Origin of the sequence: Faecalibacterium sp. I4-3-84, from assembly GCF_023347255.1 — a bacterium.
GTDB lineage: Bacteria > Bacillota > Clostridia > Oscillospirales > Ruminococcaceae > Faecalibacterium > Faecalibacterium taiwanense.
In genome coordinates this window covers 403,701-460,761 of record NZ_CP094466.1, presented here as the reverse complement: position 1 = coordinate 460,761, position 57,061 = coordinate 403,701, and the positions used below count along the sequence as shown (strand labels likewise).

54 protein-coding genes and 7 pseudogenes (1 of these 61 running past the window's edge) are annotated in these 57,061 nt (G+C 51.2%); 10 read left to right on the top strand and 51 right to left on the bottom strand.

Annotation, left to right across the window (positions count from 1 at the left end; all coding sequences use genetic code 11):
* From MTP41_RS02200 to MTP41_RS02145, 10 genes and pseudogenes are all read right to left on the bottom strand, one after another.
* On the bottom strand, positions 1 to 108 hold the 5' portion of the coding sequence (locus MTP41_RS02200) for a hypothetical protein (RefSeq protein WP_249236093.1). 168 nt of this gene lie to the left of the window's left edge; only the first 108 of its 276 coding nucleotides appear in the window; it begins with the start codon at positions 106 to 108; its stop codon lies beyond the left edge, outside the window.
* Positions 109 to 211: 103 nt separating this feature from the next.
* Positions 212 to 544: a plasmid mobilization protein gene (locus tag MTP41_RS02195; RefSeq protein ID WP_249236092.1), complete on the bottom strand. Its 333-nt coding sequence runs from the start codon at positions 542 to 544 to the stop codon at positions 212 to 214.
* Positions 541 to 7,782, bottom strand: a complete 7,242-nt coding sequence (locus tag MTP41_RS02190; protein ID WP_442900327.1) for a DEAD/DEAH box helicase family protein — start codon at positions 7,780 to 7,782, stop codon at positions 541 to 543. Before MTP41_RS02190 ends, MTP41_RS02195 begins: the two co-directional genes overlap by 4 nt.
* Before the next feature lie 134 nt (positions 7,783 to 7,916).
* Complete coding sequence (locus MTP41_RS02175; protein ID WP_249236090.1) at positions 7,917 to 8,327, bottom strand: arsenate reductase ArsC; 411 nt, start codon at positions 8,325 to 8,327, stop codon at positions 7,917 to 7,919.
* Positions 8,328 to 8,356: 29 nt separating this feature from the next.
* The gene (locus MTP41_RS02170) at positions 8,357 to 8,938 is read right to left on the bottom strand and encodes a methyltransferase family protein (RefSeq protein WP_249236089.1); all 582 of its coding nucleotides are present in this window, start codon (positions 8,936 to 8,938) and stop codon (positions 8,357 to 8,359) included.
* A 98-nt stretch (positions 8,939 to 9,036) separates the two neighbouring features.
* A complete protein-coding gene (locus MTP41_RS02165) occupies positions 9,037 to 9,258 on the bottom strand; it encodes an MmcQ/YjbR family DNA-binding protein (RefSeq protein WP_226815879.1) in 222 nt (73 codons plus the stop codon).
* A gap of 72 nt (positions 9,259 to 9,330) precedes the next feature.
* A pseudogene (locus MTP41_RS02160) lies at positions 9,331 to 10,222 on the bottom strand (radical SAM protein).
* Between the two features lie 79 nt (positions 10,223 to 10,301).
* Positions 10,302 to 10,772, bottom strand: a complete 471-nt coding sequence (locus MTP41_RS02155; protein ID WP_005924656.1) for a GNAT family N-acetyltransferase — start codon at positions 10,770 to 10,772, stop codon at positions 10,302 to 10,304.
* Positions 10,772 to 12,247 (bottom strand): amino acid adenylation domain-containing protein, encoded by a 1,476-nt coding sequence (locus MTP41_RS02150; protein WP_055058585.1) that lies wholly within the window; start codon positions 12,245 to 12,247, stop codon positions 10,772 to 10,774. The genes MTP41_RS02155 and MTP41_RS02150 overlap by 1 nt, the downstream gene beginning before the upstream one ends.
* Positions 12,248 to 12,267: 20 nt before the next feature.
* Complete coding sequence (locus tag MTP41_RS02145) at positions 12,268 to 12,942, bottom strand: alpha/beta hydrolase (RefSeq protein ID WP_249236088.1); 675 nt, start codon at positions 12,940 to 12,942, stop codon at positions 12,268 to 12,270.
* A 389-nt stretch (positions 12,943 to 13,331) separates the two neighbouring features.
* On the opposite strand from MTP41_RS02145, the gene MTP41_RS02140 reads away from it, so the two are divergent.
* Positions 13,332 to 13,607: a DUF5131 family protein gene (locus MTP41_RS02140; RefSeq protein WP_207653642.1), complete on the top strand. Its 276-nt coding sequence runs from the start codon at positions 13,332 to 13,334 to the stop codon at positions 13,605 to 13,607.
* Here MTP41_RS02140 and MTP41_RS02135 read toward each other — a convergent pair.
* From MTP41_RS02135 to MTP41_RS02040, 21 genes and pseudogenes are all read right to left on the bottom strand, one after another.
* The gene (locus MTP41_RS02135; protein ID WP_249236087.1) at positions 13,543 to 13,746 is read right to left on the bottom strand and encodes a transposon-transfer assisting family protein; all 204 of its coding nucleotides are present in this window, start codon (positions 13,744 to 13,746) and stop codon (positions 13,543 to 13,545) included. The two genes, MTP41_RS02140 and MTP41_RS02135, sit on opposite strands and share 65 nt — an antisense overlap.
* Positions 13,736 to 14,251 (bottom strand): YodL domain-containing protein, encoded by a 516-nt coding sequence (locus tag MTP41_RS02130; RefSeq protein WP_249236086.1) that lies wholly within the window; start codon positions 14,249 to 14,251, stop codon positions 13,736 to 13,738. Before MTP41_RS02130 ends, MTP41_RS02135 begins: the two co-directional genes overlap by 11 nt.
* An 8-nt stretch (positions 14,252 to 14,259) precedes the next feature.
* The gene (locus tag MTP41_RS02125) at positions 14,260 to 15,147 is read right to left on the bottom strand and encodes an LPD16 domain-containing protein (RefSeq protein ID WP_249236085.1); all 888 of its coding nucleotides are present in this window, start codon (positions 15,145 to 15,147) and stop codon (positions 14,260 to 14,262) included.
* Entirely contained in the window at positions 15,147 to 17,180 is a 2,034-nt protein-coding gene (locus tag MTP41_RS02120) for a type IA DNA topoisomerase (RefSeq protein WP_249236544.1), read from the bottom strand. The genes MTP41_RS02125 and MTP41_RS02120 overlap by 1 nt, the downstream gene beginning before the upstream one ends.
* A 99-nt stretch (positions 17,181 to 17,279) precedes the next feature.
* Entirely contained in the window at positions 17,280 to 18,005 is a 726-nt protein-coding gene (locus MTP41_RS02115; RefSeq protein WP_249236084.1) for a DUF4366 domain-containing protein, read from the bottom strand.
* Positions 17,995 to 18,258: a DUF4315 family protein gene (locus MTP41_RS02110; RefSeq protein WP_249236083.1), complete on the bottom strand. Its 264-nt coding sequence runs from the start codon at positions 18,256 to 18,258 to the stop codon at positions 17,995 to 17,997. Before MTP41_RS02110 ends, MTP41_RS02115 begins: the two co-directional genes overlap by 11 nt.
* A 13-nt stretch (positions 18,259 to 18,271) precedes the next feature.
* A pseudogene (locus MTP41_RS15685) lies at positions 18,272 to 18,382 on the bottom strand (peptidase P60); the annotation flags it as partial.
* A gap of 120 nt (positions 18,383 to 18,502) precedes the next feature.
* Positions 18,503 to 18,865 (bottom strand): HNH endonuclease signature motif containing protein, encoded by a 363-nt coding sequence (locus tag MTP41_RS15680; RefSeq protein ID WP_249236082.1) that lies wholly within the window; start codon positions 18,863 to 18,865, stop codon positions 18,503 to 18,505.
* Entirely contained in the window at positions 18,822 to 20,300 is a 1,479-nt protein-coding gene (locus MTP41_RS02100) for a reverse transcriptase domain-containing protein (protein ID WP_249236081.1), read from the bottom strand. The genes MTP41_RS15680 and MTP41_RS02100 overlap by 44 nt, the downstream gene beginning before the upstream one ends.
* A gap of 594 nt (positions 20,301 to 20,894) precedes the next feature.
* Positions 20,895 to 22,592 (bottom strand): C40 family peptidase, encoded by a 1,698-nt coding sequence (locus MTP41_RS02095; RefSeq protein ID WP_249236080.1) that lies wholly within the window; start codon positions 22,590 to 22,592, stop codon positions 20,895 to 20,897.
* Positions 22,585 to 24,951, bottom strand: coding sequence for a VirB4-like conjugal transfer ATPase, CD1110 family (locus MTP41_RS02090; RefSeq protein WP_249236079.1), 2,367 nt, complete (start codon positions 24,949 to 24,951; stop codon positions 22,585 to 22,587). The genes MTP41_RS02095 and MTP41_RS02090 overlap by 8 nt, the downstream gene beginning before the upstream one ends.
* Positions 24,926 to 25,288 carry a PrgI family protein gene (locus MTP41_RS02085; RefSeq protein ID WP_044960449.1) on the bottom strand — a complete coding sequence of 121 codons (363 nt, stop codon included), beginning with the start codon at positions 25,286 to 25,288 and terminating at the stop codon, positions 24,926 to 24,928. Before MTP41_RS02085 ends, MTP41_RS02090 begins: the two co-directional genes overlap by 26 nt.
* 12 nt (positions 25,289 to 25,300) lie before the next feature.
* Positions 25,301 to 26,167: a VirB6/TrbL-like conjugal transfer protein, CD1112 family gene (locus MTP41_RS02080; protein WP_044960452.1), complete on the bottom strand. Its 867-nt coding sequence runs from the start codon at positions 26,165 to 26,167 to the stop codon at positions 25,301 to 25,303.
* 227 nt (positions 26,168 to 26,394) lie between these two features.
* Positions 26,395 to 26,487, bottom strand: a pseudogene (locus MTP41_RS15675) (Maff2 family mobile element protein); the annotation flags it as partial.
* An 88-nt stretch (positions 26,488 to 26,575) separates the two neighbouring features.
* On the bottom strand, positions 26,576 to 28,186 hold the full coding sequence (locus MTP41_RS02070) for a recombinase family protein (RefSeq protein WP_215704675.1): 1,611 nt from the start codon (positions 28,184 to 28,186) through the stop codon (positions 26,576 to 26,578).
* A 111-nt stretch (positions 28,187 to 28,297) separates the two neighbouring features.
* Positions 28,298 to 28,486 carry a transposon-encoded TnpW family protein gene (locus MTP41_RS02065; protein ID WP_002569233.1) on the bottom strand — a complete coding sequence of 63 codons (189 nt, stop codon included), beginning with the start codon at positions 28,484 to 28,486 and terminating at the stop codon, positions 28,298 to 28,300.
* Positions 28,483 to 29,337: an ATP-binding protein gene (locus MTP41_RS02060; protein ID WP_055222989.1), complete on the bottom strand. Its 855-nt coding sequence runs from the start codon at positions 29,335 to 29,337 to the stop codon at positions 28,483 to 28,485. Before MTP41_RS02060 ends, MTP41_RS02065 begins: the two co-directional genes overlap by 4 nt.
* On the bottom strand, positions 29,334 to 30,083 hold the full coding sequence (locus tag MTP41_RS02055) for a phage replisome organizer N-terminal domain-containing protein (protein WP_008394427.1): 750 nt from the start codon (positions 30,081 to 30,083) through the stop codon (positions 29,334 to 29,336). The genes MTP41_RS02060 and MTP41_RS02055 overlap by 4 nt, the downstream gene beginning before the upstream one ends.
* A complete protein-coding gene (locus tag MTP41_RS02050) occupies positions 30,073 to 30,285 on the bottom strand; it encodes a hypothetical protein (RefSeq protein WP_039891482.1) in 213 nt (70 codons plus the stop codon). The genes MTP41_RS02055 and MTP41_RS02050 overlap by 11 nt, the downstream gene beginning before the upstream one ends.
* A 185-nt stretch (positions 30,286 to 30,470) precedes the next feature.
* Entirely contained in the window at positions 30,471 to 32,093 is a 1,623-nt protein-coding gene (locus MTP41_RS02045; RefSeq protein WP_249236078.1) for a relaxase/mobilization nuclease domain-containing protein, read from the bottom strand.
* A complete protein-coding gene (locus MTP41_RS02040; RefSeq protein WP_002569238.1) occupies positions 32,065 to 32,463 on the bottom strand; it encodes a plasmid mobilization protein in 399 nt (132 codons plus the stop codon). The genes MTP41_RS02045 and MTP41_RS02040 overlap by 29 nt, the downstream gene beginning before the upstream one ends.
* A 77-nt stretch (positions 32,464 to 32,540) precedes the next feature.
* On the opposite strand from MTP41_RS02040, the gene MTP41_RS02035 reads away from it, so the two are divergent.
* Positions 32,541 to 33,053, top strand: coding sequence for a hypothetical protein (locus MTP41_RS02035; protein WP_249236077.1), 513 nt, complete (start codon positions 32,541 to 32,543; stop codon positions 33,051 to 33,053).
* Here MTP41_RS02035 and MTP41_RS02030 read toward each other — a convergent pair.
* The 15 genes and pseudogenes from MTP41_RS02030 to MTP41_RS01960 form a co-directional block, all read right to left on the bottom strand.
* On the bottom strand, positions 32,998 to 33,423 hold the full coding sequence (locus tag MTP41_RS02030; RefSeq protein WP_005921288.1) for a hypothetical protein: 426 nt from the start codon (positions 33,421 to 33,423) through the stop codon (positions 32,998 to 33,000). The two genes, MTP41_RS02035 and MTP41_RS02030, sit on opposite strands and share 56 nt — an antisense overlap.
* Positions 33,424 to 33,465: 42 nt before the next feature.
* Positions 33,466 to 33,663: a helix-turn-helix domain-containing protein gene (locus MTP41_RS02025; protein WP_005921293.1), complete on the bottom strand. Its 198-nt coding sequence runs from the start codon at positions 33,661 to 33,663 to the stop codon at positions 33,466 to 33,468.
* Complete coding sequence (locus tag MTP41_RS02020) at positions 33,641 to 34,099, bottom strand: RNA polymerase sigma factor (protein WP_023921375.1); 459 nt, start codon at positions 34,097 to 34,099, stop codon at positions 33,641 to 33,643. Before MTP41_RS02020 ends, MTP41_RS02025 begins: the two co-directional genes overlap by 23 nt.
* Before the next feature lie 158 nt (positions 34,100 to 34,257).
* Positions 34,258 to 34,962, bottom strand: a complete 705-nt coding sequence (locus tag MTP41_RS02015; RefSeq protein WP_005946129.1) for a zf-HC2 domain-containing protein — start codon at positions 34,960 to 34,962, stop codon at positions 34,258 to 34,260.
* Positions 34,955 to 35,467 (bottom strand): RNA polymerase sigma factor, encoded by a 513-nt coding sequence (locus MTP41_RS02010; protein ID WP_003533443.1) that lies wholly within the window; start codon positions 35,465 to 35,467, stop codon positions 34,955 to 34,957. Before MTP41_RS02010 ends, MTP41_RS02015 begins: the two co-directional genes overlap by 8 nt.
* 257 nt (positions 35,468 to 35,724) lie before the next feature.
* Positions 35,725 to 35,853, bottom strand: a pseudogene (locus MTP41_RS02005) (Maff2 family mobile element protein); the annotation flags it as partial.
* Positions 35,854 to 35,990: 137 nt separating this feature from the next.
* A complete protein-coding gene (locus MTP41_RS02000; protein ID WP_097782586.1) occupies positions 35,991 to 37,772 on the bottom strand; it encodes a VirD4-like conjugal transfer protein, CD1115 family in 1,782 nt (593 codons plus the stop codon).
* Complete coding sequence (locus tag MTP41_RS01995; protein ID WP_005924899.1) at positions 37,769 to 38,227, bottom strand: PcfB family protein; 459 nt, start codon at positions 38,225 to 38,227, stop codon at positions 37,769 to 37,771. The genes MTP41_RS02000 and MTP41_RS01995 overlap by 4 nt, the downstream gene beginning before the upstream one ends.
* Positions 38,228 to 38,256: 29 nt before the next feature.
* Positions 38,257 to 38,703, bottom strand: a complete 447-nt coding sequence (locus tag MTP41_RS01990; protein WP_249236076.1) for a DUF3846 domain-containing protein — start codon at positions 38,701 to 38,703, stop codon at positions 38,257 to 38,259.
* A complete protein-coding gene (locus tag MTP41_RS01985; RefSeq protein WP_249236075.1) occupies positions 38,624 to 38,827 on the bottom strand; it encodes a hypothetical protein in 204 nt (67 codons plus the stop codon). Before MTP41_RS01985 ends, MTP41_RS01990 begins: the two co-directional genes overlap by 80 nt.
* Positions 38,827 to 39,300, bottom strand: coding sequence for a hypothetical protein (locus tag MTP41_RS01980; RefSeq protein ID WP_154266146.1), 474 nt, complete (start codon positions 39,298 to 39,300; stop codon positions 38,827 to 38,829). The genes MTP41_RS01985 and MTP41_RS01980 overlap by 1 nt, the downstream gene beginning before the upstream one ends.
* Positions 39,301 to 39,310: 10 nt before the next feature.
* Entirely contained in the window at positions 39,311 to 39,736 is a 426-nt protein-coding gene (locus MTP41_RS01975) for a hypothetical protein (protein WP_249236074.1), read from the bottom strand.
* Positions 39,737 to 39,799: 63 nt separating this feature from the next.
* Positions 39,800 to 40,729: a ParB/RepB/Spo0J family partition protein gene (locus MTP41_RS01970; protein WP_249236073.1), complete on the bottom strand. Its 930-nt coding sequence runs from the start codon at positions 40,727 to 40,729 to the stop codon at positions 39,800 to 39,802.
* Positions 40,686 to 41,519 (bottom strand): ParA family protein, encoded by an 834-nt coding sequence (locus tag MTP41_RS01965; protein WP_249236541.1) that lies wholly within the window; start codon positions 41,517 to 41,519, stop codon positions 40,686 to 40,688. Before MTP41_RS01965 ends, MTP41_RS01970 begins: the two co-directional genes overlap by 44 nt.
* Positions 41,519 to 41,941: pseudogene (locus tag MTP41_RS01960) on the bottom strand (DUF6017 domain-containing protein); the annotation flags it as partial. The gene MTP41_RS01965 and the pseudogene MTP41_RS01960, both read right to left, overlap by 1 nt.
* A gap of 273 nt (positions 41,942 to 42,214) precedes the next feature.
* Here MTP41_RS01960 and MTP41_RS01955 point away from each other — a divergent pair.
* A complete protein-coding gene (locus tag MTP41_RS01955) occupies positions 42,215 to 43,420 on the top strand; it encodes an IS110 family transposase (protein ID WP_154244678.1) in 1,206 nt (401 codons plus the stop codon).
* A gap of 256 nt (positions 43,421 to 43,676) precedes the next feature.
* Here MTP41_RS01955 and MTP41_RS01950 read toward each other — a convergent pair.
* Both MTP41_RS01950 and MTP41_RS01945 read right to left on the bottom strand, forming a co-directional pair.
* Positions 43,677 to 44,126: pseudogene (locus MTP41_RS01950) on the bottom strand (replication initiator protein A); the annotation flags it as partial.
* A gap of 465 nt (positions 44,127 to 44,591) precedes the next feature.
* The gene (locus MTP41_RS01945; protein ID WP_242959258.1) at positions 44,592 to 45,515 is read right to left on the bottom strand and encodes a zinc ribbon domain-containing protein; all 924 of its coding nucleotides are present in this window, start codon (positions 45,513 to 45,515) and stop codon (positions 44,592 to 44,594) included.
* Positions 45,516 to 45,726: 211 nt separating this feature from the next.
* Here MTP41_RS01945 and MTP41_RS01940 point away from each other — a divergent pair, with 211 nt between their 5' ends.
* From MTP41_RS01940 to MTP41_RS01930, 3 genes are all read left to right on the top strand, one after another.
* Positions 45,727 to 46,950, top strand: coding sequence for an ATP-binding protein (locus MTP41_RS01940; protein WP_097777565.1), 1,224 nt, complete (start codon positions 45,727 to 45,729; stop codon positions 46,948 to 46,950).
* Between the two features lie 247 nt (positions 46,951 to 47,197).
* A complete protein-coding gene (locus MTP41_RS01935; protein WP_249236072.1) occupies positions 47,198 to 49,561 on the top strand; it encodes an HD domain-containing protein in 2,364 nt (787 codons plus the stop codon).
* A gap of 80 nt (positions 49,562 to 49,641) precedes the next feature.
* A complete protein-coding gene (locus MTP41_RS01930) occupies positions 49,642 to 50,319 on the top strand; it encodes a hypothetical protein (RefSeq protein ID WP_249236071.1) in 678 nt (225 codons plus the stop codon).
* A gap of 20 nt (positions 50,320 to 50,339) precedes the next feature.
* Here MTP41_RS01930 and MTP41_RS01925 read toward each other — a convergent pair.
* The 3 genes and pseudogenes from MTP41_RS01925 to MTP41_RS01915 all read right to left on the bottom strand — a co-directional run bounded on the left by MTP41_RS01925 (position 50,340) and on the right by MTP41_RS01915 (position 52,308).
* Positions 50,340 to 51,218 (bottom strand): annotated as a pseudogene (locus MTP41_RS01925) (DUF6017 domain-containing protein).
* Between the two features lie 501 nt (positions 51,219 to 51,719).
* Positions 51,720 to 52,037 (bottom strand): type II toxin-antitoxin system RelE/ParE family toxin, encoded by a 318-nt coding sequence (locus MTP41_RS01920; RefSeq protein WP_097777566.1) that lies wholly within the window; start codon positions 52,035 to 52,037, stop codon positions 51,720 to 51,722.
* Positions 52,021 to 52,308, bottom strand: coding sequence for a type II toxin-antitoxin system Phd/YefM family antitoxin (locus tag MTP41_RS01915; protein ID WP_097777567.1), 288 nt, complete (start codon positions 52,306 to 52,308; stop codon positions 52,021 to 52,023). Before MTP41_RS01915 ends, MTP41_RS01920 begins: the two co-directional genes overlap by 17 nt.
* A 288-nt stretch (positions 52,309 to 52,596) precedes the next feature.
* On the opposite strand from MTP41_RS01915, the gene MTP41_RS01910 reads away from it, so the two are divergent.
* From MTP41_RS01910 to MTP41_RS01895, 4 genes are all read left to right on the top strand, one after another.
* A complete protein-coding gene (locus MTP41_RS01910; protein ID WP_097777568.1) occupies positions 52,597 to 53,319 on the top strand; it encodes a LytR/AlgR family response regulator transcription factor in 723 nt (240 codons plus the stop codon).
* A 19-nt stretch (positions 53,320 to 53,338) separates the two neighbouring features.
* On the top strand, positions 53,339 to 54,655 hold the full coding sequence (locus tag MTP41_RS01905) for a sensor histidine kinase (RefSeq protein ID WP_249236070.1): 1,317 nt from the start codon (positions 53,339 to 53,341) through the stop codon (positions 54,653 to 54,655).
* 232 nt (positions 54,656 to 54,887) lie between these two features.
* Positions 54,888 to 55,613: a response regulator transcription factor gene (locus tag MTP41_RS01900; protein WP_097777569.1), complete on the top strand. Its 726-nt coding sequence runs from the start codon at positions 54,888 to 54,890 to the stop codon at positions 55,611 to 55,613.
* Positions 55,610 to 56,959: a HAMP domain-containing protein gene (locus tag MTP41_RS01895; protein ID WP_249236069.1), complete on the top strand. Its 1,350-nt coding sequence runs from the start codon at positions 55,610 to 55,612 to the stop codon at positions 56,957 to 56,959. Before MTP41_RS01900 ends, MTP41_RS01895 begins: the two co-directional genes overlap by 4 nt.
* Positions 56,960 to 57,061: the final 102 nt, after the last annotated feature.

Sequence of the window (57,061 nt, the reverse complement as noted above, 5' to 3'; positions counted from 1 at the left end):
CAGCGCCAGCACAAACGCCGACAGGTTCAGCGTCCATTTCAGCATCAGCGCAAGGTAAGCTGTAAGCAGCCAAAACGGGAAAACGATCATCTTAAAAACGAACCTCATAGCAAGCACCGCCTTTCGACTTTATTATAAAGGCATCTCCACACCCCTTGCAAGGATGTCAACCTATATGTAGCCCCGCAGCCCTCCAACTGCGAGGAGAAATTTAGAGATCAGCCAGCCGGGAAAGGATCTGCCGACCAATCTCAATCAGTTCATCCAGCCGCTGCCGCAGGTCCTCCATGTCGGCGGCATAGACCCGACCATTTTCATTAGCGGCTTTGGCGTACTGATTCAGGTTGTTGCTGCACATCTGCAAGAGATACGCCATGCGCCGCAGTTGCGGCAAGTCAAGGTTCAGGCAGTATCCGTCCAGTGCCATTTTGCGGATATAGGCACTCAGGCTGCGGATGCCCATGCCCAGCATCTTTTCATAAATGCGGTTCTTCTCAGTTTTTGTGGTTCTCAGGATGATGATCTCGTCCCGCTTTTCTTTCATCGGGCATCACCATCCTTATCATAATAGCTGCGGAAGGGCTTCACCGGCTCCGGCTTATCGGATTTTTCTTCCAGTGCCGCCAGCACCGAGGGGCGGCGAGAGACATTCTCCTGTTCTTCCTCGTCCTGTTCCGGCTCATGGCTCTTTTCGTCCACATCCAACTGAGCGTTCAGTTCCGCAAGCCGTGCGGACTTCTCTGTCAGTTCTTCCTCCTGTGGGAAGGGCTTTTCCACTTCGATTTGCGCCGCCGCCTGCTGCTGATGCAGAGTGGCTAGTTCATTCTCAGCAGAGTTAATGCGCTCCGGGAAGTTGTTCAGCGAATTATCCAGACGGATAATGTTGCCCAGCGGGTCGGTGCCCAGTGCTACCGGGTACCTCCGCTGACCCTTCAGAATCGCCTGATATTCGCTGCGGAAGGTATCGAACCGCAGAGACAACTCAAAGCCCCGGTAGCTGCCGATGACTTTTTCTTCGGCGTTTGGCAGTTCAGAACAAGCAAGCACCAGACGCTCACCGGCGGTCTTTTTCTCATCGTAGGTCACGCCCTTGATGGTCATGCCGCAAAACTCCTCCTTGCCCTGCGGGTGGGCGGCGGCAAGCTGTGCGTCCGCTTTCACCCCAGCAATATAGGCGTTCGTTTCCCGAATGTCAGCCGGGAATTTGGTCAGCAGCTTGTCTTGCAGACGGAACTTTTGGCTCTGGTGGTCGGCTTTCAGCACCTTCAGCTTGGCGACCTGAACGTCCAAGTCCATCTTTTCCTTGATGAGCGGATTTCCGGCGCACAGTGCCTTGATCTCCGCATAGGAAAGTGCCTGCTCGTCCACGTCCTCGCAGGAGCGCACCGGAGATTTGGAAGTCATGATTTGGCTGATGAATCGCTGTTTATTCTCAAGGGTCTGAAACAAGTACGAGTCAAATGTCCCTTCCGTGACGTAATTGAACACCTTGACTTCCTTATTCATGTTGCCCTGCCGGATGATTCGCCCGTTGCGCTGGGTCATGTCGCTGGGCTTCCAGCCAACATCCAGATGATGCACTGCCACAAGCCGGGACTGGACGTTGGTGCCCGCTCCCATTTTTGCAGTGCTTCCGAGCAAAACTCGCACATCGCCAGAGCGCACTTTGGAGAACAATGCCGCCTTTTTCGCTTCGGTGTCGGCGTTGTGGATGAACTCGATCTCGTTTTCCGGCACACCGGCAGCGATCAGCTTTTTGCGAATGTCATCGTAGACGTTGAAGTTGCCGTCATTTTTCGGAGTGGAGAGGTCGCAGAACAAAAGCTGGGTCAGCTTCTGATCTTTGCCCTCATCCCAGATCTTCAGCACGTTCCGCACACAGACGTTCAGCTTGCTGTTGGGGTCGTCCGGCAGCATGGGGTTCATCAGGCGAACATCCAAGCCAATCTTTCTGCCGTCGTTTGTGACGCAGAGCATATTGTCCACGGAGGCATCTACTGCACCGGAGTGGATTTCTGCCGCACGCTTGCTCAGTTCCTGCACCATTTCCTTCTGAATTTCCGAGGGCTTTGCCACCACGGTTTCAAACTTTGCAACCGGCACCGGCAGATGAAGCTGGTCGCTAGTTTTAATGTCCGCAACCTCCTTGAACATCGACATTAACTCCGGGAGATTGAAGAACTTTGCAAATCTCGTTCTCGCCCGATAGCCTGTACCTTCCGGGGCTAGTTCGATTGCAGTGGTGGTCTCTCCAAAGGTAGATGCCCAGCAGTCGAAGTGGGTCAGCTTTTTCTGCTGCAAGGTGCTGTATTGCAAGTACCGCATGACCGTGTACAACTCGGTCATGGAGTTGCTCACCGGGGTGCCGGTAGCGAACACCACGCCACGCCCGCCGGTGATCTCGTCCAGATAGCGGCACTTGCCGAACATATCGCTGGATTTCTGGGCTTCGCTGGTGGATAATCCTGCGACATTCCGCATTTTTGTGGTCAAAAAGAGGTTCTTGTAAAAATGGCTCTCGTCCACAAAAAGCCTGTCAACGCCTAGTTGCTCAAAGGTGATTACATCGTCCTTGCGCTCATCGGAGCGCAGTTTTTCCAGCTTGGTTTCCAGCGTTTTCCGGGTCTTTTCCATCTGCTTGATAGAGAAATTCTCGCCTGCATGGGCTTTCAGTTCGTTGATGGCGGCAAGGGTCTCGTAAATCTGCTCCTGAATAATGCGCTCCTGCCGCTCAAAAGACAGCGGAATGCGCTCAAACTGCGAATGGCCAATGATGACGGCATCATAGTCCCCGGTGGCGATGCGGGCACAGAATTTTTTGCGATTGGCAGTTTCAAAGTCCTTGCGCCGTGCTACCAAAAGTTTTGCGTTAGGGTAGAGGTTCAAAAACTCCGAAGCCCACTGCTCTGTCAAATGGTTGGGCACCACAAAGAGGGATTTCTGGCACAGCCCCAGCCGTTTTGCTTCCATGGCAGATGCCGCCATTTCGTAGGTCTTGCCCGCACCAACTTCGTGTGCAAGCAGCGTGTTACCGCCATAAAGCACATGGGCGATGGCATTTCGCTGGTGTTCCCGGAGGGTGATCTCCGGGTTCATGCCGACAAAATGGATGTGGGAGCCATCATACTCACGGGGGCGGGTGGAGTTGAACAGCTCGTTATACTGCTTCACCAGCGCAATGCGCCGCTGAGGGTCTTGCCAGACCCAGTTGGCGAAAGCATCCTTGATGACCTGTTGCTTCTGCTGCGCCAGCATGGTTTCCCGCTTGTTCAGCACCCGTTTGGGCTTGCCCTCGGCATCCTCGATCGTGTCATAGATGCGGACATCTTTCAGGTTCAGGGTCTCCTCCAGAATCTTGTAGGCATTGGCACGGGATGTGCCGTAGGTCTCGGAGGAGATAATATCGCTCCGCCCGGTGGCGGTCTTGCCCTCCACGCGCCACTCTGCGGTATAAGGAGAATACCTCACTTTGACTGCATGGCGCAGATAGTAGGGGATCTGGAACGTCTCGGTCATAAACTTCTGAATAATGTCCGGGTTCAGCCATGTTGCGCCCAACCGCACATCAATTTCTGAGGCTTCCAGTTCTCTGGGCTGCGCCTTAGTTAGCGCATCCACATTGACCACAAACTCCGGGTTCGTTTCGGCGGCGAACTGCGCCATTCGCAGCTTTGCCCGGACATCGCCGGACAGGTACTCGTCTGCCATCTGCCAGCCTGCTTCAGGGTCGGTGGGGTCGGCGGCAGGGTCTTTGAAGATCACACCGGAAAGTTCGGTGGTAATGCGCCCGTACTCGCCGGGCGTACCCAGCAGTTCTGCCATATAGGGTAAATCCACCTTGCCGTGTTCTCCGATGGACACCGCCAACGCTTCGCTGGGGGTATCCACGCTGGTGACGGTGCGTTCCGGGCGGATAGTGCGCTTGGTGAACATTGCAGCCTTGCTCTTGAGCTGCCCCTGCTCGTCCAGATTTTCCAGTGAGCACAGCAGATAATACGAGGAATCCTGCTCAAACAGCCGCCCGTTTTTGCGGTCGTTCAGCAAGCCATATTTGGCGGTAAAGGCATCGTAGGCGGCGTTCAAACGCTCCTGTGTTGCCTTGATGTCCTCGTCCGGGTAGTCGTTCAACTGCTGGTCGATCAGGTCGTTGACGATCTGGCGCAGTTCCACCATGCCGGTGACGCGCCCCTTGGCGGTGTCGGAAAGTTCTACCTGCGTCATCACGGAATTTTCCCGGTAGAAAACTTCGCCGTCCACTACGGTATAGGAGAAGTTTTTGACCTCCGGGTCAGCCGGGAGAATGTGCTTCTCATTTTCGGCATCCGCAATATCTGGTGTTTCCACCTCAACTTCGGCGTATTGCCCCTCAATATGCTGTACTGCTTCTGCAAGTTGGTCGGCAAGGCTGGTGCCCTCAAGGGGCGCAACCGTCAGTTCCTCTCGTCCATACTGGGTGCTTTCGGTGGAGAGTACGCCCAGAACCATCTCCGGGTGGTCTGCGAAATACTGGTTGATGGCAAAGCCATCTTCTGTTTTGCCCAACTGCACCCAGTCCGGCTCATGGTCAATGGGACGGTCGCGCTTTTGCAGGAAAATAATGTCGCTGACAACATCTGTGCCAGCATTGGCGCGAAACGCATTATTCGGCAGACGGATAGCACCCAGCAAATCGGCACGCTCTGCCATGTGTTTGCGGGCGGTGCTGTCCTTGCTGTCCATGGTATAACGAGAAGTCACAAACGCCACAATGCCGCCCGGACGCACTTGGTCGATGGCTTTCGCAAAGAAATAATTGTGGATGGAGAATCCCAGCTTGTTGTACGCCTTGTCGTTGACTTTATACTGACCAAAAGGTACGTTGCCCACGGCTAGATCATAAAAGTCACGCCTGTCGGTGGTCTCAAAGCCAGCAACAGTAATGTCAGCCTGCGGATACAGTTTTTTCGCAATGCGCCCGGTGATGGAATCCAATTCCACACCGTACAAGCGGCTGTCCTGCATGGTGTCCGGCAGCATTCCAAAGAAGTTGCCCACGCCCATACTAGGTTCCAGAATGTTACCGCTGCGGAAACCCATACGCTCCACCGCATCGTAGATACCACGGATCACGGTGGGGCTGGTGTAGTGGGCATTCAGCACGGAGCTGCGGGCTGCGGCATACTCGTCCTCGGAGAGCAGCCCTTTCAGTTCCGTGTACTCTTTTGACCAGTTGCTCTTATCCGGGTCAAAGGCATCCGGCAGATCACCCCAGCCCACATACTGCGAAAGCACTTCCTGTTCCTCGGCGGTGGCTCCACGGTGTTCCTGTTCCAACTGAAACAGGGTGCGGATAGCTGCAATATTCCGGGCATACTTCTGCTTTGCGCCGCCCTCGCCCAGATGGTCGTCCGTGATGTGGAAGTTCCCGGCAGGCTCCGGCGCAGGTTCGGCATTCAGGGCTTCATCCAAGGCAGCGGCATCCGGGAAGGTCTGCCATTCGCCGTTGACCTCTACAGAAATAGGCAGCTTGTCCAGTGATTCATCAGACGTAGGCTCATTCCGTCGCAGACTGTCCTCGAACTGCTGTTTGTTCAACACCTCGTTGCTCCACGAATAGCCCTGCGCACTGGTGTCGATGCGCACATCGGTTTCACCAACATAGCCGACCTTTCCCTCGATGGTTCGGGTAGGCAGTTCAACAACGGCATCATCCCCGACCTTATAATCGACTGCTTTTTCGGGAGCGGTGTCAAGAGCTTCGTCTTGCTGTTCGTACAATTCCCGGACAACAGACAGCGGTTCTTCCCGAAAAATCGGCACCCGCATATCGGCCAGTGCCATATCCTGCAAAGAAACTTTGCCCTTATTAAAGTCCACCCTATCAATCCGAAATTCACGGCTATCCATATTGATAATGGAGCCAATGGGAAGATAGTCCTCTTTGCGCAGATGCTTGGTCTGATGGTGAGTGCCATCTTCGTTTAACCCGGCAAGATAGACATCATTGCCCGCAGACCATAATTCTTTTGACTTTCTTGCCCATAAGCGAGGAGAAAAGCCTGTGACCTGAACTTCGCCCAGCGCGGTGTCTCTCGTGAACAAAGCACTGTTGATGATTTTGGCAACTTTAGCGGCATCTTCTCCATAGAACATAAAATTGCCACCTGCTTCAAATCCAACGAGAGTGTCCGGGTACTGTTCCTTTAATGCCGTGTATTCGGCAGCACTGGCGGCGTTCAGCTCAAGGGGGAAGTCAATGGTTCTTTTCTCTTTATCCGACAGATAGCGGTCAGACTGAATCATCAGGTCGATATATTTTTCGACCTGATTCCAGCGGAAAAGCACTTTCTGATGGTCTGGATAGTGTTCAAACGTCAGCCCCTTGCTGTCATGATCGAGCCAACCATTGCTTCCGTCCAGATAGGTGTGCGAGGAGCCGCCGGGTCCGTTTGGGGCATATTCTTTCGCAAGAGCTTTTGCCCGGAGTTTTCGGTCAGGCTGGAGCTGATAAATTTTCCAGATGCGAAGTTTGCTGTTTTCAAAGTTAGAACCTCTCCGCAGCGCGTTTTCGATCTCAGCCTGTGACAAAGAGAAAGCGGAGGGCGATTTTTCGCTCTCCGCTTGGTCGATGGATTCAATTTGTTCAGCTTCGGTGGGAATGTGTGCATCGAAGAAACTTAGCTGTAAATCAGCTCGTTCATCACCAGTTCCTCGGCCTGTGCTTTCAGGCTGTTCATGTGCTGCACCCACTCCATCTGATACTGCTCCTTGTTCGGAGCCGGGTTCTGTTTCAGCAACTCCTGCATGGTCTGCCGCATCCGGCTCTCTGCGGTTTGCTCCACCTCCAACAGGTGCGGATGCAGAGTTCCCGACAGAAGCATCGAGTTGTACAGCACCGGGCGATGCTTCATCAGGTAAGTCCGGCGCAGTCGCCCGTACTTGCCCAGTGTTTTCTCCTGCCGGGGCAGGGTCAGGTTCGGGAGCTGATAATCCCCGATGGTCGAGTAGGTCACGTTCCTGCTGTTCATATTCATACTGGCTCCTTTCTACATTGCGGCGGCGGATTGTCGTCTTTACGGTTCTTTCGATGTTGCGCAGCACATCCCGGCTGCACTCGCTGACTGCGGTGCCCAACGCATACACGGCGGCAGGAGTGGAAAAGGAGAAGATGGCCTGAAAATCGTCCCGGTCAAAATGTCCTTCCGGCTCAAAACCGCATCGTTCAAGGACAGCATAGGTGATGCTGATTGCAGCGGCACTTTTGAACTGGAACTCCTGTCCGGCTTCATCATAATCCATCAGGAACGAGCCGTCAACGATGTCGAGAATGTCACCGCTGTTGTTATCCCAATAGCAATCCACCAGCTTGCCGCAAATGTCCGCGATCTGCTGGGTGATTCGTTCATGCCGGACACCGTATTCTCTGGCAAGCATTTCTGACACAGGCTGAACCAGATCAGGGCCGAGCTGCCACACCTCAGGGTCACGAGAATTGCAGCGCACCCCGGTATCGCTCACATCAAAGACATAGTGCAGACGTGGGACACTGCTGGACTGGTCTAACAGGGCGATGCCCTTGGAGCCATGCCTGACGTATCGGTTCATGCGGTTGTTCCAGAGGTCGAAACTGGCACAGGCGGTAGCATCAGGACGCTGGGCGTAGATCATGAGCTGGTCTGCATAGCTGTATTTATACAACCGGGATGCAGTGGTCAGATAGTCCGTCCAGTTTTCCCAATACCGGGTCAGTTCCTTTGCCGTTTGCTGGGCGAGATTAAGATATTCTTGCGTTTTATTTGGCATTGCGTTCCTCCCTTCATGTTTCGTGGAAAACAAAAAAGCGAGCGGCCTTTTCAGGTCACTCGCTTATGGAATTAAAACTGGTTTTAGTACAGCATGAATCGAAGCGTTCTATCAAGACCTCACTTTTGAGGGTTTCAAAAACTGGAACCATCGTAAAGTTTCGATTTTAACGCAAGAACATTCTGACGAATCTGCTCTATGACTGCTTTGAATTCATTATCGCTTTTTCCGGTGGGGTCATCCAGACCCCAATTCTCATCAAAAGGTCTGCCAATGAACGGGCAGCTGACATTGCAGCCCATGGAAATAGCGATATCCGGCTTTGGAATTGCAGAAATCAGCTTGGAATACTGTGCCTTTTCCATGTCGATGCCATATAGTTCTTTCATCAGGCGCACAGCATCCTGATTGATCTGCGGTTTGGTTTCGGTTCCAGCCGAGTAGCTTTCAAACACATCTGCGGCCAGTACCTTGCCAAAGGCTTCGGCAATCTGACTGCGGCAGGAATTATGGACACAGATAAAGGCGATTTTGGGTTTTGACATATAGGTGTTCCTTCCCCACAAACTGGAAGTTATCGCTTTCTGCCAATATAGCGACAAACTTTCTTCTTATATTGCAGATACTCATTTCCAAATGTGGCAAATAAAAAATCTTCTTCGACATTGACAATCTGCAAATGGTACATGATGACCGCAAATACCGTTAGGAAGCACAAAATCCAGTTAAAAAACATCAATAGTGTGCCAATATATAAAAGGTCAAATCCCAGGAAGGCGGGATTGCGGCTGATTTGATAAATGCCGTTTGTCACAAGCTCCGTTTTATCGGTTTTGGACACTCCTGCTCGCCAACTGTCACGCATCGTCCATACCGCAACGATAAATATAGCCGTTCCCGCAACACTCAGTATCGCTCCAAAAATCCGAACGGAAACAGGGCTATGCTCCGTTTCAAAAAAAATACTGGAAAGCCCCGCTATAAAAACAAGAATAGCCGCAATCTTCATGGTAATTTCCACGAATTTCACAAAACCAACTTTGTTCTTTCCGATTTGGTCTGTCTGTATTCCCTGCTTTTTTTGATGGAACATTTTCACAAAATAGCAACCATAAAAAGCTATTATGCTTGCTATGGAAATCAACTTAAATTCCATTGCCCTTATCCTCTCAAACTGGAATTTGTCAGTATCTCTTTTTGCATGTTTTGGGTATCGTTGCTTCATAACTCATATCAAGCAACATTTTGGTTTTGTCATCTGATACGCTGCACATCCAGTGCAACAGTAATCCAGCTATCCTTGCTCATGTGATACGCCGGGAAGAAGCCGGGTTCCTCTCGTAGTGTGCCAATCAGAATTGGGTCACATTTGAAATCGACCACTTCCAGCATTTCTTCGCCTTGCAGCCCCAGCTTGTTCTTTGGTACATCCATAATCAGAGCAAACCACTTCCGATTATTACAATGCCGGAACACCTCAAAATTCGGATATTTGAGCCACGGATAATCTGTCTCGGCGTTATATGTCTGATTCTAATTCTGCGCGTTTCATAACCTCACCTCTACAACTTCTAGCTTTCTGCATGTTACTATATAGTTTTGATTACCTGTTCTTCTGCATTTTGGCCGAGGGATAATCTCTTCGTTGAAAAAATAATTGACCACGATAGGCGGATCGTTGAACGGGCGTTTGATGGAATCATCATCCCGGACATACAGTAGCCCTTCCTCTTGGCAAAACTGCCGCATCTGCGCATCCAGCATTGACCAGTAGCTGCGTTCCTTTTTATTGTAAATGGTATCGTACAGCGGCAGCAGGTCTGGATGTTTTTCCGTTATATAGTCAAAAATCGTTTTCTTATAACCGCCCCGCAAGTTTAGGTTTTCCAGCCAGACCAAATTACATTGATTCTTCGCCCGGTGGATGATGGAGGGCAGGTCGGTGAGGCCGGGGAAAATCGGCGAGATAAAGCAGGTGGTGCGCACACCAGCATCATGAAATGCTTTCATAGCGGCCAGCCGCCGCTCAATGCTCACTGCATTGTCCATATCAGCGCGAAAATCTTCGTCCAGTGTGTTTGATCGACCAGGATACCCGCGCATTGGGGAATGTTTTAATGAGGTCAAGGTCACGCAGCACCAGGTCAGACTTGGTAGCAATACTGAGGCTACATTCGCTGCCCTGCATCTGCTCCAAAATGGCGCGGGTGCGGCAGACGGTTTCCTCCAGCGGCTGATATGGGTCGGTCACGTAACAGAGAAACAGTTCTTTCCCTGCATACCGCTCCGGGTGTTTGATTTCCGGCCAAAATTTAACGTCTATGAACTCTCCCCAGGGCTCCGGGTGATTGGTAAAACGCTTCATAAAAGATGCGTAGCAATATTTGCAGCCGTGGCCACAGCCCACATAAGGATTGACCGAATAATCACTCACAGGCAAATTGGATTTTGTGAGGACGCTTTTTACTTCAACGTTTCAGATGATTGGCTCCATTGTATGTATGCTCCTTTGATTTTGCTTATTTTTCACGGGACAGTTTCATCATATCCTTCATATCGGCAAAACCGATTGTTTGATACAGCGGCCTGCCTTTGTTTGAGGTTTCAAGATAAATTTTTGAAATATGCCGCTGACGAGCCTGCTCTACAAGCCACCTGACGATTCTGTTCCCTATGCCGTGTCCGCGAAACTGCGGCCGGGTATAAATGTTCATCAGGTAGGCACATTTCCCGTTTAGATTGTCCGGTGAGGGCATCTCATGATAGAGGCATATCCCGCCGCAGCCGACGATTTCCTCCCCTACGTAGGCAAAGCAGGCAATATGTCCGCCCTGCGGCAGTTCTGTTTGATAGTAGCGGCGATTTTCCGATTCCAGCTCTGTTACAGACCGCTCCGAGGGGATGGAGAATACCTCATGCAAGACTTCCATTCGCCATTGCATCAATACATTCAGGTCCTGGATCGTGGCCTGCCGGATCTGAATCTCCATTATAATGCCCCCGCTTTCATTACCACCGGCAGTTTCGACACATCCGGCTTACCGTTGACATTCAAAGGAATCTGCTTCATCTTCACAAAGAACTCTGGGATCATAAAGGAAGTCAAATTTTCAGACAGTTCTTTTTTTACTTCCGAGACTTTCAGCTTATTGTCGGAAGGCACCACATAGGCGGTCATATAGGACAGTCCATCCTCGTCTGTAAAAGCCCGGACAATAGCCTGCTGCACATCCTTGCACCGATAGAGCCGGGACTCCACCTCGGCAAGTTCCACCCGCTTGCCGTAAATCATGATCTGGTCGTCCTTGCGGTGCAGGAATGCAATGTTGCCATCCGGCAGGATATAGCCCAAATCGCCGCTGCGGTACATGGTGCTACCGTCCGGCTGCCGCTCAAAAGCTCTGTTTTCCTCGGCATGGTCGCCAATGTAGCCCAGAGATACACCGCCGCCATAAATGCAAATCTCACCCGTCTGCCCTTTGGCAACCTCGTTGCCAGACTGATCCAGAATCCTGATTTGCGCACCTAGTACAGGATGACCGATGGGATAGGTACCGTCCTCCAGCACAGTTCCACTATTACAACGGTAATAGGAGGCGCAGACCGTTGTCTCGGAGGGGCCGTAGGTGTTGTAAACCTCTGCTTTGTTCAGCAGGTGATCCACATAAACGCCCCGCAACACATCGCCGCCGCTGATAAGCAGCCGCAGAGAGGACGGAATGACAGACAGGTGGTTCATTTCTGCCAGCAGATACGGAAAGCCGCTGATCATAGTCACATGGTGGCGTTCCACAAAAGCCATCAATGCATGGATGTCGGCCTTATCCTCGTCAGCGGGGATGGCCAGAGCGGCACCATTCAGCAGACTGGTGAACACTTCCTCCACAAAGATGTCAAAAGAACAGACGGAATATTGCAGCATGACATCACCGGGGCCGGGATGGAACTCGTTGGCAAAGGCACGGACATAATGGCAAACATTGCGGTTGGTGACACAGACACCTTTGGGCCGCCCGGTGGTACCTGACGTATACAGCACATAGGCGGGGCGTTCCGGGTCTTCGATGGCGTTGCGCTTCCAGGAGGGCGTCTCCACGCCGCAGATCTCACAATCTGTATAGCGGATGGGGAAACTGCTCAGTTTGGGCGCAAAGGCGTGTTCCGTCAGCACAAAATCCACCTGTGCCTCGGTCATCATGTCATGGATGCGCCCGGTGGGAAAATCCGGCTCGGCTGGGACATATCGGCCGCCGCATTTGAGTACCGCCAGAATCGAGGCAATCATCTCGGTTCGGTGACGCATGACGATGCCGATGCTGTGTACTTCCTGCGGAAAGCTGCACGTGATCATATCCACCATGTTGGACAGCTCTCCAAAAGTCATGGTGCGGTCGTTTTCAATGATAGCCGGGGCATTTTCATGTTCTTTAACTACCTTCTGAAAAAGCGAATAGATCGTATCCATCGTTTTATCTCCTTGTCGGTTTATCTATTTAATATCCAGTGAATGCCAGCCGCTGTGCGCTTGTTGCACGCCTGATAGTGGCTGCCACTGTTCAGTACGAAGGTGGTTTCGATGCCTTTCCCGTGGCACAGTGTTTCTATCTCCTGCGTATTCTGCTGCACAACGTTCAAAATCGGATTATCGGTGGAGCTCTCCTTGTCTCCGAGAGAAAAATACAGACAGTCAGGTTTGCGCTTCATCTCATGGGAGCACACATATTCCATGATGCCCTCAAACCAGAAGGAACCTGACATACTCGCTGCGCGGGCAAACACATCCGTTTGGTAGAGAGCGTAGAGGGCGAACAGCCCGGCCAGCGAGTAACCGGCGAGGCCCCGCCAGGCGGGCGCACCGGGAAGGAGTGCTTCCGCTTCCGGCATAATTTCATCCAGAAGCAGTTTCAGGTAATCATCCGCACCCCCGGTGCAGGGCGTATCGTGTTTAGAGATCGGCCCCATATACCACGGTGTCATGTCATGATCCCATTTCAGCTGACTGACCGCCACCAGACAGAAATCTGGGCAGCCGAGCGCCATCAGGTTTTTATACACACTGTTAACGGCATTGGAAAAGGTGTTGAGATAGATAACTGGGCTGCCCGGCTTTGCGCTTGGGTATATGTCCACTCTTTTTTGTTCTATGGTTAAAGAAGTCACCTTGTTGCCTCCTCTCTTGACGATTCATTGTATAAATATTGTACGGTATCCAAAAACGAAAGCAAGTACGCAGAAAGTTCGTACATAGTATCAAACTACTGACCAAGGCTATAAACAGGAGGAAGTAGCCGTTGGCGATGTTGTCTGTCTATATGTTACGGCCCCGGTTTCCGCTGTTCTATATCGGTGCGAAGCTACAGAAGTCAATATTCCTTACCATTATGATGATGGCAACGTACATATGAACCATGTGATGAGATTGAAAAAGCTGGATCAGTACAACCCGTCTTTTCTCCCGTTTGAGAAGCTGAAAGCCTATGGGATTGGTGCGGTACGTGGGCCACGAAGAATGCCTCACAGTCTGATTTGCGAACTGGAAAGGAATCGGTATGAGCAGTGATATTTGGAATCCCTGGCATGGCTGCCGCAAATACAGTGAGGGCTGTGACCACTGCTATATGTACTATCTGGACAATGAACGGGGCAAATCAGGCGGGGAAATTTATAAAGTCAAGACAAATCCCGATTTGTCGAGTTCAGTATACCACACCGAATCCCATTGTAAAAGAGCCTATGTACGCCGCCCGCAGGCGGCGAAAGTCAGTCCGGGGGAAATTCCAGTTCGGCAAACTCCGCATCAGTCAGCAGTTTCAGCTTTTCGATAACGCCCTCCGACAACTCCTGCAGGGCGGTTTCATCCGGCATCAGGTAACACTGCATGAGCCGCAGTTCGTGGATAAGCCCCAGCCGGGTGCCGGTGTTGTAGAGCATCATCAGCATGAGTTCCTCATGGTTAAAGTTCATGGGCATCCCTCGCTTTCCGGCAGACGGTGGGATTGCACTCCGGGGCATCGCACTTCTCTTTGAGCGTTTGCAAAACCGATGTGCGTTCCGGCTTTTTATCCAGAAACCCCGGCAGTTCCTTGAAGCCGATGCTGTCCACATAATGCACGGATACCTCGCCATTGCGTTTGAGTGCGATCACATCGCTGACCGACAGGCTGTGTCCCTCAAAATCCTGCGGACGGGAGAGGTTGGACATCTGAAATAGTTCTTCCAAAATCTCGTTGTTCGGCACATCCTGCCACATGGCGGGCAGATCAGCATAGTAGGTGACCTCGTAATGATCCCGGTCGGGCGTTTTGCCTCGATGGTTCAACTCCCGCATAGAAGCAAATCTTTCATCGAAGATTTTTTCGTCATGCCGCAGCTGCATCACCATATAAACATCGCACCCTGCGTTTAGAAACTTCTGCGGGATGTCCGTCATGGGTTCACCGTCAAAATTCTGGTTCCATTTTTGCTGCATCGTCCACCTCACAGTTCCGGTGCAGAACGTGCAGAGGATTTTGGCGCAGACGTATCACTTGCCAGTTCTGCCAGCTTTTCCAGTGTGGAAGGGCGATGGTCTGCACTCAGTTCCTCGGCTTCCGCAACTTTATCCATGACTGCATCGTAGTCCTGCAGTAGCCGCCGGCCCTTTTCCATGTGGTGTGCTTCCAGAATCTGTTCACGGGCTTCCTGAATGGTCAGTTCCGGGGCATCCAGCTGCCCACCGTCCATCACAGAATAATCGCTGTGGTAGAGGGTGTAATCCCATCCATCCTCACAGGACTGGATGGCAAGATAGCCTTTGCCGCCCAGTTCCCATGCAGCCTGCTCGTCCTGTGTCTGAATCTCCGGGTAGAAGTCGGCATGGTTCCGTTCCATGACCTCGGCAAACTGGCAGATGTGGAACACATTGCCCAGACCGCCCATGTCAAAGTGATAATCATCCAGATGTTCCACCCGTGCCGTAAAACTGCGCCTATCCGGGTAATCCACCTGAATTACGCCGCCATCGGGAATGCGATAGAGGTCATCATAGTGGCTGTTGATGAGACGAATATCCTTCGGCAGCGTTTCCGGCTCCCAGATGCGCCGTCTGCCGATACCAGCTTGCGGGATGTTTTCGAGGATCTTTACGCTTTCCTGTTGGATGACCTTGCGGTCATCGTCCGAAAGTTCAAACAGATACCAGTTCCGGGCGGCAGAAATGGCGTTCCTGCCATCGGGCGGCAGGTTCTTTTCCGAGATCTGCCCGCTTTCCAGCGGCTCACCAGTTACCTTGTTGTAGGTGGCAAAGCCGACCCCTGCACCGTTTTCCCGGAGATGCAGATAGCGTTCATCGTTGATAAGGTAGACCGCTTCTTTTATCTGCTCCATCAGCACCCACCTTCAAATTCCAGCGAAAACTTGCTGCGGCCATCGGCTTCACAGGACAGCAGCACGGTGGCATTGTAGGTCTTGCCCTTGGCACTCTTGCAGTCTTTCAGGCGGACCCGGCCATCCCGCAGCAGCTTGTCTGCCACATGAGCATCCAGACGCTTGCCCAGACGCTTGAAGAACGCATTGTCCTTCCACAGGACAAAACGGCACTCTCGGTTCTCGCAGAACCAGCCCTTTTCACGCTCCACAACATTTGCACCGCAGTTCGGGCAGATACCAATAATCTTGTTTTTCATAAGCGCATTCGCTCCTTTTTTCATTTCCGTGTTCTTTACCAGTTCGGTAATCATCGTATTGATCTCGGTCATAAATTCTCTCGGCTCCATTTCGCCACGTTCGATTTGCAGCAGCTTTGTTTCCCAATCGGCGGTCATTTCCGGGGATTGGATTTCTTCGGGCATCACAGTGATGAGGGCTTTTCCCTTATCCGTGGGCAGCAGAACCTTGGTTTTCTTGGTGCCTTTGCGTTCCAGAAAGCCCTTCTGTACCAGTTTTTCGATGGTGGCGGCTCTGGTAGCCGGGGTGCCGATGCCCTGACGTTCCACACCCTCCGGCATACTATCCGCACTGGCAGTTTCCATCGCATGAAGTAGAAGATCCTCAGTAAAATGCTTCGGTGGGGAGGTCTGCCCCTCTTTCAATTCGGCATCGGCAACGCTGCACTGGCTCTGCTCCTGCACATCCGGCAGAACAGCCGGTTCTTTCTGCTTTCCCAGAAGTTCCCCCAGCATTTTTCGCTCCAGGGCTTTCCATCCATCGGACAGCACCACCTTGCTTTTTGCGGAGAACTCTTCCCCGGCGCAGATGGTGGTGAGTATGGTTTCTGCATAGCGGTGCGGTTCACCTACGGCGCAGAGCAGCCGTGCGGCAATCAGCCGCAGGACATTCCGCTCCCCGGCAGGGAGGGCGGTGAGGTCTGCGTTTGCCATGCTTTTCGTGGGCAACAGCGCATGGTGGTCGGTGACCTTGCTGCCGTTGATGACCTGCTGCGCATGGATGGGAAGAGGCTCCTTTACGGCAAACGCTCTGCCCGTGTCCGTCACCAGCCCCGGAAGGGATGCCGCCATGTCCTCCGTCAAAAACCGGCTATCCGTGCGAGGGTAGGTGATGAGCCGTTTTTCGTAAAGACTTTGGGCATAGTCCAAGGTCTGCTGTGCCGTAAATCCCAGCAGACGGTTGGCATCCCGCTGCAATGCAGTAAGGTCATAGAGCTGCGGCGGGCTTTCGGACTTTTCCTTGCGTTCCATCTCCTGCACCGTGACACGTCCCTCCTTTCGGCATTTGGAAAGCAACAGTTCAGCATCCGCTTTCTGTGCAAACCGTTTGCTGGATGCGGTGCCGCCGTCTGCAAGGGTCAGGGCAACCGTGTAGAATTTCTCCGGGGTAAAGGCGGCAATGGCAGCTTCCCGCACTACCGTCATGGCAAGCACCGGGGTCATAACACGCCCCACCGCCAGCGGCTGACCGTACAGGCACGAAAAAAGCCGGGACGCATTGATACCGACCATCCAGTCGGCGCGTTCCCGGCAGAGTGCTGCATTGTACAGCGCATCGTATTCAGTTGACGGTTTCAGATGGGCAAAGCCCTCCCGGATGGCAGATTCCTCCATGCTGGACAGCCACAGGCGGAAAACAGGCTTTTTACAGCCCGCTTGTTGGTACACCAAGCGGAAGATCAGTTCGCCCTCTCTACCGGAATCGCAACTGTTCACCACAGTATCAACGTCTGCCCGGTGCATGAGTTTTTTCAGGATACCGAACTGTTTTTTCGTGCTCGCAGACACCAGATACTGCCACTTTTGCGGCAGGATGGGCAAATCGGCGATGCTCCACTTGACGTATTTGGCATCGTAAACATTGGGCGGAGCCAGTTCCACCAGATGACCAATACACCAACTGACGAGATAGCCGTTGCCCTCAAGGTAGCCGTCCTGACGGCTGGTGGCACCGAGGACTTTAGCGTAAGCCATGGCAACGGACGGCTTTTCCGCTACGATCAATTGTGCGATAAATATCCCTCCATTCTGTTTCGGATTGCAATATGTAGGCGGCAAAACGCCGCCTTAAAATCAGATGGGTTCGGTATCTTCCTCGCCGGTGTCCTCCGGCTCATCCTCGGTGGGAATCTCAAAATCGCCCTTGTCCTCGGTATAACCTGCATCGGGGTCAAGGGCTTCTTTTTCGGCCTGCTTTTTCAGCTTTTGCTTCGTAAAGGCGTAGAAGCCGCCGCCTGCCACCAGCGCAATCAGCACGACCACCCCCAGAAAGCCGGACGCGATCTTTGTGACCTTGTTTTCCTTGGGCTGTTCCGTACCAGATGCCGCCGCTTCTTCGGCGGCTTTCTTGGCTTCTTCCTCGGCTTTCAGCCTGTCCTGTTCTGCCTGCGACGCCGCTTCTTTTTCGGCGGTGTAGGCATCGGCGGCATCCTCTTCCATCAGTGCCAACAGGTCTGCTTCGTCCACAAGGTTCATAAAGTGGACGGTCTGCGCCCCTTTGCTGTTCCTGTCGATGACCAGATAGAAGGTATTGCCCGATTTGCTGACCAGCGTAATAAACTGCTGTCCGCTGCCATCGGAATAGTCGGTGTGGTAATCGTCCACCAGCGTCAGATTGCCCTCCGGGGTCAGGGCACCAGAGGTTTCGTCCGTGACGGTGACAATATCCTCCTCCACGACTTCCGGCAGAACCGGCTGTTCCACCGGGGCAGCTTCGCCCTCAAAGGCGAAGGCGGGAGCCGCCATACCAGCGCACAGTGCTGCCGATACCAGCAGCGCACCCAGTTTCTTAATCTTCATCCGTATCAACCTCCTCAAAAGTTGCACCAACGGCAGACAGCGCAGCCGGGTTCGGGGTGGTGGCAGCAGACTGCCGCAGCAGGGCGGCAAGCTGTTCCGGCGTGACCTTGGCAGTCCGCACCATCTCGTTGACCTCGGCGGAATCTTCCTCCTGAATGCGCCGCTCCAGAATCTCGATGCGATTGTTCAACTTGATGCGGCGCTCCTTCTCTTTTTCCAGCATCGCTCGCAGCTTATCCGATTTTTCGCTCATAAAACTCCTCCAATCATTTTGAAAGCCGTCCAAACCCGGCGAGATGCTTCTCCCAGTAGGACGAGTGAATATTTGCGTACTTGATGGGGTCTCCGGCACTGACCATCATACCGTTGCCGAGGTAGTAGAGTAGGAAAGTGCCGCCTTATCGTATTTCTACGACAGGTTTGCACAGACCTCTCCCAGAACCGTGCTTGCGCCTCTCAACGCACACGGCTCCCCATTTTTTGCTCCATTTCAAAAGTTATTCCGTTTTAGTTCCATGATGAATTCTCATGTGGCATTTGTGGCACACAACGATTGTCTTGCGCCTCTTTGCCAGCATGACTTTCTCCCAATCAGCTTTACCTTTCAGGTTTTTGACCTTGTTTACATGGTGGATTTCATAGCTATCGCTGTCTGTACAGCCGCAGACTTCACAGACTTTGGCCTTCAGACGTTCCTCGAAGGATGTTGTGTTGTGCGAATAGCGATACGCCAAATCGGGCATTTTTTCCGTCAAATCTTTGCCTTTGCAATCGCTGTACTTAGCGAACATCATACGGCGTTTTCCCTTTTTGGTTTCATACGGAACACCCCCATGCGCCAGTCCCATCTCTGTATTCATAACGAACCTTAGAAATTCGGGAGCGATGCTTGTTTGCGAGTGTTTTCAGACAGCTGTATTCCATCAGATAGCCAAAGTAAACGAGCTTGTTGAAGTTGCTTGCAATGGCATAATAGTTACAGAGCCCTCGGAGTTCCGCATTATAAATCATTACGATTTCCAAATCCGTGCGGTTCAGCAGAATGGGGCGATGAATAGGAATCAACCTCTTTCCATCCCTTTTAGCGATGCTATGGGACAGTAAATAGGTCTCCACCTTATCTTTCAGTGGAATATTGAGTTCCACTTTGTTGTTCATAGTGCGCATTTTTCGTTTTCCAGAGCGTTTGACACTGGCATCCCTGCGCACCCGAACATCAAAACCAAGAAATCGGGCAGGAGTATTGCTGTGCGTAATGAGGGTCTTTTCTTGACTCAACTCCATTTCCAGAGTGTCCCGGACAAAATCCGTGAGTTTTGCCTTAATCGCTTCGCATTCCTCTCTTGTCCCATTGACTGCAATCAGAAAGTCATCTGCATAGCGAACATATTTCAATCGCTTATCGGTACATGCTTTTGCAGGTGTCCGAAATAACTGCTTTGTCAGTTGCTTGTGCTGAGCAATCAGTTGCTCCCGCATTGTTCCTTCAGCTTTCTTGATTTTCTCATGCAGTGCATCTCGTTTGTGTCTTATCGTGTTGTATTCTTCCGTAAAGTTTCTCGGATTGTATCCGTGGTCAAATTCCTTCTTCAGCTGCGTAATATACCTGTCCAGTTCGTTCAGATAAATGTTTGCAAGAATCGGGGAGATGATTCCACCCTGCGGGCATCCGCTATAGGTTTCATGGAAATTCCAGTCTTCCATATAGCCGGCTTTCAGAAACATACGAATCAGGTTCAGAAAACGAGCATCCTTGATTTTTCGGTTCAGCACACCAATCAGCGTGGAATGGTCGATGTTATCAAAACATCCCTTGATGTCGCCCTCAATGAACCACTTTGCTCCGGTAAACTCATGCTTGATCATGGCAAGTGCCGTGTGGCAGCTTCTGCCCGGTCGAAAGCCGTGGGAATAGATAGAGAAAATTGGCTCGTAGATGGCTTCCAGAATCATACGGATAGCTTCTTGCACCAGCTTGTCAGCGAATACAGGAAGTCCCAGCGGGCGCAGCTTGCCGTTCTTCTTTTGAATATAGGTTCTGCGTACCGGCTTGGGTTCATATGACCCTGTTCTCAATGCTTCAATGATGGCTGTCACATACTGCTCGCTAAATCCATCAGCCGTATCATCATTCACACCCTTCGTTCCTGCACCCTTATTGGAGTAAAGATGCTGATAGGCGATGAAGTAAATATCTGGCCTCAAAAGATAGCGGTACAGTCGTGTAAACACTTCATCTTGGTTCTTTTGGGAATTCTCTTGTAATTTTGTTAAAATCTCCATTGTTGATTTCATTGAGGCTTTCCTCTCTAATCAATTTCTGATTTTAATGCACAAAAAACTGCTTCTCTTCGCCATGTGAGCGGCTTTCCCGCATCCGATTTTACGGCTTTTCCTGTTAATTCAGGATTCTCGGACTACTACAGAAGCTCCGTTGTCATGCCGGATTTTCAGTGTCATCTTTCTAGCATAGCTTTGAAATTTATCACATTGCTGCATTACACATAGCTTTTTCAAGCGTTCCGGTTTAGACAATCTCCAGTTGACGATAGTAGTAGGTCAATGTGAATTATCGGATATGCTTTTGTTCCGTTACTATCGGTTCTCCGACGTGCCGCACAGGGGATTAGCAACCCATAGGAAGGACTCTATTTCCTACGGTCCCTGTACCAAAGGTTTCAGACAATTTTCCTTTGCCCACACGTAACAAGGGCTTGGAACTCACCTTAAACAATTCAGTTTTATCCTTGTATTCACTTATCCTCGCGGTTCAGTCGTGCCCGATTGTCTTTAGGCAACTTGCCGCTTTCCTGCCGTGCTCTTTTCCCGTACATCTTTCGATTTTCGGTAAAGCAGGTGGATTCCCGCGTTGCTTTGCGGGGTAGTACCTTAACCACAGCCTCCTTTCTCTACTTCTACTATCGTCCTTACTGGACGCACGATGCCCACATGACTTTTTCCGGGGGTATCATACGTTCCCTCGAAGAAAACAAGGTCACCGGGCTTTGCTTCTGCCTCGCTGATGTGCTGGCTCTTGTTCCACAGGCCGTTGGCGGTGGTGCGCCCCACATCGTAGCCGTTCTGGTTATAAACCCAGCAAACATAGCCGCTGCAATCGAAGCCTGTTTCCGGGGTGGAGCCACCCCAGACGTAGGGTGTGCCCACATACTTTTGGGCTTCCTTGTAGATGGCGGCGAACTCCTCATCCGTCAGGGCTTCTGCCGGAATCTGATAGTCGATGCCCGGTGTGCCGGAACCATCGGAGCCACCGGGCGGCAGACCACCGTTGAACAGATAAGGCCGACCGCCCAGCGTGTCCTGAAAGATCTCGTACCGTTTCCACTGGTCGTTGTCCAGTTCCTCCCGGATAACGACTTCCAGCCCTTTGTTCACCAATTTGGTGTGGAAGATTTTGTACTCGTAGGGCACCTGCGTGGGGACCGGGATTCCTGCCGGGCTGATGACCCAGACCGTCTTATACCGTATCTGCACCTCCACCCATGTGGTCAGCTTGTACTGTTTTTTGAAGGTCTCCTTCAATTTGCTCTGCACCTCCGACCGGGTGTAATCGTCATACAAAGTGGTCAGGAACGACGTCAACTGCCACGGGTCGTGCTCAATAGCATCCAGATGGTACTGGTACTCGTTGTAGCCGGGGTGGTCGGTGGGGGTGCGCTTGATTTTTTTATCCAGTTCCTTTTCCAGCTTCTTATAGTCCTGTTCTGCGCCCCGGATGTCCCTGTCCTCAGCGGAGTACATGGTCTGCCCGGATACCTGCGTGGTGCCGGAGAACAGAATGGAACAGGACGAAAATGCCGACATGACCAGCATCAGGAGCAAAAGAAAAACGCCCACGATCACCAAAACGTGTGCGTTGCTCTTTGCAAAATTGGCAATGCCGTTGACGGCAGTGCTGACAGCCGACTTGCCCTTATCAATGACCTGCTCTACACCGGACTTAGTGACAGATGCACCGCTGGATGTGATCTTTTGCCCGCCAGCGGTCTGTGCTGCGGTGCCGCCCGACCGGGCAGCAGCATAGTAGCTTTTGCGAACGTCCTGTTTCTGCCGCCACCGGGAAAGCCAGTTGGAACCACCCTCGCCGCTGTCACTATGAATGACGTTGGCCTCTCCTGCATTTTGTACCTTGTCCGGCTCATGGGCAGAAGATTTTGTAGCTCTGAGCTTCTTTTTTGCTTGGAGCTTGGCTTTCTTCTTGAGCTTACGAGAATAGCGGCTTTTGGAAAAATCCGCAGCAGATTCTTCTGTTTTCAGTCCCTCGTTGAGAGCCTGCGTGCCGACATTATCATCCTCATACTGGTCAACTTCCCGGTGAGCCGCAGACCGGGCAATGGCCGAAGCGTACATCTCTCGTTTCTGGGCTTTTGTCATGCGGGATGCTTCGTCCGGGGTGATCTCGGCTTTGCCAAAGCGTAGATGTTGTGCTTTTTCGGCAGCTTTGTCGGCATCCAGTTTCAGTTTCTTTCGGGGCTGCGTCTGCTCCACCTTTTCCTTTTTCGGAGGGGAGCGTGTTGCAGTGCGTTCCTTGTCCTCCTCAAATTTCAGCTTCGGCTGTTTCTTATTCATGCTTTGCCTCCACAACTTCCGACAGGCGGGTGGTCAGGATGCGGTAGAGTTCAAGGTCTTTCGGAAAGTGGTCAACGAAGGGCAGGATCACGTTGCCGAAAAACAGCAGCCCTTCGCCCTCGCCGGAGTGGGTCACATAGGAAAGCTGATGGGGCGAAATATTAAGCTGTTTCGCAAGAATCTGCCGGTCGCCGTTGGCCTGATTCAGCATATAAACGAAGTCCGAATTTTCAAAAATATTCGATACTTCGGGACTTGCCAACAGATCCTTCACATTCTGTGTTAAGGCTGTCGGGATGCCGCCCCACTTACGGAAACGTTTCCAAATCTCCACGGAATAGGCGGCTGTCTGCTCGTCTTTCAGCAAAAGGTGGAACTCATCGGCGTAGTATCGGGTCGATTTGCCAACGGAGCGATTGGCGGTCACACGGCCCCAGACCTGATCCTGCACGATGAGCATACCCAGCTTTTTCAGCTGCTTTCCCAACTGCTTGATGTCATAGCAGACGATGCGGTTGTCGATATCCACGTTGGTGCGGTGGTTGAAGATATTCAGACTGCCCTTGACGTAGATTTCCAGAGCAGCTGCAACATGATGGGCTTCCGGCTCATCCTGCGTCAGCAGAGCATTGTAGAGATCTTCCAGCATCGGCACGGTTTCGGGACAGGGGTGCTCAAAGTAAGGAGCATAGATTTTGTGGACGCAGCGGTCAATGACCGTTTTCTCCACAGGCTTCAACCCCTCTTTGCCGCCGACTACAAGTTCGCAAAGGGAAAGAATAAAATCGGCTTTCAAAGCCAGCGGATTATCTTCCTCGGAATAGTTTGTGTTGATGTCCATGGGGTTGATATACTGGGTGCTGGAAGGGCTGATATGGATGACCTGCCCATGCAGACGTTCCACCAGTGGAGCATACTCCGACTCAGGATCGCACACAAGAATATCGTCATCCGTGACGAGAAAAGCATTGCAAATTTCTCGCTTTGCGCTGAACGACTTGCCAGAGCCGGGAGTGCCCAGAATCAGACCGTTGGGGTTTTTCAGCTTTTTGCGGTCCACCATAATCAGGTTATTGGACAGGGCGTTCAAACCGTAGTACAGGCTTTCCTTACCGTTGTCGAACAGCTCCTGCGTAGTAAACGGCACAAAAATTGCCGTGCTGCTGGTGGTCAGTCCCCGCTGAATTTCGATCTGGCAGTCTGCCAGCGGCAGCGAGGACATAAGCCCCTGCTCCTGCTGAAAATCAAGGCGGCATAATTCGCAGTTGTGCTTCTGGGCAATACTGACTGCCTGAAACACGTTGGTTTCCAGTTCCTGCTCGGTCTTGCCGGTGTTCAACACCAGAAAAGTGACAAGGAACATCCGCTCGTTCTGGCTCTGCAATTCCTTCAAAAGTGCCTTGGCATCTCTGCCGTAGGTTGCCAAATCGGACGGCAAAACGTCCATATCGTATCCTGCGCGGACGGCTTTCTTCTGCTCTTCGATTTTGCTGCGGTCCAGTTCCGTGATGGTGTGCTTGATGGTTTTGATGGCCTTGTTCTGGTCAACGGACTGGATGTGCATGGTAACGATCTGGCTGGAATCCATATCAAGGAAATCCTTCAAAAGCTGATCGCTCAGGTCAGAAGCCGTAATATTCAGGAAGCTGACCGCCCCGAAGATGCCGCCCACCTGAAAGGTACGGCTGTTCTTAAACGCCAGCGCAGTGGGGGCAATGGCATCCTTTACGGACAGACCACTGGGCACAAGGTCTTTCCAGTTGAAGTGGAACTTGTTGGCTCCATCCATGTTCAGCATCCCGTGCATCAGCCGCAGACGCTCCGTACCGTCCAGCGGCTTTGCCAGAACGCCCAACCTGTGAAAGTTGTTCATCAGGTCGTTCTGGATGTGCTCTAACCGAGGTTTGACCTGCGCCATGCTGTCGCCCTCGATGCCATAGGTCAGGAATTTGGTCTTGGTCAGGCCGTTGTTGCCCTTGGAAAGCTGCTGCCGCAACATCTGGCTGTACTCGGCTCGCACATCATCAAAGCCATCCTGCTGGTACGGGATGCGGATGGACTTCTCGAAGTCTGCCGAATCGGTAGCGGTATTCACGAAAGACAGTTCAAAGTGGATAGAGCTGTCGAAAAAGTTGAGAAAAGAGCACCATTCCTCAAAGATGGCGGTCTTGTCCTCCTGCTGCGCCAACTGATAGTTGATATCCTGATACTGGATGGTGCGGGTGTAGTAGCCGGGACGGACACGGCAGGTACCGTCCTCAAACATCCGCTGGAACGGAATGCTCTCCTGTGCCGTGCGGGGCACCGTGGACTTGGGCGGCTTCCTGCCGTCCTTATTCTTTTTCAGAAACGGAATCATGGGCGTCATCTCCCTTCACAAGCAGTGCATAGTAATTGCGGGTCTGGTACGGACGCACCTTCGGGCGAACAAAGCGCGCCTGAAAGTAGTACCGCAGGATCTTTTCAGCCGGCTGACCGTTCTTCTGATACATGGCCAGAAAGAACATGGGCAGCATGACCGCCATCATGCCGAGGGTAGCACCGGAATTGCCAGCGGTGTCCCGCAGAACAAAAAACAGCGGCACCCCTACGACTGCCGCTGCACCAAAACAGATAAGCTGCCGGGCGGTCAGGTTGAAGGCTACTTTGGACTTCACCTTGCTGAAATCGCGCGGCACGGAAATATAAGCTGCCAAAATTCCACCTCCTTAGTGTGCGCCCAGAATGCTTCGGGCGACGGAACCAGTCTTGAACAGCGTAAAGCATAGCAGCACCGTGTACCCCACGATGCTCCAGATCGAGTTGATGGCATCCCCGGATATGGCAACATTCTGAAGCAGAACGGCATAGATCGCCACGCAGATCAGGATCAGGAAGCCCTGAAATCCCAGCGCAAACAGAGAACGGAGATAGTTCTGTCCAACATGGGATTGCTCGTGGTTGCCCCATGTTGCCATGGGCACTGGAGCCAGACTGACCATCATGTAGATTTCAATCATTCTTCCGTAGACGATGACGAAAATCACGATGGACAGGATGCGCATGGTGATACCGATGAAGAAGGACTGCAAGAACAGTCCGAACAAGGGTCCTACGTCCATCTGCATCATGCTGGATTGCAACATGGAAAGCCCGATGTCGTTCACCCGTGTGTTGCCGCTGATGATGCCGCTGGAATTTGCCACCACCTGCTGCGTCACATCGAACACCGCCATGATGATGTCGAAAGTGTTGGAGATCATCCAGACCGAAATGGCAGTTTTGAAGATCCATTTCATCAGCAGCGCAGGTTCAAATTGTGCCATGTTGTTATGCTGGGTGATCATCTCAATCAATTCATAACAGGCAATGAAGGTCAAAATCACGCCTGCAATGGGCAGCACCACATTTCGAGAGAGGGCTTCAATCATGGCAAAAACTCTCGGTTCAAAACTGGATGGTTTGGTGCCGACCTGTTGTGCGATGTTGCCCACTTGGGTATTCACATCATCAAACAAGCCGGAAAGATTGGACATGATCGCCGCTGTCAGCAGCGACTTGATCCAATCTGAGATCGCTTTGAGAACTGTTTCCACTCAGCGCCACCACCTATCAAGAAAAATGGTTGATAAGGGTCTTGAGCAGGTTGAGCAGAAAAATAAGGTGAGTCAGAATCTGCATAATAGCACCGTCCTTTCAGTATAAAGGTGAATATTCGATTTGCAATGCGTTTCCTCTTGTGATAAGAATCCGTTTGCCACGGAGGGGCTGGAAACACTTGCAAGTAAATATGTACGGGGCGGCAGACGCCGCCCGGAAAAGATTAGCCGAACAGACCGCTCAGCAGGGGGATCAGGGTGATGCCAATCAGGGCAACACCGCCGCCAGCCATGAGCTGCTTCATACCCTGACTTTTTACTGATGTGTGATAAAGAAGTAATAGAAGTGTAAAAAATTTTGCCGTTCCTATCCGGCACATGAGGTATGTCGGATAGGTCGGGCGGTTATTCGGGCAAGTCCACCTTGCCAACAAAAGAATAATAAATCTCAATGTCCTGCCTACGGGTCTTGTTCTCGTCATAGCTGCACTCATGCACAACGATTTTCTCTACAAACTCCCGCAACAGAGTAGGGGTAAGTTCTTCAAAGCTGGTATGCCGCCGAACAACATTCATAAACTTTTCTGCGTTCACGGTGGCTTCCTGTGCTTTGGAAAGCTCCGCTTGGATAGCAGCGGCTCTTTCTTTCAGCTCCCGTTGTTCTGCTTCATAGTCTGCCGACAGCTCTGTGAAACGCTCGTCTGATATGCGCCCGGTCACGCTGTCCTCATACAGCCGCTTGAAAATAGCGGATAACTCGGCTATGCGTTTCTCGGCGGCTTCCAGTTCCTTTTTCTTGGCGGCGTTCCTGCGCTTGCCCCCGTCCTCGTTCTGCTCAATCAAGAGCTTCATAAACCGGGCTTCATGCTTTGCCGCATAGCTTGTCACTTTCCGCAGATTGGAGAGTACGCCAGCGGTCAAGAGGTCGGTGCGGATAAAGTGCGCCGTACAGTCATGGGTGCGTTTCTTGTAGTTGCCGCAGATATAACAGTCCTGCTTGCGCTTGTCCGTCTGGTATCGCTGCTGATACATGACACTACCGCAGTCCGCACAGAACAGTATGCCGGAGAACAAGCCCACTTCATCATAGCGGTTGGGGCGTTTGCGCTGCTTGCGAAGTTCCTGCACCCGTTCCCATGTCTGGGTGTCTATGATAGGCTCGTGGTGGTTCTCGAAAATCACTTGCTTTTCCAGGGGATTTTCTACACTGTGCTTGACTTTGTAAGAGAGCTTTTCTGTCTTGAAGTTTACCAGACAGCCTGTGTATTCCCGGTTTTCAAGGATATGCACAACGGTATTGGTCGCCCACTTGCACTCATAGCCGGGGTGGTAGCGGCGGGTGCTGCCCGTCCTACGGTATTCCAGCGTCCCCGGCGTGAGGATTTGCTGCTCTGTGAGCATACGGGCTATCTTAGTCGGACCGTTCCCGGCAAGGCAGAGGTTGTATATCTGCTTGACTACGGGTGCAGCTTCCTCGTCAATAATGAAATTTTCGTCCTCGTCCATGAGGTAGCCATACACAGGCTTGCTTGTGATGGGCTTGCCACTCATGCCTTTTGAGCGTTTTACTGCTTTGATTTTCTTGCTCGTATCTCTCACCAGCCATTCGTTAAAGATATTCCGCAGCGGGGCAAAGTCATTGTCGCCTTGTGCGCTGTCCACTCCGTCATTGATAGCGATAAAGCGGACACCTTTCTGTGGGAAAATCATTTCCGTGTACATTCCCACTTGCAGGTAGTTTCGCCCTAACCTCGACATATCCTTTACGATAACTGTCCCGACTTTTCCGGCTTCAATGTCCGCAAGCATGGCTTGAAAACCGGGTCTTTGAAAGTTCGCACCAGAATAACCGTCGTCCGTGTACCAGCGCAGATTGGAAAAACCGTTCTGCTTTGCATAGGTTTCAAGAATACGCTTCTGGTTGGAAATGGAATTGCTCTCGCCTTGCAGCTCGTCCTCATGGGAAAGTCTTGGGTAAAGGGCGGTAATTGGTTGTTGGTTGGTCTGTCTTAACATAAAATCCTCCGTTTCCGACAGCCAGCCCCACTATTCCGTACCTTGATTGTACCACATGGGGCGGCGGTCTGTATAGCGGCAAAAGCGTCAAATCTGCTTCTTTATGGTCGGTCAAATCGCCGTTTTTTGTGTAGCAGCTTCCGCTTCCAGCACTTTCATCATCTTGTCGGCTGCGGTATCGGTTGCGCCCTGCTTGAAGAAGCCGGAAACGGTAAGGACGGAGTTGCCCATGCGGATTTCCGTTACACAGTCCGGGCGGCGGTCTGTTTTGGTGGTGCTTGTCTGTTTCGTTTCTGTCATAGGCTCTCCTTTCGCTGCTTCATCAGTTGCTTTAAGCGTTCCAGCTTTTCCTGTGCGGTTTCCTTTCGGAAGTTGCTGCCCGTGAAGCGGACGGGGGCGCACATGGAAGTCAGCCTGTCATAGATACGGGCGTGGGGCGTGTCCTGCGGGTGCTGCAATTCCTCCAGCGTGAGGTTGGTCGTGGCGATCAGCGGCTTGTCGCTTCGGTAACGGCTGTCAATCACGCTGTAAACCTGTTCCAGCCCGTATTCTGTTCCTCGCTCCATACCAAAATCATCAAGTATCAGCAGGGGGTAGCTGCAAAGGCGGGAAATATATTCGTTCCTGCCATCAAAGCTGGCAGCAAGGTCATTGAGTATGGTTGCAAAGTTTGTCATACAGACGGCAACCTCTTTCTCCATAAGGGCGTTGGCGATACAGGCGGCAAGGTAGCTTTTTCCTGTCCCCACGCCGCCCCAAAACAGGTAGCCGATATTTTCAGCCTGCATGGTTTCCCAGCTCTCCACATAAAAGCGGGCGGTTTCGGTCTGCGGGTTTCTGCCGTTGTCATGCTCAAATGTCCAGTTCCGCATAGCAGGGTCGGTAAAGCCCCGGCGTTTCAAGTCCTCCACTTTTTCAAGGTGCTTCTGTCGGCTTTCGGCGGCTTGCTGCTTTTCACGGGCTGCCCGCTGGCAGTCGCAGTCTGTCGGGTGGCGGTCACGCCCGAAACAGGTCTTTCCCTCTGCAAAGTAGGCTTCTTTGGGCGTATGGCACTTGCCGCAGTATAAAAGCCCGTCCTCGCCTGTGTAGTCCTCCGCTTCGGCGGTAGTGGCTGTAATGTCCGTAATCATAGCTTCAATCTCGTTTTTCATAAGCTCTCGCCCTCCTTGCATGAATAATCGGGTATACCCTGTTTCGGGGCAGCCTTGCCTTTGGCAGCGTCTTCCTGCGCCCACTTGTAAATGGTGGCTGCATGGCTGTGGTACTGCTTCCCAGTGGAAGCGATATGGCAGGAAAGCCGGTCAATATAATACTCCCACTTGTCGGGCAGCTCTGTTTTCAGCCCGGAAAGCTCTGTATCGGTCAGTATCACATTGTTGTATCTGCCATAAGCGGCGGGGGCGGGGTGTCCCGTTTCTCCCTCTCTCTCTTTTTCTATCTCTATCTCTTTCTCTAACTCTATCTCTTTCTCTGGTGGACGAATGTCGGACAAATGTCCGCCTTTTGTCCGGGGCGGTAAAAGTGCCTTGTTTTCCAGCCTTGCAGCCCGTTTTCGCTCGGCTTCGGTAGAGGACTGTCCTATCATCAACTCAATGTCGGTCATATAGAAAGCCCCGCTGTCAAGCTGCTCCACAAGCCCCAACTGCCGGAAAATCTCCAAAGCCCTCTCAACCGTTCCTATCTGGTGGCGGGTCAGTGTCGCTATCATCTGCGCTGTGTAGGGGATATGCTCGTCAAGCTGCAATTTCCCGCCGTTTTTCAGCGATTTTAAGTACAGCTTCAAGAGGATATTGGAGTATAAAATCCCGTCTTTCATATCTTCCAGCAGCACAATGGAGTCGCTGTCAAAAAAGTTCTCTTTCAGCTTGAGGTAATAATATTTGCGGTTATCTGCCATTGTCCCTGTCCTCCTTTTTCCGGCGTTTGGAGTAGTAGTGGGGGCAGAGTATGATAATCGCCCGGAAGCTCTGCTTGCAGCTATGGGTACAGCCCCGGCAGAGGTCATTGTATGTGATACGGTCGCAGGTGGAATTCCCGACTTTCACTTGCCGCAGGAAAAAAGACCATTCCAGCCGCCGTTTCTTGCTCATTCTTGGCATGGGTGCGCTCCTTTCTGCCGTTTCCGCTGGTGTGGCGGTATCGGCGGTAATTCTGTATCATCTCGGTATCATTTTCGGGGTTTTTCTGCCCTATAAGCCCGTTAAAAAATCCTTTGGTATTTGCGGATAGGGTACGGGGCAGCCCCCTTGTTCTGTATAGGTTCGGGTACATTTTGGGGCGGTTTTTATCGTTCCTGTTCCTGCCTTTTCACAGGCTTGCGCTCCCGGTGTAAAATCTGGTCGATATTGCCCTTGACAGTCTGTAAGCGGCGGTATTCCTCCCGTTTTGCCCGGTAATCGTTGTAGCCGCTGTTTTTCTCTTGGATAAGGGTTTCAATCTCTGCTTGCAGGGCTTTATAGCTCGGCAGCTTGGAAATGCCGTTCTCCCTGAAATAGCGGGCGGCTGCGTCTGCTATGATAAAGTCGCTTTCGTACTTCTGACGGTAGGCTGCTTTTGCTTTGGCGTTTTTCTGCTGTTTCAGCCCGTCCCGGACAGGGCGGGTCTTGGAATAGGCAAGCACCTGTCGTTGCAGCTCCTTTTTCCCGTTCAGCGTCTTTTCCACCTGCTTCAGCTCTGCAAGGCTTTCCTGCATGGCGGCATAGGCGGCAGAACAGGCTTCGTCCAGTTCCTCCGGGGAAGAAAAGCCGTACTGCTGGTAGGCAGTAACGGTAGCCGCCATCTGCTTTAGGTTGTGCTTTGCCGCCCAGCGGTCATAACCCACGCCCTTGCCCTCGGCTCGCTTGGCTTCCCGGTCAACCATGCGCTGCAAGATGTTGTCTGCCGGGGTGGTTTTTGCGGCTTTTTCCTCCTGCAAGCGTCCCTTTTGGGTGTGTGGGTATTCCGGTATGGTTTTGGTCTGTTCGGCGGCTCTGTGGGCGTTCTGCGTAAGCAGGGCAAGGACAGCAGCCTTGTCAAAATCGTCCCCCAGCTTCCGGGCTGTGATAGGCTTCGTCCTGTCCGGCGTGAGGTAGGAAAGCCGCCCCCGGCTCTCCTTGACGGTCACACCCTCCTGCAGCAAAAGGGAAGAAAACTCGTCAAAGCTGGCAGCTTGGGAAAGTGCCTGCCGTATCGTCCGGCGCAGCTTCGCCTTGTCCGTTTCAAACTTGGTGGGCTTGGTCGGCTGTCCTGCGGCTTCTCTGGCGGCGTTCTCTTTATCAAGGGCAAGCTGCCCTTTCTTTGCCGCCCAGTATTCCCGTTCGGTTATCCGTTCCTTGCTGCCGTTCAAGAGGTCGATTTGGTAAAGCCCCTCCCGGTGGCACATCTCCATGACTTCACTCTTGAAATATTCCATAGCGGCATTGGTGCAGCGGTGCTTGCAGCCCTCCCGTGTATCGGCTGGTCTGTCCATGTAGGGCAGAAGCGGGACTTCATAAATCCGCAGGGAGTTGATGACGATATGCACATGGATATTGCCGCTGTGGTTATGCCCGTCCGGGTGGGTGCATACAAGGGCTTGGTGTCCGGGGAAATGCTCTTTGCAGAACTGCTCGCCCAGCTCCTGTGCCCGGTCTACGGTCAAGCCGTTGTCTGTCCCGTCCCGTGGGTCAAAGCTGATGATATAGTGGTGGCTTTTCACATCTTCCCGTTTTTGGTTTTTCTCATAGCGGAGATTGGCTCGCATACAGGCAACGGCGAAATCCTCGCCCCCGCAGTTAAGGGAAGAAATGCGGTAATCCTCCCTCGGTATCAGCCGCCCGTTTTCATCAAGGGTGGGCTTCATGGTAAACTCGTCATGCTCAAATGTGAGGTAGGCTTCCGCTGCGCCATAGTCGGCATTTTTAGAGCTGATATGTTTGAATGTTGCCAACAGCGTCACCCACTTTCTGCAAGACTTCAAACTTTAGGGCAGCAAGGTCGGAAACCGCCGCCCGCACCTCCCCGGCAAGTTGCGGGTAGGGGCTGTGCCACTCGTTCAGTGTCCGGGCTATCTGGTTTAAGTTGCCGCCGATCCTGCCGTATTCGGCGGTCAGCTTCCCGACAGCGGCAAGCAGCTCGTCGTTGACGGGGGAAACAGTTATGATGGGGCGTATGGCTGCCCCGGTTATGGCTTGCCGGATAAACTCGGCTTGGCTCATGTTGTAGGCAGAAAGCCTTTCCGCAAACTCGGCGTATTCTTCCTCGGTCATGCGGGTCTTGACTACCCGGCTGCGGTGCGGCGTGTTATATCGTTTTCGCATGGTAAAAACCTCCTTTCGGCTGTGCGTGGTGTCCTCTCACTAATAGGAGAAAAACAGGGTGTGAAGCGGAACTGTTTTTGAAAAATCCGAAAAAATATTTTGAGGGATTTTTAAGCGGCGTAAGCCGCATTAGCAGGGTTTGGGGAAGGCACTCCCCAACAAGATTCCCGCAGGGGCAAAATGAGCGAAAAGCGAATTTTGGTACTGCGGTAGAATCTTGCTCTAAAAAACTACCGCTTTCCTCGGCGGCTCTGGTTTGCGGATATACTGGCTTGCTCCACCAATATAGCGATTGCGGCGGCGTGTTCTGCCCGCTGTTCACCACTACAACGGTGAAAAGGGGGCGTTTTGGCAAACGCAGCGGAAATTTTTTTGTTTTACCTGTCTGCTCCCTACAACAATCCGGCGGTGTGGTTTGCCAAAGATTTTTGAAAATGGGCGCAAAAAAAGCAGTAAACCTTTTCAAGATTTACTGCTTATCTGCCGCTGTGATGGGCGGCGGTATTAAATTGTCAGCCGTTTTTCAAATGGAATTTATCTGCAATCGCTTTCTTTCCGCTTTCCAATTCCTTTTCTGTAATCTTCCATAATCCTAACGCAATGATCTGCTATCTTTTGCATTCCGAGTTCTTCAAAAAAGGCAATTTGTATTTTCATCAGTTCTTCACAAACAGTCAACTTCTGCTCATCCATATTGCTAATAGCAAGCCATGGGAACGCTTTATATTTCTTAGTGTCCCCAATGAGAAAATTGTACCCTATCAACTCATTTTCACGGAAAACGAAATAGAATTGTGGGCCTGAACCTGGAACTGACTTTTCCATAATTTGCTGCATTGTTCTCACGCCGCCGTATGCCGGAAAAAAACCTATTCGCTCAAGAGCATTTAATATGTCAATCCTTTTATCTGTGGGTATGTCTCTATAATTGATAATCTGTTCCATTTGCTCTACCCTCATTGAAGTTTAATTTGTCAGGCTCTAATTATACAACTTTTCTGTTTAGCGGTCAAAGCGGAACTTCAACAGGCTTTCTATCAGTTGCCTGACAATATGCTCCTGCATATCCGTGTTAATCTGTCCGTCCATTTTCGCACAAGAGCGGACATATCCCGCATAATGGGATAGGACGGCGGCAACAGCTTCCGGGTCGCCCTCGCTTGCCTTAACGATTGTCTCATAGGGAAGTAGCTGGCTCATAGGACAAACCCTCCAACTCTGCCCGTAGCCGCCGTAAAATCATCTGAATACGCCGCCCGGTTGTGTTGCCAGCCCGTCCATATCTCCGTCCAATCTCCCTATGCGTCAATCGTTGGAAGTAGTACAAGAAAATGATTTCCTGTTCCATCTGTGATAGTGCGGACAGGGCTGCGGCAAGCTCTGGACTTTCCAAAAGCACCATCTGACCACAGACGAAAAGCGGATAGCTGGTCATGCCGGATTGCTCCGCAAAGTATTTATCTGTGGTACTGAATGGATAGTGTTTTTCTTCTATCAGATATTCAAGCGAGATTTCCCGCTTGCGGCGGCTCCGTATGCTCCGGGCTGCGTCTATGGCAGCGTGGCGAATAACAGTCTTGCAAAAGGCATCGTGTGTATGCCGGATATGTTCTTGATACTTTTCGTGTTCGGTCATGGAAAATCCCCCTTTCTGAATAATGGCAGAGGGCGGCAGCATCTTGTGCTGTCGCCCTCTTGATTACCGAACAGCAAAGACGGGCGGGGCTGTCAACGGCGGCGCATTTGCGCCGTTCATCTTGACCGTTGACAGGCTCGGCTGGGTTTGCTATCTGCTCACGGCAATTCACTCTCATTGATAGGAATTGCCTCAAGTTCCGTATTCAAATTGTTCCAATAAGAGCCGATATCCGCACTTGTGAAATACTTAAAACCGCCTGCTGCTGACTTCAATTCGCCGTTTTTAACCCCATAGCAGGCGTAAATCAAATCGTAGCTTGTTCCATCTGAGAGGTTAAATCTAAAGCTGGTCACATCTGCTCCGGCAGTTTCCTCAGTCGTTTTGTCTTTTAGGGATAAGCCCTTGAACTTATCATATAGGGTCTTTATATCATTTTCAGCAACAACTACTTTCTTTTCTGCTGATGCAGGCACTCCGTCATAGTGGTACATTTCAACGTTTTCGACATCTTCAACCTCAAATGGGAAGTCGATTTTGACAGGCTCATAAGCAATGTTTATAGGTAACAGAAAGAGAGCTGTAAAAATTGCAATGATACAAAGAGCGATGGAAACGAGAACAGCAATCGTTATCTTTTTTCTGCCTCTCTGCTTTTCTTTTGCCTCATGGCGCATAATAACGCTTTCGCTTTCTTCGTGAAGAACATCTTCGCTCGTGTGAGAAAGCAATTTCTGATAAATTGCGTTACAGTCAGCACAGGCGTTCAAATGCTCTTTTACCATCTCTGCGCTTGCTTCGCTGCAAGCACCGTCAACATACAGCGGAAGAATATCTCGAACAATATCGCATTGTTTACTCATGCTTTTCATCCATCCTTTCTTGAATTTTTAGCTTTGCACGATGATAAGTAACTCTCGCCCATGATTCTGTTTTTCCAAAAATTGCAGCGATTTGTGAAAAAGATAGTTCCCCGAATACGCGAAGCTGAAAGACTTCTTTGTATGGTTCTTCCAAACGGTGAAGAACGAGGTGTATGCGGAACGCCATGTCAGAATCTGCAACTGAGTTCTCAACATTTTCATTTGATGGCAAGTCATTGATTTCACTCACATCAGCTACTCGCTGACGGCTTCGCATTTCATCATGGTAAAGGTTTTTTGCTATGGAGCAGAGCCATGTCAATTCATCTGACTTACCTTTGAATTGTGATGTTGTAGAAACAGCCTTATAGAATGTGTTCTGCGTGATTTCCTCTGCTATCTCACGATTTTTGGCAAGAGAAATAGTATACGAGTATACCTGTAAATAGTAGGCTTTATAGAGCTTTTCATAGTCCATACTTGTCATCACCTCCTTCAGCTTCATAGGTTAGACGGAGAAATCGGAATTTCGTTACAAAGAAGTTTGAAATTTTTATACCTTTACGCTACTCTTGCTTTGTGCGGACTATTGGTAGACGCGCATTAACGGCAAGTAAAGAGATTGCTGTGTCAGCTTGATATGTTCAAATGCTAATTAAGTATAGCATACAGCTATGAATTTTTCTATTGCGTTCCCCTGACTTCGGAATAGTGGCAGGGCTGGCTATCCTTGTTTTGCTTTGTGCTTCTCTACCGTACATGAGCATTTGCGGAGGGGTTATCGCCGCCGTAACCCTCCATCAGGTTGACGGCACCCCACACGCCCAGACCGGCACCCAATGCCACGACCAGAGTCTTCAGAACGTCCACTGCGCTGTTAAAGAATTCCATAGAAAAATCTCCTTTGTTTTGAAAAAGTGACTCTGCACACACCTGAAATCCGTTTGCAAAAAGCCGAAAACCACGGCGAAGGCTGATTTTCCGGTGTACCTGTTGGGTCAATGGGTAAAAAATAACCGCTCGTCTTATCAGGCGGGCGGGAGTGAATCAGCATCCACCATGACAAAGGTATCGTCTGGGTGGATTTTTTCTTTTCGGTTCAAGAACTTCTCGATATCGAGTGCGTTCTTGGGGTCATAGTCGGAGGTGTACTTGTAGTTCGGGTGCTGGGTCAGGTCGTACTTGTCGCTCATAAACGGGCGCACACCCCGCAATTGCAGGATGCACTTGCCGCCATCCAGCACCGCCAGTTCATCCCGGCTCATAAGTTCGTGGCCGAGTTTTTGATAGTTGGTGCCATAGCTTGGGCTATTGCCACGGGTATCTGAATTGTTGTAGCTGTCGATGGTTTCCTTGCCGAGTGCTTCGGCAAGATCTTTCAGGGTGGTAGGCTCACTGCCGCCGAGGAAAATCTGGCTGTCCATATTGCCCACGATGGTATCCGCATTATCTTTGTAGATGGCTTTCAACTGGCTGCGGGTCTGCAAGACCAGACACGCCGAGATCTCACGGCTGCGGATGGTAGCCACCAGCTTTTCCAGCTGCGGAATCTGACCGATGTTAGCACACTCATCGATCAGGCACCGCACATGGACTGGCAGTTTGCCGCCGTATTGGTCATCTGCCTTATCACAGAGCAGATTGAAAAGCTGGGTGTAGATCATGGAGATCAGGAAGTTAAATGTACTGTCCGTATCGCTCATGATAAGGAACAGCGCCGTTTTCCGGTCACCCAGCTTGTCCAGTTCCAGCTCATCGTACATGGTGGCATCCCGGACTTCCTGAATATCAAAGGGTGCGAGCCGGGCACCGCAGGAAATAAGGATGGACTTAGCCGTTTTGCCGGCAGCCAGTTTATAAAGTTTGTACTGCCGCACTGCAAAGGATTTTGGCTTCTTCTTGCCCAGATCCTCAAACAACAGGTCTACCGGATTTTGATAAGTTTCATCATCTTCCGAAACCTGCATAGTATTCAACATTTCCAGCAGTGTTGCGAAGTTTTGCTCCTCAACCGGGGCTTCATAATGCAGATAGGCAATCAATGAAACCAGCAAAAGCCGTTCCGCTTTGTCCCAGAATGGGTCGCCGCCCTGACCTTCACCTTTGGTGTTGGTCATCAGTGCAGTCACGAGTTTCAGCACATCCTTTTCACTATGGATGTACGCCATAGGGTTATAGCGCATACTCTTGGAAAAGTTGATCGTGTTGAAGAATTTTAGCTTGTAGCCGTGCTTTAACAGGGCTTCTCCACATTCCACGCCGATACTACCTTTCGGATCTGTAACCACGAATGATACCGGAAAATTCTTGGAATCACATTGCAGCAGATTCGGCTTGATAAAGAACCTTGTCTTACCGCTGCCGGAACCGCCCACCACCAGCACATTTTTATTCCGGGCATTCTTGGGGTCCGGTGGGCGATTGCTCATCATCAACCGTTCCGTTTTGGTTAGGATGATGTTGTCGGCGAACTTTGGTGCCATGAACGGCTCAATGTCCTTCGGAGTTCCCCACCGGGCAGAGCCGTACTCCATGCCATGCCGGTACTTTTTGGCGTTTTTGCCTTTCAGGTACACCGCCAGCCGCATTCCAGCACCGCAGCACAGACCAATGAACAAGTCAAATAGGTGCAGACTGGGCAGCGGATTTGAAAATGCAGCCGGGAGCGTATCCATCAGCGATACGATTTTGTCGCCAAGTTCCTTACCCGCAGCCAGCCGCCATGCCTCGCCCAGATTGGTAGCTACAAGCCCAATCACCACATAGGGCAGATAGAGCGCCAGCAGCTTGGAAAGCTTCTTTTTGCTCATAGGCCGCGCTCCTCCTGCTTGTGCCGCACTTTGTCCGGCAGATTTGCAACGGACTGCGCCAGATCATGTAGCTTTGCCAGCACGGAAGGACGCTTGGTTTTATCCAGCACCGATGCCGAATATTCCTTGAAAGCTGCATTCAAGGCATCCGTGTCCTGTGCCTTGAAGTAGATTAGATACCGGGGCGGCTTGCAGGACAGGTCTTTCTGGATGGAGTAGTCGATGTGATACCGCTTGGCATAGCGGTCAAAATCCTTGATACCGGTTTTCTGAATCTCCACATTTGTCACACCACGGTTCTGTCGTACCAGCCGCTTCATGGACTGCTTGCCCTGCGAAGCGTGCTTGTCGTACTGCCGCAACAGAAACTGCATCCCGCGCAGCAGGGTGCGGGCGGACAGTTTTGTGGTCGAGATGGCAAGGTTGACCGTCTTATGCTCGATTTCTTCCTGCATCGTTACCACCTCCTGTGCAGAAAATCGTCTTAGCGGTCATGTTCCACCGGGGGCTTGTTTACGGCCTTCTCTGCGTCATTCTGAACCGATTCATCCGGAACCGGAATGACCATCAGGCGACGCCCCAGAGGGAGAAAAGCTTCGGGTTGATGAAATTCTTCTTCATACTTCTGCGCCAGCTCCGGGGAGAGCGATACAAAATCCTCCTCACCCAGACCTACCACCAAAAAGGTCCCGGCAATAACATCGTACATCAGCCCGTCCTCGTCCCATAAGGCACGGTTCAACGGCAGTCCCATGAGCTTGCCGTCATCGTTATAGACGATGGCGACCGGGTCACTGAACGGATAGCTGGCACCGATGTTTCCACCGACTGCCTGCTGCAAGGCTTTCAGGTCAGGATTGATCTCGACCTGCTTCGGGTACTGTCCCGGTGCAATTTTCAGCACCGTCAGGGTGTTCTTTTCCTGTTCCATGCTTATCCTCCTCAAATTTAATGGTGATTTCCTGTCCGGCGCGCGCCGCATTCATCAGGGCTGCGATAAAGAACCCACAGAGCGCACCGGCTTCATAGATCAGAAAGTCTTTCACGAACTCCATTACGCAACCTCCGAAAGCGCAACACCAACATGGCGCATCTCAGCATCGTCATAGAAAAACAGATGCTCCCGAATAAAATCTTCCACATCGACCTTTTCATATCGGCTCGGAAGCATAAGACAACGCTCATTTTCCCTGCGGCAAAGAAATGCCGTGCCGGTCAGGATTTTTCTTCCGCTTGCGGCGAGAATCTGCTCTGGCTGGTAGCGAATCTGAAAATCCGTATGCGGAACGTCAAAGACTTCGTAAGTCCCCTCAAAGTAAGGAAACTTCTTTTGAAGGGATTCATCAAACGGCACACACTGAACACCTTTTTCGGCACTGATAAGGGCAACTTCCGGCCCAACCTCGAAATGGTGCTTCAGTTCCTTGAGACACTCCTCGATAATCTCATCGTGCGACAAGCCCGGATACATTGCAACAAACCTCGCTTTCTGGGCTTTCCGCTGTTCTCTTTTTTCTCTGGTTGACATAAAAGGCACCTCACTCCATGCAGATGCAGGGCAGCTTCTGGCCGTCAGCCATCAGGGTGACGCTGTGGCGCATCAGGTACTTCTGAAAGAGGTAGACCTGATCAATCGTCAGCGAGATGAACTCGCCATCCATGTTGGTGCGCACCAGAATGACCGGGCCGGTCAGATAGTGCTTGCCTGCCAGTTTCAGAACCTGAGCCGGGTTGTAGCTGAGCAGCAGCGAGCTGTCGGGGATGTTCAGGTACGCATCATCCTCGTCAAAGCAGGGCAGGATGTCGGGAGCTTCGTCCAACGTGATGACCGTCAGCTCCATGTCCGGGGCGATGGCGGCAAAGTAGGTCTCGCCGCTGCCACCGCTCTCCGACAATGCTGCACAGATATGCATATCAATGGTGATTTCCTCGGAACGAATAATGGGATTGGAATCATTCTTCATAGGCATTTTCTCCTTTTTCCTAAAGAAAAAGACCCAACCGGGTCTTTTCAAATTCATATCCTGTCAGCGTTCTTCACTGCGCTGACGCTTTTTCTGCCACTGTTCCAGCAGCTTGATGATGGTATCTTCCATCTGTTTGGGCGTGTAGCTGCGCGGAAAATACTTTTTCAGGGTGTCATTTTTGATGACGACCTTATCCAGCTCGTCCTTCTTGGCTTCTCCCATGATGGCAAAAGCCACATCATACGAAAACTGCCCATTCTGCGCCATCTTCTTGAGCCGCTGTGCCTGCGAAAGAGAGGGAAAGTTCTGTGTATCGTTCATTGCTTCTAAAAAATCCCGCTGTTGGGCTTCGTCCAGATAGGACAGTTCCACAGCGGGATTGAATGCAATTTTCTTTTCATCCACCATGTCGAGCAATTCGGGAACAAGATTTGTCAGACGGATAAACCGCTGGACTGTCTTATAGCCTTCACCAGTACCCTCAGCGACCTGTTCAATGGACAGTTTTGACTTCTGGACAACTTGTCCAGAAGTTAAATCCGACCTAGCACCTTGCTTTTTTATCGCCTCCAGCTTCATTTTGTAGGCAAATGCGCGTTCACTGGGCAGAATATGCTCACGCTGCAAATTGCTGTCCACCATAAGGATCACAGCCGCATCGTCCGACATCTCTCGAACAATGACCGGCAGCGTTTCCAGCCCGGCCAGTTCTGCGGCGTGTTGACGGCGGTGCCCGGAGATGATCTCATAACCGCCCTCTGGTCTGGGGCGGGCAAGCAGCGGTGCAAGCACACCATACTGCGCCACACTTTCCACCGTCCGCTGCATCGCTTCGTCATCTAAGACCTTGAATGGGTGATTTTTGAACGGAAACAACTCTCTAATCGGAATCTGCTGCACCTGCTCATGCTGTTCTTCCTGCCGGGATTCTTCGGTTGAAAAAATATCATCGTAACTGTTCAGACTGACGTTTACGCTGCTTTTCGGCATTGGCCAACACCTCCTTTGTCAGAGATTTGTAGGCTTCTGCCACTTTACCCTTCGGGTTATACTGAAAAATGCTTTTGCCCGCTGCGCTGATTTCCGCAGCACGGACGGAGTGGGGAATCGTCTGCTCAAACACTTTGATGTGTTTACCGTATGCCTGCCGAATCAGCGTGTCGATCTGTCGGCCATAGTTGGTGCGGCTGTCCGTCATGGTGAGCAGGATGCCCTCAATTTTCAGCTTTGGGTTGATCTGCCGATGCACCTTGTTGATGGTCTGCAAAAGCTGTTCCAGACCTTTCGCGGAAAGATACTGTGCCTGCACAGGAATCAGGGCAGTGTCTGCCGCCGCCAATGCGTTGATGGTCAGCATCCCAAGGGAAGGAGTGCAGTCCAGCAGGATATAGTCATAGTCCTGCTTTGCACTGTCCAAGACCTGTTTCAACATCTTTTCGCGGCTCATGGTATTGACAAGGGCAACTTCCATCCCAGCCAACTCTATGTTGGCTGGGATGAGGTCTACGCCCTCTGCATGGTGTAGCACACCTTCACCGGGTGGAATGCACTGATCATTCATGGCTTTCTGCATCAGGGTCGAAAGGGTAACGGGCAGTTCGTCCGGCTTCTGCCAGCCCATACTAATGGTGAGTGAACCCTGCGGGTCAGCGTCTACAAGTAGGACCTTCTTACCCTCGGCGGCAAGACCGACACCCAAGTTTTCACAGGTTGTTGTTTTGCCAGTGCCTCCCTTTTGGTTGACAATGGCAATCGTGGTTGCTTTTTTGGAAATTTTTATCACCCCCGTTTCGCTAAATCGTGGTTGGTCTGATTCTGATAGTAAAGCTGTATGGTGGTCGGTGCGTTGTACAGAGAAGCGAGCAGGTATTGCTTCATGTTCCTGATTGGGCTGCTGTTCTCTGCAAGGCACTTCAACACAAATTTGATGTGGTCGGCGTTCAGCTTCATAAACCGGCTGCGTACCACCTCGGCGGGCTTATCATCCCCGGCGATGTGCAGCAGCTTGCGGTTGGTAGCACAGGTGTCCACCAGCAAATCAACGATCTGGTAGATGATGTCCTCGTCATCCGGGCAAAGCCAGAGCAGAAGGTCTACCTCCAAAGACTGCGAAAAATATTCTTCCAGTTGGGCGCGTTTACTCATCCCATCCGATTCTTCGGAATAGAAGGAATCGATCTCACTCATTTCAGTATCATTCTCTATTACAATAAACATGGAACCGGATATGGCAGCCAGCCATATTCCATTCCAACTCGTACCTAAGCTACAATAAGAGAGTAATCGGCTAACGCATCATTCTCTGGGCTTCTACGCCCGTTCTAAAGACAGTTGACCATCTCTCTTGTTGTAGCATTCGTTTTAAGCAGGTTGAGCCACCCGCCAAGCGGAGCGTTCGTGTCACCCAATAGATTGAATCGGCAACGAGTAAAAGATGGATTCCGGTTGCAAATACAAAGTAATGGAGGAACCGTTATGAACGCTGTAGGCATTGACGTTTCCAAAGGAAAGAGCATGGTTTGCGTCATGCGCCCCTTTGGAGAAGTAGTACTCGAACCCTTTGAAGTTTTACACACCGCCCAAAGCCTGAACGATCTGGCTGGGAAGCTCAAAGCTTTGGACGGAGAGACCCGTGTCGTCATGGAAGCCACCGGGAATTACCACAAACCAGTTGCTTTCGTTTTACACGATGCGGGCTTATTCGTTTCCGTAGTCAATCCTGTTCTGATTCATGACTATGACAACAACAGTTTAAGACGTGTCAAAACGGATAGAAAAGACGCTGTTAAAATCGCCAACTATACGCTCGACAAGTGGACACGGCTACGACAGTATCTTCCCGAAGATGATACCCGGCTGGCTTTGAAGAATTGTTATCGTCAGTACCAGCAAGCCGTGGCAGTTCGTACTATGCTGAAGAATAATCTGATCTCATCTCTTGACCTGACCTTTCCAGATGCAAACAAGCTATTTTCAAGCCCCGCAAAGAGCAACGGGTGCGAAAAATGGGTCGATTTCATTGGAGACTTCTGGCACAGTGAGTGTGTTTCAAGCCTTTCCTCTGATGCCTTTGCTAAAAAGTATTTAAAGTGGTGTCAGAAGCACGGATATAATTTCACTCGCTCAAAATCGGATACGATCTATGCCTGTGCAGTCAATGCTGCTTCTCTTCCAAAATCCCCAACCTCAAAACTCCTTATTCAGCAACAGGTCGCTCAGCTGAAAGCCGTATCTCAGTCCGTGGCTGCATTCCAGCAGGAGATGCTTCGCCTTTCTCAACAGCTTCCGGAATTTGATACTGTGATGGAAATGTACGGCGTCGGCCCTTCTCTCGGTCCTCAACTGATGGCTGAGATCGGAGATGTCCGTCGTTTCTCATCCAAGAAATCACTCATTGCATTTGCAGGAATTGAACCGCAGCCAAATGATTCTGGCAAGATTGTGGGCAACGATAGCGGAATTAGTAAAGTGGGTTCGGCTGTTCTACGTAGGACGCTCTTTCTGATTATGACTGTCATCTTGAAGACACAACCTCAGGATGAGCCGGTTTTTCAATTCATGAACAAAAAGCGCTCTGAGGGAAAACCCTACAAAGTTTACATGATGGCTTCAGCCAACAAGTTCTTGCGAATCTATTATGCTAGAGTGAAAGCTGTAATGGACTCCAAACACTCAAAATAAGCATGGATATTTGTTTTTGGTCGTAATTTCCTCTTGAGCCTGAGCTGAATTCAAAGAACCGCTTAGCTGGCGCAGCGAACCCTTGACAAACCGAAGCATTCAAATGCTATCCTGATTTTGCGAGGGCTGGCTGGGCTTGCTTTGCTATCCCCTCCGTCGCCCTCGCTGTGTTTTGACCAGCATTTGAATACTGTTTGTCATGGGCAGCGGTCGGTTAGCGAATTTTCTTGTTTTGGGACTTGACTTTTATTAGCAGGTCTTTAGTCTTATTATATCGTGATTTTGCAGGGTCTTGACACGCGATTTTGAAGCCACAAGAATCGTCATTATCACGATTCTTGACACTCTCTTTTGAAGATTCTGCTGAAAAGTTTTTCACATACACCAAACTTGGCTTTCCTTGCCCTCGGCGTTTTCGTTCAATCAGACCAAACTTTTCAAGTTCCCGGAGCAGCTTGGTCGCTTTGTTGTCTGCGCAACACAATGTCCTCTTGACATCCTCGATCGTGAAGAGGATGAACACCCGGTCCTGCTTGTCCAGCCAGCCGTTTTTGGCTGACAGGCTCATCCGATCCAGCAGGATGCCGTAGAGCGTCTTGGCATCCGTGGACAGGCTCTGGAACCGCTGCTCCTGAAAAAGAGCCTTTGGAATGCGGTAGAAGGAGAAAAGCTCTCCAGTCTGTCCGTAGAAGTAGTCAAGGGTCATGCGGTTGGTTCATGGATAAAAAACAGCAAAAATACATCGGCATCGTTGAGAAAACCTCCTTGTCAATACTTTTGGAGAAAATAAAAAGCGCAACTTTGATGTGTAAAATCAAAATTGCGCTAAGTAAGCTGTCAGAAAAAAACTTTTCTCGTAAATGACCTTCTCTCTGAGCAAAACCTATTGACACACTTAAAAATTGGGTGGTGAAATTGCCTTGTAGGCGGAGCATGATCCCTGGAAGCAGGATGCAGCTGTGAACCTTTTTGGCAGATAGAACGTATCAACGCGATATTAAGCCTGTCCCCACACTTTCGTGTGGGGGTGTGTTTCGATACCGTTCGGGAGAGCGCTTGCATGGCATGCAAGAGGTCACCGGTTCGATCCCGGTATTCTCCACCATTAGCTCAAATGAGAGTTAAGAACACCGTTGATTTCAAATCGAAGTCAACGGTGTTTTTGTGTTTGTCAGCAAGCAAGTTCATCGCTATTCTCCAAATACTGTGCAAGATCAAAGTTGAAGTCCACATGGATTTGGTATCCGCGATAAACGTCTACCCTGCGGATAAGCTGGCTGACGATCATCTTTTTTGCTTCAAAGCTGGCACTGTCGTAGAGATCAGAAAAAGAAATCAGTTCTTCGTACAGTTTTGATACGTTGTCCATCAGTTCGGCAGTTTTTTCTGTTTCTGCATAGGAAGATTCATAAAGAGCATCCAATTCCCGAAGTTTTTCCTCCTGCGCTGTAATCATCTCGACAAGGGTTTCTTTGGGAAAGACACTCTCGCCTTTGATACAGGCAAGAATCTCGGCTTTCAGGGAAATCAAGTCTTTTTGGGCTTTATCCCGCTCTACCTGAATAGTTTGCAGATGATTCTTGCGTTCGACAACTTCCCGCTCGTAACGCCTTGTAATGATCTGCTCTTTCGGGATGCCTCTCATTTTGGAAAAGATCTGACGGACTGACTTATCAATGATCTCATCCAAAATATGTACCGTATAACCCGTCTGCCCGGTGCAGTTGGTCTGCTTGCGGAGCTTTCCGTAACAGGTATAGCGAATACGCAGCGTATCGTCTAACGAACCATCTGCCATTTTTCGCCATTTACGGCTGCTGGTCAGTTCCAGCTTTGCACCGCAGTGTCCGCAGTAAGCGTTGCCGGCAAGCAGCGACTTCCCATGGATGTTCAAAGGAAGGCGATTTTCGGCTTCCGCAGTTGAGCGTACAGAACGTTCATTCCGAATGCGCTGTGCGTTTTCAAACTGTTCCTGCGGGACAATCTGCAAATCCGGCATCAATTCTGACCGTGCATTTTCGCTTATTGGAAGGGTCAGCTGTTGATATATGCCGCCCTTTCCTGTATACTGTTCTTGTTGTATCTGTTTTTTCACAACCTCAGCTTCCAACAAAAAATGAGATAGGCAACCCCTTTCGGGGAAGTCTATCTCATTTTTTTCGTTGGCGCTATTTTGCAACAGCCCCTTTTTATGTGTTGTGAAGAAATATCTATCTGTAAAAGATTCGTCCGAATGTACTTGAAAAAGCAATTTTTTCGGCTATAATGGAATTATAAGAAAAATCAGCCGAAAGCAGGTGACCGATATGAGTTACATCACAAGAAGTCTTGAAAAGGTAGTTCAGCAAGTTACGCAGGAATATCCAGTTGTGCTTGTGACTGGCCCCCGGCAGGTGGGAAAGACGACCATGCTGCAAAAGCTCATGGAGGGAAGTTCCCGTGGGTACGTCTCGCTGGATGACCTGAATGAGCGTGCACTCGCCAAAAATGACCCGGAACTGTTTTTACAGCTGCATAAGCCACCGGTTCTGATTGACGAGGTTCAGTATGCACCGGAACTATTTACCTATATCAAAGTCTATGCAGATACTCACCACGAACCGGGTGCTTTTTGGCTGACTGGTTCACAGGTGTTCAAGCTGATGCGTGGGGTACAGGAGTCGCTCGCCGGACGTGTTGCAGTACTGTCAATGACTTCTCTTTCGCAGTCAGAAATAAACGGTGCAGATACCGAACCCTTCCGTGTGGATTTGGATGCTCTGCTGAAACGTGAGGAAAAAGCTGTGCCCGCAGATACCAAAGGTATCTTTGAGCGTATCTATAGGGGTTCCATGCCCGCTATTGCAAGCGAAAAAAATACTAATAGTCAGATTTTTTACAGTAGCTACCTTTCCACCTATATTGAACGTGACGTAAAAGAGCTTTCAGATGCCATCGATGCGCTGAAATTTCTGCGTTTCATGACAGCGGTTGCGGCTCGCTGCTCACAGATGCTAAATATTGCCGAAATTGCACAGGATGCGGACATCAATCAGAAGCAGGCAAAAGATTGGCTGCACATTCTGGAAACGCTGGGCATCATCTTCTATCTGCACCCCTATTCCAATAATCTGCTGAAGCGGTTGGTAAAGACCCCAAAACTCTATTTTTATGATACCGGGTTGGTCTGCTATCTGACCAAGTGGAGCAGTGCAGAGGTTCTGGAGTATGGTGCAATGAACGGTGCAATCCTCGAAAACTATGTTGTTTCTGAAATTGCGAAAACCTATTTGAATACCGGCAGAGAGCCGTTTCTGTACTATTACCGCGACAAAGATGCAAAAGAAATCGATATTATTTTGGAGCAAGATGGTGTTCTAAATCCCATCGAAATCAAAAAGACCTCGAACCCCGGCACTGAGCTGACGAAGGTATTCTCTTTGCTGGATAAAGCTTCTGTCCCGCGTGGGAAAGGTGCTATCGTCTGCATGAAGCCCAAGGTTGGGGTCGTGGACCGGGATAACTACGTTGTCCCGATTTGGGTCATCTGATTTTCGATATGTACGGTTGTACTTGAACTTGTTAAAAATGCTTATGATGCACAAACAATATTAGCATCGTCTTTTCTCATCAATGTATAAATGCGTGAGGAAATCAGTTCGATCGGGAGTACGCTGTGCATGGATTGCAATCGTTCACCGTAATTTGGAATGTCCCGGTATTCTCTGCCCAAGCAAGAGCATTGTACAGAAGTCTGCAATGCCCTTTTTGTTTTAATACCACAACAAGGAGGGAACTATGGAAGAATACAGTTTAGACCGACACCTTAAATCCTACTGCGATGCCCACGAGGAATATCAGAATCTGTATGCGACATGGAGCCTGAACCGGAAAAGCTGCTCTGAAATGCTGAAAACGGTTCTTCTGCGCTACCCGCATTACAGCCTGCATGATGCCAGCCATGCCGAAGCCATTTTATCGAAAATCGAAATGCTTCTGGGCAGCCGCGTGAGCCAGCTGTCCCCTACGGACACATGGCTGGTGCTTCACGCCGCCTACGCACACGACCTTGGCATGGTGGTGCAGTGGCGCGATTTACAAAAAGCCTGGTCTGACCTGGCGTTTCAAAACTATCTCACTTCGCTTGCCGAGGGCGAAGACAAAGATCTGCGCAATGCAGTACAGTGGCTGCGCAAAATGGAGGCAGGCAAGAAGGATGATGCACTGTGGCCCCTCCATATCGTCCGCAGCGTCCAGCTCATCGACGCTGCCTATTTCCGCAGCCAACATGCCGCCATGTCCAAAAGCTACATTGAGCGCATCGCCCAAGGGTTGCAGATCGACCTTGGACACAGCGGCTTGGTGCGCAGCCGCCTGCTGCAACTGCTGGGCGAGATCTGCGCCTGTCACACCGCCCCGGAAGACCAGGTGTTGGAGCTTCCGTATGAGACCAACGGTTTTGGCTCTGACTATGCGCATCCCCGCTTTGTTGCCATGCTGCTCCGGCTGGGTGATCTGCTGGATGTGGATAACGGACGCTTTAACGCCGCTGCCGAAGAGGTGATCGGCGGGCTGCCGGAAAGTTCCGTTGCACACAAGGAAAAGCATGAAGCCACCAAGCATCTTTTGATCACGCCTGAGCAGATCGAATTTGCAAGCGACGGTCCCGACGAGCCTTCCTACCTGGAAGCCCGCCGCTTTGTGAACTGGCTGGAAGCTGAGATCCGTTTTTTGACCATGAATTGGGTCATTCTTGTTCCAAAAGGCTTTGGGGGATTTGCACCGCGCTTTGAAAAGCCTAAGCTGTGTATCAAGGGCGTACCCGATGCAGAAGGGCTGGCCGGGCTCCACTTTGAGATCTCACAGAAAAAGGCATTTGAGATCATTGAAGGCTCCAACATTTACGAAAACAAGTTGGTGTTCATCCGTGAACTGCTGCAGAACGCCATGGATGCTTCCAAAATTCAGCTCTGGCGGGATCTTTGTGCCGGCACCTATCAGGCGTGGATCGGTGAAAAGGACAGCAAGAAGCTGCAAGCCCTGCAACCTTACAGCCTGCAGGCAGAGATTTATCATAGCTACCCCATCAAGATTCATTTGAGCACCGACGAGGATCAGGTGACACAAATCGAAATCGAAGACCGGGGTACTGGCATCACCCTTGATACCTTCAAGCGTATGTGCAATGTCGGTGCCAGCCCTTCTGGCTCCGACGAACTGAAAAAGGAGATTCAGTGTATGCCAAAATGGCTGCGGCCTACCGCAGGTTTTGGCATCGGACTTCAGTCGATTTTCCTCGTGGCCGACCGCTTTGAGATTGTGACGAACAACGGCACCGAAGTTCTCACTGCAATCGCACACTCCAACCAAAACGGCGGCTACCTGCAAATCAAAAAAGAGGGCAGCAGACCTTTCCGGGGTACAACGATTCGCATCGCACTCAAGGTCCCCATTGCTCCTTCGTTTACGTTTGCTGGCAAGTCCTTTTACTACTGGTACTTCCAGTACGACCCTATGGAAGCACAAAACTGTCTGGGAGAACTTCAGATTTTGGACGAAGTCAGCAATAACTACGGAACATCGCTTTTCACGGTCCATGTTTCAAGCAATAATCCTTCGGTGGGGAGCCAGACGATCACACATCTGATTCCCATCTGCGAGAATTTTGCAGCAGACAAATGGGAACGCCGTGACAATTACCTAGTCCAGTTTGAAAACGATTGCTCCACCGCAAAGCTCTGGAACGAAACGAACGCCGTCTACGCGGAGTTGTCTCTCCATCCGGAATCCAGAAGTCTCTCGGAGGTGCGTTTTAAGGGCGTCCGGGTAAAGGACAATCTCCTCTTCCACGAGCAGTGCCTAGGTGCCGTGATCGACATTTATGGTTTTGATACCAAGAGCTGTCTGCGGCTGAACCGCTCTGAACTGACAAAAGAAGGAAACCGTATTCTGAGTGACCTGATGCTCGAACTCCACGATTGCTACATCGAGGCCGTTCTCGCACGTCTGAATGGTACTGACAAACAGGACATCGCTCTTTTGCAAAGTAAGCAGTTCAACTTGTTCCATTTCTGGCTTGCCTGCCTGCCAAGGCAAAAAGCCGAAATCAAAACAGATCATTTGAAAACTCTGACGGAAACTGTTTTGTACTGCAGTATGTAAACGATTCCTTCAAGATCCAGCAGGTCAGGCTTGGCAGCATCCTCCCCTTTGACGATAATCTCTTTTTTGTCCACGGCTCCATGTTTAAGACCGTTGATGGTCTGGACTATGACCGCATTGATGATGTCTGCAAAAAGCTGACCGCAGCTGCTGAAAAAGCCCCAGACCTCCAAAAAATTATCCTTCCGTTGGATGAGCGCTTGATTCGCGCAGCTTCCAACTGTCACAAAGCGTTTATCCGAAGAGCAAACGGCCTCTTCCTCTACCAGATTTCGCTTTTTCCTGTTGGTCTGCAGGTGGATGCGGAGACCAGAGAACTCCTTTTGAAATCCCTCGGCGAACGGACACTAATCTCGCGCACTATTTTTGACGACGAAGAACATTCTCCCCGCCGCCGGGCGATTTCCGGACTTGCCGATTATCCCAATCTGTGTGTATCCAGGCTTCCGGTCGGTGTCATGTACAGCAGTTTTTCACACTGCAACGCCATTATTTCTCCTTTCAACTGTGACCAAAAGCGACTTGCCGAATCCGAAAGCTGTGACCTCTTTGTTGCACAGATTTTGGAGTCCAGCGCATTCCAACGCGTCGTCCAATGGACGATGGACCACGCGCCGGACAATGCCGCCCTGCGCAGTGTGGAAACTGTGAAGCAGGAGTACCAAAAGCTCATGCAGGACTATTATCAGGTGATCCACTCCGCAGAAAAAACTCAAACTCATCTAAACAGCACAACATCTCCGGCTGTAGAATCGTAGTACATTTCTTTGCGATAAAATCACCCCCTCGGTGAGCCATGCGTAAATTCATGGTTCGTCTTGTTCTGGTAATAAAGCTGCATCGTGGTGGGTGCGTTGTACAGAGAAGCGAGCAGGTATTGTTTCATGTTTCGGATTGGGCTGCTGTTCTCTGCAAGGCACATCAGCACAAAGCGGATGTGGTCAGCATTCAGCTTCATGAAACGACTACGCACCACCTCGGCGGGTTTATCGTCCTCGGCAATGTGCAGCGTCTTGCGGTTGGTGGCGCAGGTGTCCACAAGCAAGTCCACAATCTGATAGATGGTGTCCTCATCGTCCGGGCAGAGCCGGAGCAGAGTGTCAACCTCCAAAGACTGTGAAAAATATCCTTCCAACTGTTCGCGTTTGCTCATCGCATCATCTTCTTCCGAATAGAAGGGATAAGGTTCACTCATTTCAGTATTATTCTCATCAGTCTTATTACATCGTGATTTTGCAGGGTCTTGACTTGTGGTTTTGAAGCCTCCAGAATCGTGAAAATCACGATTCTGGAATATTGATTTTGACGATTCTGCCGAAAAGTTTTTCACATACACCAAACTTGGCTTGCCCAAACCTCTGCGTTTTCGTTCAATCAAACCAAATTCTTCAAGTTATCGCAGCAGCTTAGTCGCTTTGTTGTCTGCGCAACACAATGCCCTCTTGACATCCTCAATCGTAAAGATGATGAACACTCGGCCTTGCTCGTCCAGCCAGCCATTTCTAGCAGACAGGCTCATGCGGTCGAGCAGGATGCCATAGAGTGTTTTGGCATCGGTTGACAGGTCTTGAAACCGTGTTTCTTGAAAAAGTGCCTTGGGAATGCGGTAGAAGGAGAAAAGCTCTCCGGCCTGTCCGTAGAAGTAGTCAAGGGTCATGCGGTTGGTTCACAGATAAAAAACAGCGATAATATATCGGCATCGTTGAGAAAACCTCCTTGTCAATACTTTTGGGGAAAATAAAAAGCGCAACTTTGATGTGTAAAATCAAAATTGCGCTAAGTAAGCTGTCAGAAAAAACTTTTCTCGTAAATGACCTTCTCTCTGAGCAAAACCCATTGACACACTTAAAAATTGGGTGGTAAAATTGCCTTGTAGGCGGAGCATGATTCCTGGAAGCAGGATGCAGCTGTGAACCTTTTCGGTGGATAGAACGTAACAACGCGAAATTAAGCCCGCCCCCACGCTTTCGTGTGGGGGTGTGTTTCGATACCGTTCGGGAGAGCGCTTGCATGGCATGCAAGAGGTCAGCGGTTCGATCCCGCTATTCTCCACCAAAAAAGCACTGTACTTCGTTTGAAGTATGGTGCTTTTCTTTTTATACAGACGCAGAAAAAGGCGGGAGCTTCCCACAAAAGGGAAAGCCACCGCCTTTGATGATCATCGGATGAGCCAGCCGTAATCCTGTCTGCAATCTACCACATGATCCGCATAAACCGTATGATCTACAATCTGGAAGATAAGCATATAGCGTTTTTCAAACAAGATGAATCGGTAAGCATTTTTAGGAATGTATTCGCCTTTGAGCCATGGGCAGCGCTGCGGCATCTGCTCCAAAGACTTTGCAGCCTTTTCAAATTCGACTGTAAGCCGTTCAGCTGCTGCAGGGCTGACATGTGCCAGAAATGCGGCGTGGGACACCAGCATCTGAGCAGCCCGTGCTGACACGATCACGTGGTATTTATTTTGCTGTGCCATGCCCTGTGGCCTCCTTGACCGCACTGCGCATCATGGAAGTGACCTCGTCAATCGAATAGCCCTCGCTTCCACGCATCCGGTCCTCTTCCACGGAAAGCAGCTCTTCACGGAGCTTCAGCATTTTTTCACGGCGGTTGTAGGTTTCGATGTCCATGACGACCAAGTCACCCTCGCCGTTCTTGGTGAGAAAAATCGGCTCGGCGGTTTCTCTGCACAAATCGGCGATCTCGTTGTAGTTCTGACGAATCGCTGCAGATGGACGGATATTCATAAAAGCACCTCCTGCTCCTGAACGATCTATAATAGTAAAATTCTAATTATATTATATCCATATTGTGCAATGAAGTCAATGCGAACAGCTGTCACTTCGTTCTCCAGTTCCACCACTTTGCCAGCATTACGATCATAGCAGCCACGAAAACACACAAAAAATTTCTGCCCACTGCCGCAGCCTGCGCGAAACGGGCTGTTTTGTGCGCGAATGGCAGACCACGGAAGGCGGAACTTGTGCTATAATAGAATAAAAAATAGGGAAGCAGAAGGAACGGGGGATGCAGCGATGAAACTGCGGACGGCGATCGTGGAAGACCGCAAGCCGGATGCCGAACGGTTGGAACAGCTGCTGAAAAAGGCATTTGAAAATGAGAACATATCCTGCAGCTGTTTTGCCAGCGGAGATGAATTTTTGCGGGCCGACTGGCGCGAAGGGTATCAGGTAGTGTTTCTGGACATCTGCATGGAGGGCACCAATGGCATTGAGACGGCGCGGCGGCTGCGTGCGGCCGACCCGGACCTGCTGATCGTGTTTGTGACATCCTCGCCGGAGTACGTGTGGGATGCCTTTCCGGTACATCCATTCGATTATCTGCTCAAGCCTTATAAGGAAGAAAAGTTTGAGCAGCTGGCAGGGGAGCTGCGGCGGGTGCTGTGCCGCCAGCAGCCAGAGCTGGAGGTGCGCATTGCCCGGCAGATCGTGCGGCTGCCGCTGACCAAGATCTACTATGCTACGGCACAGAACCATTATGTGCGTGTGGTCACGGATGACGGCGAGTGCCGGGCCACGGCAAATTTTGCACAGGTGCAGGAACAGCTTCAGACCCAGCCGGAATTTCTGGTGTGCAACCGCGGCGTGATCATCAACATGTCCAAGGTGCTGCGGTTTGAGGGCGACTGCATTGAAATGCTGGATGGGACCCATCTGCCGGTGCGGCAGAAGGACAAAAACAGCCTGCTCGCCCAATTTACGCAGTACCAGTTCCGTGGGATGCAGCGGGAATTCTGATCTGGAAAGGAGAACGCTTGTGAATTTTGCATTGTTTGGACGTTTTTTTCTGGAATTTGCAATGATGTATCCGGCAGAATACCTCTGCCTTGCCTCGCTGCAGGAGCACTTGCGTGCACCGCGTAAAACCTATGCCATCGGTGCGTCGGCGATCACACTGATGGGTCTGGCTGGCGCAGCGGTGTGCTGCATGCTGGACATGGAAACGAACTTCCTGCTCATCCCGCTGCTCATCATCAGCTTCTGGCTGCTGCGCTGGCGCACCGACCGGGAAGTATCGATCAGCCAGACCATGTTTCTGTTCTCGGTGTCGGCAGTGATGATGTCTGTGTGCACCCTGCTTGCCGTTGTGCTGAACGCGGAAGCTGAGCTGGACAATGCACAGCCGGTGTTTCTGCCCAGCACCTCGGTCATCTGCCTGACCCTCGCGGTGATACTCAGCACCATCTTCCGCTTTACGGCAGTGCGCTGGAGCCGGTGGCTGCTGCAGGAGTACCACGGAGAAGCCTTCTGGGAGTCGGCATGGCCGCTGCCGGCACTGTACGCGGCGTTTCTGGTGTTCTGTATGCCGAAGGAGATCGGCATCATCCTGATGAACCGCATCCGCATCATCGCGGTGCTGGCAGTGAGCATCTCACTGCTGGGCGTTTTTCTGCTGCTGTACGAGATGTACCGCGTGGCAAAGGAGTATGCCCGCAGCTCCCAGCTGGACCGCGAAAACCAGCTGCTGGCCGTGGAGTCCCGCCGCTATATGGAGCTGCGCAGCTATCTGGAACAGACCCGCCACCTGCGGCACGATTTCCGCCAGCACCTGCATGTGATCTCCGGCCTGACCGAGGCCGGGCAGCTGGATGAACTGAAAAGCTACCTGAGCCAGTACGAGAGCGAACTCAGCGATACCAGACCCACCCTGTGCGCCAACGCTGCGGTGGATGCGCTTGCCGGCCACTACGACTACGAGGCCCGGAGACAGGGCATCCAGATCGAATGGAAGCTGGAACTGCCCAAGCTCCTGCCCCTGCCGGAGGCCGACCTGTGCACCATTCTTGGCAACCTGCTGGAAAATGCGCTCCATGCCAGCCAGAAGCTGCCGCCGGAAGAACGGCAGATCAAGGTGCTGGCCCGGATGCTCAGCCCGGCCATGATGGGCCTGATGGTGGAGAACCGCTACGATGGCGTGCTGAAAAAGCAGGGCGGCGTTCTGCGCTCCACCAAGCATGACGGACAGGGCATCGGCCTTGTTTCCGTCGAAACTGCCGTGCACAGGTATCACGGCAATCTGACGGTGGAAACGGGCGGCAACGTTTTCCGGGCCAATGTGCTGCTGAACCTGTAAAATATTCCTGCCCCAAGGCACCGGCTTTTTTGCACAAGCCGGTGCCTTTTGGTTGCACTTTTCCCGGGAAATCATTATACTTATTGATAAAAGAAAAGGCAGCAGGGGAGCATATGGCAGCAGAAAGCAAAACCGGCTGTTTCTTAAACTTTCCTAAGAAATCTTTTGTAGAAACTAAAACGTTCTGCTGGTATACTAAAATCGAATGACAGTACAAGGGGGAAGTGTGAATATGGCAGAACAGACGATCCTGATCGTGGAGGACGACCCGGATATCCGGGACGGTGTGCGCATCCTGCTGGCAGGCGAGGGCTACCACATTCTGGAGGCAGAGAACGGCCTGCGGGCATTGGAGCTGTTCGACCCGGAGGTGGATCTGGTCATTCTGGATATCATGATGCCGGGCATGAGCGGTCTGCGCGTGTGCGAAGAGCTGCGCAAGACCTCGGCGGTGCCCATTTTGTTCCTTACCGCAAAATCGCAGGAGTCGGACAAGCTGCTGGGCCTGACGGCGGGAGGCGACGACTATCTGGCAAAGCCGTTCTCCTTTGCGGAGCTGAGCGCGCGGGTCAAGGCGCTGCTGCGCCGGTACTGCGTGTATCAGGGCAAGGATCAGGTGCATCACAAGCCGCACAACACCACGCTGGAGCTGCACGGTGTGCGCCTTGCACTGGACTGCAACCGTGTGTGGGTGGACGAGCGGGAAGTGGATCTGACCGAGACGGAATACAAAATTCTGCGGCTGCTCATGCAGAACCCGCAGCGCATCTTTTCCATTCAGGTCATTTATGAGACGGTGTGGAACGAGCCGTACTACTATGTTTCCAACGGCACAGTGATGGTGCATATCCGCAACCTGCGTATGAAGGTGGAGGACGACCCGCAGAAGCCCACCCGCATCTGCACTGTGTGGGGCAAGGGCTACCGCTTTGTTTCCGGAGAGGAAGGCGGTCTATGAAAAAGCAGAACGGCCTTGCAAAGCAGTTTATGGGCATGATCGCACTGGCGGCGCTGGAAAGCGTGCTGCTGCTGACAGTATCGCAGGTGGTGCTTGCCAAGGGACTGCGCTTCTGGTTCAGCCGCACGGAGGTGCAGCAGCATGCCACCCAGAAACAGGTGCAGGAGCTGCAGAGCTATGTGACGGAACATCATCTTGCCAGCACGGATGTAAAGGAACTGACGGATTGGAGCCATAAGCGGCGTTATACCCTGCTGGAACTCTACCGGGGCCAGACGATGATCTACTCTTCGTTTGCACCCAAAGACGGGATGATCTCGTTTTTGCCGCAGAACGGCACATCGGATCAGAACCCGGGGGTCCTGGTGGATAAGACCGGCGTTTACGATTGGCTGCCCTGCTACACGCTCACCTTTGCAGACGGTGAGGTGAGCGCGATGCTCTACTACAACGGCTTCAATACCTATTACGGCACCGGGTGCAAAATTTTGCTTTTCCTGTGCATTTTATGGTGGTTTCCGGGCTTTTTCCTTCTGAACAGCCGTAAGATCGTGCGGTACGTGGTGCAGCTCAGTGAGGAGATCCAGGCCATGGAGGGCGGCGACCTCGACCACCCCATTACCATCCGCGGCAGCGATGAGATCACCACGCTGGCCTCCTGTCTGGACTCCATGCGGGTGACTTTGCGCCAGCAGCAGGAAGAGGAAGCACAGGCCGCTGCCAAGGTAAAGAATCTCATCACCGAGATGTCGCACGATCTGCGCACGCCGCTGACCACTCTGCTGCTGTATACAGAGATCTTGCAGTATCATAAGTACGAGACACCGGAACAGGCCGACAATTACCTGAACAAGATCGACGCGAAGGCCCGGCAGATCAAGCAGCTTTCGGATAACCTGTTTGAATATGCCCTTGTCACGCGGGATACGGTGGCCGTGCTGGACCCGCCGGCACATTTTTCCACTGTGTTTGAAGAGCCACTCACGGAAATGGTGGAAACGCTGCAGCAGCGCGGGTTTGCCTGCGCACTGGAACTGGGCGAGGAGGACGTGCTGCTCTTGGTCAGCGGGCAGTACGTGCGCCGCATTCTGGATAACATCACCTCGAATCTGGTCAAGTATGCCGACCCCTGCAGTGATATCCTTGTGCGCTTTGTGCAGGAAGAAGACAGGGCGGGCCTGTGCTTTGAGAACCGCGTCCTGCCGGTGCCCGCCTCCTCGGAGAGCACCAAGGTGGGACTGCCCAGCATTGAAACAATGATGGAAAAGATGCAGGGCATCTGCCGTATTGAACAGCCTGAAGGCATTTTCCGCATGACACTGCTGTTCCAGACCGTCAAAGAATAAAAAAGCAGAGAAGGCTTCCCGCTGAGGGAGGCCTTCTCTGCTTTTTCACACATTGTTGCCTTCTCTTAAGTCATCTTAAGACTTTTTTGCCCAAAATCCTAA

Bases quoted from the DNA above. Each gene is read 5' to 3' on its own strand.
- MTP41_RS02110 (WP_249236083.1), bottom strand. From the start codon at position 18,258: ATGAGCGAAAAATCGGATAAGCTGCGAGCGATGCTGGAAAAAGAGAAG.
- MTP41_RS01930 (WP_249236071.1), top strand. From the start codon at position 49,642: ATGTTTAAGACCGTTGATGGTCTGGACTATGACCGCATTGATGATGTC.
- MTP41_RS01895 (WP_249236069.1), top strand. From the start codon at position 55,610: ATGAAAAAGCAGAACGGCCTTGCAAAGCAGTTTATGGGCATGATCGCA.
- MTP41_RS01940 (WP_097777565.1), top strand. From the start codon at position 45,727: ATGAGTTACATCACAAGAAGTCTTGAAAAGGTAGTTCAGCAAGTTACG.
- MTP41_RS02155 (WP_005924656.1), bottom strand. From the start codon at position 10,772: ATGGAGATTCAGATCCGGCAGGCCACGATCCAGGACCTGAATGTATTG.
- MTP41_RS02015 (WP_005946129.1), bottom strand. From the start codon at position 34,962: ATGAGTAAACAATGCGATATTGTTCGAGATATTCTTCCGCTGTATGTT.
- MTP41_RS01920 (WP_097777566.1), bottom strand. From the start codon at position 52,037: ATGGCACAGCAAAATAAATACCACGTGATCGTGTCAGCACGGGCTGCT.
- MTP41_RS02040 (WP_002569238.1), bottom strand. From the start codon at position 32,463: ATGCGAAAACGATATAACACGCCGCACCGCAGCCGGGTAGTCAAGACC.
- MTP41_RS01915 (WP_097777567.1), bottom strand. From the start codon at position 52,308: ATGAATATCCGTCCATCTGCAGCGATTCGTCAGAACTACAACGAGATC.
- MTP41_RS02125 (WP_249236085.1), bottom strand. From the start codon at position 15,147: ATGGAGCAGATAAAAGAAGCGGTCTACCTTATCAACGATGAACGCTAT.
- MTP41_RS02175 (WP_249236090.1), bottom strand. From the start codon at position 8,327: ATGTCAAAACCCAAAATCGCCTTTATCTGTGTCCATAATTCCTGCCGC.
- MTP41_RS02070 (WP_215704675.1), bottom strand. From the start codon at position 28,186: ATGTTAAGACAGACCAACCAACAACCAATTACCGCCCTTTACCCAAGA.
- MTP41_RS02010 (WP_003533443.1), bottom strand. From the start codon at position 35,467: ATGAAGCTGAAGGAGGTGATGACAAGTATGGACTATGAAAAGCTCTAT.
- MTP41_RS02120 (WP_249236544.1), bottom strand. From the start codon at position 17,180: ATGGCTTACGCTAAAGTCCTCGGTGCCACCAGCCGTCAGGACGGCTAC.
- MTP41_RS02140 (WP_207653642.1), top strand. From the start codon at position 13,332: ATGAGCAGTGATATTTGGAATCCCTGGCATGGCTGCCGCAAATACAGT.
- MTP41_RS01985 (WP_249236075.1), bottom strand. From the start codon at position 38,827: ATGGAGTTCGTGAAAGACTTTCTGATCTATGAAGCCGGTGCGCTCTGT.
- MTP41_RS02190 (WP_442900327.1), bottom strand. From the start codon at position 7,782: ATGCCAAATAAAACGCAAGAATATCTTAATCTCGCCCAGCAAACGGCA.
- MTP41_RS01990 (WP_249236076.1), bottom strand. From the start codon at position 38,703: ATGGAACAGGAAAAGAACACCCTGACGGTGCTGAAAATTGCACCGGGA.
- MTP41_RS01970 (WP_249236073.1), bottom strand. From the start codon at position 40,729: ATGCCGAAAAGCAGCGTAAACGTCAGTCTGAACAGTTACGATGATATT.
- MTP41_RS02170 (WP_249236089.1), bottom strand. From the start codon at position 8,938: ATGGAATTTAAGTTGATTTCCATAGCAAGCATAATAGCTTTTTATGGT.
- MTP41_RS01975 (WP_249236074.1), bottom strand. From the start codon at position 39,736: ATGAAGAATGATTCCAATCCCATTATTCGTTCCGAGGAAATCACCATT.
- MTP41_RS02130 (WP_249236086.1), bottom strand. From the start codon at position 14,251: ATGCAGCAAAAATGGAACCAGAATTTTGACGGTGAACCCATGACGGAC.
- MTP41_RS01935 (WP_249236072.1), top strand. From the start codon at position 47,198: ATGGAAGAATACAGTTTAGACCGACACCTTAAATCCTACTGCGATGCC.
- MTP41_RS02095 (WP_249236080.1), bottom strand. From the start codon at position 22,592: ATGAATAAGAAACAGCCGAAGCTGAAATTTGAGGAGGACAAGGAACGC.
- MTP41_RS02030 (WP_005921288.1), bottom strand. From the start codon at position 33,423: ATGAGGGTAGAGCAAATGGAACAGATTATCAATTATAGAGACATACCC.
- MTP41_RS02150 (WP_055058585.1), bottom strand. From the start codon at position 12,247: ATGGATACGATCTATTCGCTTTTTCAGAAGGTAGTTAAAGAACATGAA.
- MTP41_RS02055 (WP_008394427.1), bottom strand. From the start codon at position 30,083: ATGGCAGATAACCGCAAATATTATTACCTCAAGCTGAAAGAGAACTTT.
- MTP41_RS01900 (WP_097777569.1), top strand. From the start codon at position 54,888: ATGGCAGAACAGACGATCCTGATCGTGGAGGACGACCCGGATATCCGG.
- MTP41_RS02065 (WP_002569233.1), bottom strand. From the start codon at position 28,486: ATGACAGAAACGAAACAGACAAGCACCACCAAAACAGACCGCCGCCCG.
- MTP41_RS02060 (WP_055222989.1), bottom strand. From the start codon at position 29,337: ATGAAAAACGAGATTGAAGCTATGATTACGGACATTACAGCCACTACC.
- MTP41_RS02000 (WP_097782586.1), bottom strand. From the start codon at position 37,772: ATGAGCAAAAAGAAGCTTTCCAAGCTGCTGGCGCTCTATCTGCCCTAT.
- MTP41_RS01910 (WP_097777568.1), top strand. From the start codon at position 52,597: ATGAAACTGCGGACGGCGATCGTGGAAGACCGCAAGCCGGATGCCGAA.
- MTP41_RS15680 (WP_249236082.1), bottom strand. From the start codon at position 18,865: ATGAATACAGAGATGGGACTGGCGCATGGGGGTGTTCCGTATGAAACC.
- MTP41_RS02025 (WP_005921293.1), bottom strand. From the start codon at position 33,663: ATGAGCCAGCTACTTCCCTATGAGACAATCGTTAAGGCAAGCGAGGGC.
- MTP41_RS02195 (WP_249236092.1), bottom strand. From the start codon at position 544: ATGAAAGAAAAGCGGGACGAGATCATCATCCTGAGAACCACAAAAACT.
- MTP41_RS02050 (WP_039891482.1), bottom strand. From the start codon at position 30,285: ATGCCAAGAATGAGCAAGAAACGGCGGCTGGAATGGTCTTTTTTCCTG.
- MTP41_RS02135 (WP_249236087.1), bottom strand. From the start codon at position 13,746: ATGAACTTTAACCATGAGGAACTCATGCTGATGATGCTCTACAACACC.
- MTP41_RS02100 (WP_249236081.1), bottom strand. From the start codon at position 20,300: ATGAAATCAACAATGGAGATTTTAACAAAATTACAAGAGAATTCCCAA.
- MTP41_RS02115 (WP_249236084.1), bottom strand. From the start codon at position 18,005: ATGAAGATTAAGAAACTGGGTGCGCTGCTGGTATCGGCAGCACTGTGC.
- MTP41_RS02090 (WP_249236079.1), bottom strand. From the start codon at position 24,951: ATGATTCCGTTTCTGAAAAAGAATAAGGACGGCAGGAAGCCGCCCAAG.
- MTP41_RS01955 (WP_154244678.1), top strand. From the start codon at position 42,215: ATGAACGCTGTAGGCATTGACGTTTCCAAAGGAAAGAGCATGGTTTGC.
- MTP41_RS01980 (WP_154266146.1), bottom strand. From the start codon at position 39,300: ATGTCAACCAGAGAAAAAAGAGAACAGCGGAAAGCCCAGAAAGCGAGG.
- MTP41_RS02020 (WP_023921375.1), bottom strand. From the start codon at position 34,099: ATGACCGAACACGAAAAGTATCAAGAACATATCCGGCATACACACGAT.
- MTP41_RS01995 (WP_005924899.1), bottom strand. From the start codon at position 38,227: ATGCAGGAAGAAATCGAGCATAAGACGGTCAACCTTGCCATCTCGACC.